Source organism: Bradyrhizobium sp. CB82, from assembly GCF_029714405.1.
GTDB lineage: Bacteria > Pseudomonadota > Alphaproteobacteria > Rhizobiales > Xanthobacteraceae > Bradyrhizobium.
In genome coordinates this window covers 1780868-1835145 of record NZ_CP121650.1, presented here as the reverse complement: position 1 = coordinate 1835145, position 54278 = coordinate 1780868, and the positions used below count along the sequence as shown (strand labels likewise).

Sequence of the window (54278 nt, the reverse complement as noted above, 5' to 3'; positions counted from 1 at the left end):
GCGGGGGCCGGCGGTCGCAAGCGTCTCGTCGCCCGCGCCGAACGCGGAGATGCCCGCCACGGCGCTCGGTTATGCCGACCGATAACCACCGCTAAACCCTCATCCCAACTGGCGGCCAAACTCTTGGCCGGACTCAGGATTTTCGACAGGATATCGTACCTTCCCGGGTTGCCAGTGGAGCCTTCGGCCTGATATTGCCTCGCCCGTCGAAACCGTGCTCCGTGGGTATTTCGAGATGCTGAACGTCGTATCCAGAAAGGCGCGGGAGGAAGCGTCCATGTCGGCCAAAAACGGCTCAATCAAGCTTGTCGCCGGCAACTCCAATCCGGCTCTCGCCCAGGCGATCGCGCAAGGGCTGGACCTGCCGCTCACCAAGGCGGTCGTGCGGCGCTTCGCCGACATGGAGATCTTCGTCGAAATCCAGGAAAATGTCCGCGGCTCGGACGCCTTCATCCTGCAATCGACGTCGTTCCCGGCCAACGACCATCTGATGGAATTACTGATCATCACCGACGCGCTGCGCCGCTCCTCGGCGCGCCGTATCACGGCGGTGATCCCCTATTTCGGCTACGCAAGGCAGGACCGCAAATCGGGATCCCGCACGCCGATCTCGGCAAAGCTCGTCGCCAATCTGATCACCCAGGCCGGCGTCGACCGCGTCATGACACTCGATTTGCATGCCGGCCAGATCCAGGGCTTCTTCGACATCCCGACCGACAACCTCTACGCGGCGCCGCTGATGGTGCGCGACATCAAGGAGAAGTTCGATCTCTCCAAGGTGATGGTGGTCTCGCCGGACGTCGGCGGCGTGGCGCGTGCGCGCGGCCTTGCCAAGCGCATCAACACGCCGCTCGCGATCGTCGACAAGCGGCGCGAGCGTCCGGGTGAGTCCGAGGTCATGAATGTGATCGGCGACGTCTCCGGTTACACCTGCATCCTGGTCGACGACATCGTCGATTCCGGCGGCACGCTGGTGAACGCGGCCGGCGCGCTGATCGCCAAGGGGGCCAAGGAAGTCTACGCCTACATCACCCATGGCGTGCTTTCCGGCGGAGCCGCCGCCCGCATCGCTTCCTCGCAGCTCAAGGAGCTGGTGATCACCGACTCGATCCAGCCGACGGAGGCCGTGCTCAAGTCGACCAATATCCGCATGCTCCCGATCGCCAGCCTGATCTCCGACGCGATCACGCGCACCGCTGCGGAAGAGTCGGTCTCGAGCCTGTTCGACTAAACCGCCAGGATTTGCAGACAGGCAAAAGCGCGTAGCACCGCGCCCGCCTTTTCTTTGCGCGACACAAGCGGCGGGCACGCTTCCGCCCTTTACCTACCCTAGTATCTGCCTTTCGGGGCGAGGTGCCAGCGTTCTCACACGCCTCACGACGCAAAACTCGGAAGCACGACATCGCCCATGATGGTGCGGATTACGCCAAACTGTTCGGCGCCTGCCTTTGGATAGTTCCCGCAGTGGATCACCAGGACGAGATCGCGCGCGGGAATGACCGTGAGAATCTGACCGCCCCAACCGACACCACCGAACCAATGCAAGGGCTGGCCCTGAGCTGCGTTGTAGTCGCCCATGTACCAGTGATAGCCGTAGTTGCGGACGGCGCTGGTCGGGACCACGGGCGTGGTCACGCGTTTCACCCAATCGGCGGGAACGACGGACGTTCCGTTCCAGGTGCCGTCAGCGAGCATGAGCTGGCCGATCTTCGCGAGATCGCGTGGCAGCAGGCGCAGGCCTGAGGCGGCGCGCGGCTCGCCGTCCCTGCCGACATTCCACTCGGTGGGGCCGAAGCCGAGCGGATCGAACAGGACGCGACGGCAATAGGCCGGCAGCGCTTCACCCGTGCCCTTGGCGATCAGGCGGCCGAGCAGCGCAGTGGCGGCGCCGCAATAGGTCCATTTGACACCGGGCTCACCGATGATCGGGAGACCGAGGATGAAGCGATAGCGGTCCGGGGCCGCCTCCATCGCGCCTTCGCTGTTGCCGGGCTGGCCATAGGGAATCGTGAGCTCGTCCCATTCAAAGCCGAGCGTCATGGAGAGCACGTGATGAATCGTGATCCGGTCGCGGCCAGGTTGCCCGGCGAGATCGGCGTACTCCGGAAACTGCTCGTAGAGCTTGGCCTCGGGCGGCGGCACCTTACCGGCCGCAAGTGCAACACCATAAGCGAGACCGACCACGCTCTTGGAGACCGAGCGCAGGTCATGCAACACGTCCGGACCGAACACGACGTTACCGAGCGGACGCCCCAGCCGCTCATCCTCTCCCCGCCCATAATGCTCGAACACGAGCCTGCCGCCCTGGCTCACGAGCAGCACGTGCAGGCCGAACACCTTGCCATCGCGCTCGGCGTCCGCGAGGCGCTGCGCGATCGCTTCGGATGGTGCGGCAGCAAGCAATGTACGCGGCGCGGCGAGGCCGGCGCCAAGGACAGCCAAAAGGCGGCGGCGATCAAGATGGCTCATGGTCGCGTCTCCCATCAGAGTGCATATAAACAGGTACCTTGCAATGCATAGTACCTTGCTATATAAGTTCACTTCGAGGCGGTGTAGTCAAGTGGAGGAATGGCAGACTCCGCGAATCAAATTCAGCTCAAGAAGGGCGCGCTCGAACTCTGCGTGCTCGCGCTGCTCGCGCGCGGCGAAAGCTATGCCTACGAGATCGCCTCGACGCTGGCGGCCAGTGTCGGCATGGGCGAAGGCACGATTTATCCGCTGATGCGACGCATGCAGGATGACGGACTCGTCGACACCCGCCTCGCCGAATCCAGCAGCGGGCCACCGCGAAAATACTACCGGCTGACGCCGGCGGGCCGCGCCGCCCTGGCTGCGCAGAAGCGCGAGTGGCGAACATTCGCGGACGCCGTCAACGAGTTGCTCGGAGACACCAGATGAAACGTGCCGATTTCCTCCGCATCCTCCGCGACGGGCTCGCCGGGCTTCCCGCAGAGGAGATCGACGACATCCTCGCCGACTACAGCGCCCATTTCGAGGAGGCGCGCGCCTCCGGCCGGGCCGAGGAGCAGGTCGCGGAAGCGCTTGGCGACCCGCGGCGGCTGGCGCGCGAGCTGCGTGCCGAGACGGGGCTTCGCCGATGGGAAAATCATCATTCGCTGCAAAACTCCACGGCCGCGCTGCTGGCGCTCGGGGGCCTCGCCGTGGTCGATGTCATCCTGCTCTTGCCGTTGCTGCTCGTCGTCATGCTGATCCTGCTCATCATCGCCTTCGTGATGCTCGTCCTCGGGATCGTCGGCATCGGATTGCTGATCAGCCTCTACAAGCATTTGGGCGACGGACGGATCGTCGAGCTGGTGTTGCGCGGGCTTGCGGGCATCGCGCTGGTGACCACGGGCGCGGGTTTCGGTGCATTGCTGCTGCTTGGACTCAATGCCGCCGTCAGATGGCTCGGCGGCTACGCGCGGCTGCATTACCGGCTGCTCAAGCCGGAGCAGCCGATCGCGTGAGTCAGATGTCCGCCCCGGCCCTGGCGCTGACGATCTGGGCAAATGACGCAAAGAATTCGCCGGCCAGCTTCGTCGCCGTGGAGTTGATCAGCCGCGCCCCGAGCTGGGCAAGCTTGCCGCCGATCTGGGCGTCGGTCGGTCTTCTCCTTGTCCGTGAGCGGGTTGGCCGCGCGCTGCCCGCGGCGGCGCGCTTGCGTGATCTCGGCGAGGATCGACATCGCGATCTCCTCCGGCGTTATGGCGCCGAGGTCGAGCCCCGGCCGACGCCTTGCACGCGGTTACTGACGCCCGGCGTGTTGCGGATGCGCGCCGCAAGCGCAAAGCCGGTATAGCCGCCCAGGCTCGCGATCGCCACGGAGAGCGCAACGAGATAGGGATCGTGTCCTTCGAACATGATCTTGCCGGCCGCTCCGTCCCCACGGAGCGCCTCCTCCCGCCGCCGAGTTTATCGACGCGGCGGCGGAAATGACAATCAGCGGCGTGCGTGGCGCGAGGTTACACGATCCCCGCCGCGACCTGGCCGCGCAGCCGCTCCAACCCGTGCAGCGTGTTGGCGCAGGCCTCGGCGACCTCCACGCCCTTGATCGCAAAGTGCTTGCGGAAGAAGTCGTAGTGCACCTCGGTCTCGTGGAATTGCTGCGGCGTCAGCACGGCGGAGAACACCGGCACCTCGGTGCGCAACTGCACGTCCATCAGCGCCTTGATCACGGTATCGGCAACGAACTCGTGGCGGTAGATGCCGCCGTCGACGACGAGGCCGGCCGCGACGATCGCGGTGTAGCGCCGCGTCTTGGCGAGGATCTGCGCGTGCAGCGGGATCTCGAACGAGCCCGGCACCTGGAACACGTCGACATGGGTGAGGTGCCGCGCCTCGGCCTCCTTCAGGAAGGCAAAGCGCGCCTCCTGTACGACGTCGTGATGCCAGCAGGCCTCGACGAAAGCGACCCGCTGCGGCTTAGCGAAGCGGGGATGCTCGGGTGACGGCGGCTCGGGTGGAACCGGCGGATGTTGGGTTGGCTGGGAGGTTTCGACTTGCGGGTCTTGCAACATCTGATTCATGGCTTTCCTTCTTAAGGACCAGAATCAGGGCATACGGAACGACGAACGACCGCATCCTCGCGATGCGGACCGCCACCGACCGTTCTCTTTCATCCGGACTTTAACCGTCGGCTTCGGAGTTGCACCGAATCTGCTGACCCTTCCCCTTTGCGGAGGAAGGCGCTCGCGGGCTTGGACCTTACGACCCTTACCGCCGGTGGGGACTTTCACCCCGCCCTGAGAACGCGAGCATTTTTCAGGCAAAGTGGGAACCGGTTTGCCGTGGAAAAATGCTCAGATTTAAGATGCGCGTACTCTTGTCGCAAAACCGGTACCCACTTTTGCGGAATACGCGCAGCCGTTCGGGATGAACGGCCTGTCTGGAAATATGACGCCGCGGTGGGGTCCCGGCAAGCGCGTTCCGCATGGGAAAGCGCATTGCTCCATGCGGCCGGGGCGGTCCGGCCCCCCGTGGGACGGAATTTGGGACGGCATTAACGATTGGCGCGCCGGTCGCTCGATCCGATTCCGATTTGTTCTCAAATTAATAATTGTGACCGAGATGAGCTGTGGACGAGCAGGTCCGAGCTTGTGGACGGACTCGCGACGGAGTTGCGCAGATTCCGCAAATCACATCAGTTGATCCCCGACAGGCCCGCGCGATCCGAGAGGATCGCCGTCAGCGACGTTAAGGGAGCGCGCGCCGGGCCAACCGCGTGCGTATCAAGAGAAACAAGAAGGCAAGAGGTCGAGACGGCATGTCCCTGCTCGAAAGCAATATCGATTCCCGCAGCCACCCGCTCTCGGTGGTGGAGGACATCGCCGCCACCAACAACTGGGCATTCGAACGTTCCGGCGACGACGAGATCACGATCGTCTCCAAGGGGCAGTGGACCGACTATCAGCTCTCCTTCACCTGGATGGGTGAGATCGAGGCGCTGCATCTGGCCTGCGCGTTCGACATGAAGATTCCGGTCGCGCGCAGGTCCGAGGTGCAGCGGCTCGTCGCCGCCATCAACGAGCAATTATGGGTTGGTCACTTCGATCTGTGGACCCACACCGGCATGATCATGCACCGCCAGGCCTTGATGCTGCCGGGCGGGCTGTCCGCCTCGACCGCGCAATGCGAGGCCATGCTCGCCGGCGCCATCCACGCCTGCGAGCGCTATTTCCCCGCGTTCCAGTTCGTGGTGTGGGCGGGCAAATCGACCACCGAGGCGATGGACGCCGCCATGTTCGACACGGCAGGCGAGGCGTAAGGCTCGCTCGTCGTCCCCGGGACGCGCACAGCGCGAGCCCGGGCCCCAACCGCGTGATCTCCCCCTTAGTGCACGATGCTTGTTGCCAGCATCTCCATCCACTAAAACGCCTGTGGTAACGCGGCGAGCGCAAGCGCTCGCGCGGGGGTCCTGGCTTTCGCTGGGACGACACCAAGTGAGTGGCAACAGCGATGGCGAACGACGGCACCTTGAAGAACATCACCGGCACCATTCTCCTCGCCGGCGCGGGCAAGATGGGCGGCGCGATGCTGACCGGATGGCTGGCACAAGGCCTCGATCCGCGCCGCGTCGCCGTGATCGAGCCGCATCTGTCACCCGAGATCAGCGCGCTCGCTGCGAAAGGCGTTGCGCTCAATCCGGATGTGACGAGCGCCGGCACCGTCCAGACGCTCGTCGTCGCGGTCAAGCCGCAATCCTTCCGCGAGGCCGGCGCGAAGCTGAAGCCCTATGTTTCCGCAGGCACCTCGGTGGTCTCGATCATGGCGGGAACCACGATCGCCTCGTTGCAAGAGATCTGCGGCGGCGCCGTGGTGCGCGCCATGCCGAACACGCCGGCTGCGATCGGCCGCGGCATCACGGTCGCGGTGGCCGCGAACAATGTCAGCGACAAGCAGCGCGCGGTGGCCGACGCGCTGCTCCGCGCCACCGGCTTGGTCGAATGGGTCGAGGATGAAGGCCTGATGGATGCGGTCACGGCCGTCTCCGGCTCGGGCCCCGCTTACGTCTTCCTGCTCGCCGAAGAGCTCGCACGCGCCGGCATCGAGGCGGGTCTGCCGGAGGCGCTCGCCACCAAACTCGCGCGCGAGACGGTCGCAGGCGCGGGCGAGCTGCTGCACCGCTCGGAGCTTGCATCGAGCACACTGCGCCAGAACGTCACCTCGCCCGGCGGCACCACTGCCGCCGCGCTCGAAGTGCTGATGGGCGAGCCGGGCCTGCGCGACCTGATGACCCGCGCGATCGCGGCCGCGACGAAACGCTCGAAGGAATTGGCGAAGTAGGTGGGCAAGGCGCGTAGCGCCGTGCCCACCATGTTGCGCCTTACTTGAAAAGTGGTGGGCACGCTTCCCTTTGCCCAACCTACGGCACCGTCGCCCTACGACTTTGGCACACCAAACCGCTTGGTGAACTGCTCGTAGTTCACGAGCCCTCGCGCGTGTTTGCCCTCGCCGATCTTGCGCTCGCCATCGAAGGCTTCCACTTCAAACCGGATGACGCGGCGCTCGACCTCGATCACGCGCGCGGTGGTGCGCACGGTCGCACCGACACGCGTCGCCGCGAGATGCCGGACGTCGACTTCGGTGCCGACCGTGATCCACCCCGGCGCGAGATGTTTTGCGATCGCATCGCCCGATGTCATCTCCATTTCCAGGATCATCATCGGCGTCGCATAGACCAGCGGCATGTCGGACACGAAGTGGCCGACCGTGCGCTCCGGCGGCACCACGAGGGTACGCTCCGCGCTCATGCCTATCTTGATGAACTCACGTGCGTCCATGGGATCTTGCTCGTCATTCGGGGACGCGCGAAGCGCGGACCCGGAATCCAGAGGTCGTGGATCGAGATTCCGGGTTCAGCCCTGACGGGCTGTGACGCTCACGCGTCACTTCTTCGCTGCAGCCGCGCGTTCCACGAAGGTCTTGCCGCCCTTCATCTTGTGGCGAAGCGGAGCTTCGTTGATCTGAATGACGACGGCCTCGGCATCGACGCCGAGATTCGTCACCAGCGCCTGCGTGATGTCGCGCATCATGCCGGCCTTCTGTTCGTCGGTGCGGCCTTCGGCCATGCTGATGGTGATCTCAGGCATCTTGTTCTCTCCCTTGCGGCCGGACGGGCCAATCACGATGGCCTATCAAACAGGACGCAGATGCCCGGGACAAGCCCGGGCATGACGGCTCTCGCGAATGGCTAACCCCAGCTCACGTCATGGCGCGTGAGCACCTCGCGCACTTTCGCGACGAGGTCAGCCTCGCTGCACGAGAACTGCGCCGGGCGTGTCTCGCGCCATTCCTGATTGGAGGCGATCGCGGCCGCAGCCTTGGCGCCCTCGATCAGATCCTTGATCTGCACCTCGCCGCGCGCCTTTTCATCCGAGCCCTGAATGATCACGCAAGGCGAATTGCGGCGGTCGGCATATTTGAGCTGGTTGCCCATGTTCTTGGGGTTGCCGAGATAGAGTTCGGCGCGAATGCCCGCGGTGCGCAAGGCGCTGACCATCTTCTGATAGTCCGCGACGCGGTCGCGGTCGAACACGGTGACGACGACGGGCCCGAATTCGGGCCGCGTGGCGAGCTTGCCGAGCAGCGTCAGCGCGGCCTGCAAGCGCGACACGCCGATCGAGAAACCGGTCGCCGGCACCGGCTCGCCGCGAAAGCGCGAGACGAGGCCGTCATAACGACCCCCGCCACCGACGGAGCCGAAGCGTACGGGACGGCCCTTCTCGTCCTTGGTATCGAGCAGGAGTTCGACCTCGTAAACGGGCCCGGTGTAATATTCGAGGCCGCGCACGACGGAGGGATCGATAACGACGCGGCCGTCGTCATAGCCTGCGGCAGCGACTAAATCTCTCATCTGTGAGAGTTCAGCCACGCCCTCAAGTCCCAGCGCATTTCCTTCGACGATCTTCTCGAAGTTGGCCAACGTGACTTCGTTAGAGGCGTGCTCGCTCATTGAGCCTGAATCAGGGGCGCCCCAGCCGGTGAAATTGATGACGCGTGCCATATCTGAATCAGAAAGCCCGGCTCCCTTTGTGAAATCGCCCTTTCCTTCTTCGCCGCCGTCCCAACGTCCGGGTCCAAGAAGTTTGGCTACCTCGGCGATCGGAAATTTATCAAGCTTGTCGATCGCTCTAAGTACTGTAAGGCGCCTTCCCGCATTCTCCTCGCCGCCGAGACCGATACTCTCCATCAATCCGTCTAGAACCTTCCGGTTGTTCACCTTCACCACGTAGGAGCCGCGCGCAATGCCGAGCGCTTCCATCGTGTCTGCCGCCATCATGCAGATCTCGGCGTCCGCCGCCGGCGTCGCCGAGCCGACCGTATCGGCATCGAACTGCATGAACTGGCGGAAGCGGCCGGGGCCGGGCTTTTCATTGCGGAAAACGTAGCCGGCGCGGTAGCTGCGATAGGGTTTCGGCAGCGTGTCGAAATTTTCCGCGACGTAACGCGCGAGCGGCGCGGTCAGGTCGTAGCGCAGGGAGATCCACTGCTCGTCATCGTCCTGGAACGAGAACACACCCTCATTGGGGCGATCCTGGTCGGGCAGGAACTTGCCGAGCGCGTCGGTATATTCCATCGCCGGCGTTTCCACCGGCTCGAATCCGAAGAGCTCGTAGACGGCGCGGATCTTCTCGACCATCTGGCGCGTGGCCTTGATCGCGGCGGGATCGCGATCCTCCAGCCCGCGCGGCAGGCGCGCCTTCAGTTTCTGGGGTTTTTTGGGTTTTTCGGCCATGTCGCTCGTCGTAAGCTCTGTAAGTCAACGTTGACTTACAACATACACGTTGACTTACAACACAAACGTCGAGCTTTCAGCCACTCGGCCGGCAAATGCCTCTCTTTACCTCGCCCCGCTTGCGGGGAGAGGTCGAAAATTCGCGGTAGCGAATTTCGGGTGAGGGGGTACCGGTCTATCGATAAACACATGAGGGCCGAGAGAACCCCTCACCCCGCCCTCTCCCCGGGAAAAAACGGGGCGAGGGTGCGTACCGACGTGCCCGTCGCCCGTTACGCCGCTTCCCGCTTGCCCCGGGCTGCACCTCGGCCGCGTAGTCCCGCATCAACTGCTCCGAGATCGCGCCCGGAGTAAACGTCCACTCCGCGATCTCGGAGACCGGGGTCACTTCGGCGGCGGTGCCGGTGATGAAGCATTCGGCAAAACCGTCGAGCTCCTCCGGCATGATCCGTCGCTCGATCACCTCGATGCCGCGTCGCCTTGCGAGTTCGATCGCGGTGGCGCGGGTGACTCCGGCGAGGAAGCAGTCGGCGATCGGGGTGTGGAGCTTGCCATCGCGGACGAAGAAGATGTTGGCGCCCGTGCATTCGGCGACGCGCCCCTCCCAATCCAGCATCATCGCATCCGCATAGCCTTTTCGCTCGGCCTTATGTTTGGAGATGGTGCAGATCATGTAGAGGCCGCTTACCTTGGCAAGCGCCGGGATCGTGCGCGGATCGGGCCTTCGGTACTCGGCGAGGTCGATACGGATCCCCTTCAGCTTCTCGGCGGGATCGAAATAGCTCGGCCATTGCCAGGCGGCGATCGCGAGATGGATCGTGTTGTTCGGGGCGGAGACGCCCATCATCTCCGAGCCGCGCCAGGCGATCGGGCGCAGATAGGCATCCGGCAAATTGTTCGTGTCGATCACGAGTTGCTTCGCCGCGTCGATCTCCGCGACCGAGAACGGGATCTCGAAATCGAGGATGTTGGCCGACGCCTTCAGCCGTTCGGAATGGGCCGTGCTCCTGAACACCCTGCCGCCATAGGCGCGCTCGCCCTCGAACACGCAGCTCGCATAATGCAGGCCATGGGTCAGCAAATGAACGTTGGCGTCCTTCCACGGCACCAGCCTGGCGTCATACCAGATGACGCCGTCGATGTTGTCGAATGAAACGCCCATGTCTCTCTCCCGGTGCTGTTGAATTTTGCGCGCACGTGCCCACGCGCGCGTCCTCGCGAGGCGCGTGCTGGCCGTGCTCAACCTAAGAAAACGTCACAGGAACGGCGGAAAGAGTCCGCCGCCGGTCAAAAGACCTTTCTGATCCAGTCGTGCGGGTCGTTGGTCCGGCCGTACTGGATGTCGACCAGCTGCTTGCGCAGCCCCATGGCGACGGGGCCCGCGGCGCCGCCGCTGATGAGGAAGTCGCCGCTCGCCGAGCACACCTTGCCGATCGGCGAGATGACGGCCGCCGTGCCGCAGGCAAAAGCTTCCTTCAGCTTGCCGCTGGCCGCATCCTTGCGCCATTGCTCGATCGTGTAGGGCTCCTCGCGCACAGGCGTGCCGGCGTCCTTGGCCAGCGCGATGATGGAGTCGCGGGTGATGCCCGGCAAAATGGTGCCGAGCGGCGGGGTGATCAGTGAGCCGTCATCGAGCACGAAGAAGATGTTCATGCCGCCGAGCTCCTCGATATACCGGCGCTCGACCGCATCGAGGAAGACGACCTGGTCGCAGCCATGCTCGATGGCCTCGGCCTGCGCGCGCAGGCTCGCGGCGTAGTTGCCGCCGCATTTGACGGCGCCGGTGCCGCCGACCGCGGCACGCGTGTAGTTCTCCGACACCCAGATCGAAACGGGCGCGGGGCCGCCCTTGAAATAAGAGCCGACCGGCGATGCGATGACGGCGAAGATGTATTCCGCCGACGGCTTCACGCCGAGGAAGACCTCGCTCGCGATCATGAAGGGCCGCAAGTAAAGACTGCCCTCGCCGCCCGGGATCCAGGCGCGGTCGATCCGTACGAGCTGCTCGACCGCCTCGATGAAGACGTCCTCGGGCAGCGGTGCCATCGCCATGCGCTCGGCGGAATTCTTGAAGCGCCGCGCATTGGCGTCGGGGCGGAACAGATTGACCCCGCCGTCCTCGCGCTTATAGGCCTTCAGGCCCTCGAAGATCTCCTGCGCGTAATGCAGCACGGCGCCGGCCGGATCGAGCTGGAAATTGGCGCGGGCTTCGACGTGCGCGTCGTGCCAACCGCCCTTGGCCTGGCTGTAGCGGACCACGGCCATGTGGTCGGTGAAGACCCGGCCGAAGCCAGGATTTGCGAGCTTTGCCGTGCGCTCCTTCTCGGGGGTCGGATTGGTGGCAGGCTGGATTTCGAATTTCAGACTCATTTTTCCCTTGCCTCCCGCTGTCGCAATCGGCGCGCGGAATCGCGCCGGCCTGCCTCTTTCGGGCTTGATAACTTAACCAAGTCTGGCCCCGACCGTGACCAGCCTTGTTACGGCCGGTTTCCCGTGGCCAGCATGTCGCGACAGGACATGCTTTTGCGGAGGGCGGAAGTCCAGTATGTTTTGCCGATATGCCGCTCGACAATCGCACGGTAGATCTGGTCCGGCCGGCGCTGCCTGTCCGGCACTTCCCCCGGCCGCCTTGGACAATGTCAATCCCGACCGAAGCGATCTAAAATTTCGTCCGGGCCGATCGTTTTGTAACATTGAACCTAAGATACGTCAATATGCCTGACATAAATTTCGCGAATCCCTCACCTGACGCGGCCGCGGCCAAGTCCGCCGTTCCCGAAAGGGACAATTTGCGCTGGGATATCATCGAGCTCCTGTTCTTCGCCTATCGCGATTTCGTAGGTGATCCCGACCAGGAGCTGGAGGCGTTCGGCTTCGGCCGGGCCCATCACCGCGTCATGCATTTCGTCTACCGCTATCCCGGCCTCAAGGTCGCCGACCTCCTGGACGTCCTGCGCATCACCAAGCAGTCGCTCGGGCGCGTGCTCAAGCAATTGCTCGATGAGGGCTATATCGTGCAGAAGACCGGCGACAACGACCGCCGCCAGCGCCTGCTCTATGCGACGCCGAAGGGCGAGGCGCTGGTGCAAAAGCTCGCCGGGCTCCAGACCACGCGAATCAACCGGGCGCTCGCCGAGATCGGCCCGGAGGACGCCGAGACCGTGAAACGCTTCCTGCGCGCCATGATCGACCGCGAGGATCCCGACAAGGTGCTGGAGACGATCTTCGCCAACGTCAACCAAGCCACAAAGGAGTGACCGTGCCACTCGCTGCCACGCTCGCCCGTCCGCCGGTGGAGCCCGCCGACGACGCCCCGCATATCCTCCTCGTCGACGACGATCGCCGCATCCGCGATCTCTTGTCGCGCTTTCTCGCCGCCGAAGGCTATCGCGTCTCGACCGCAGCCAGCGCCAGCGATGCCCGCGCCAAGCTCATGGGCCTGCATTTCGATCTGTTGATCCTCGACGTCATGATGCCCGGCGAGACCGGCTTCGACCTCGCCCGCTTCATCCGGACATCTTCCTCGGTGCCGATCGTGATGCTGACGGCGCGCCACGAGGCGGAAGCCCGTATCGAGGGCCTGCAGATCGGCGCCGACGACTATGTGGCAAAGCCGTTCGAGCCGCGCGAGCTTGCGCTGCGCATCAACAACATCCTCAAGCGCACCGCTCCGCCGCAGGTCACCACGATCGAGAAGATCGCGTTCGGCCCCTACGTCTACCATCTCGATCGCGGCGAATTGCGCCAGGGCGAGGAGGTCATCCACTTGACCGACCGCGAGCGCGAGATGCTGCGTATTCTCGCAGACAGCCAGGGCGAGACGGTGCCGCGCGCCGCGCTGACCGGCAATGGCAGCGTCAACGAGCGTGCCGTCGACGTGCAGATCAACCGCCTGCGCCGCAAGATCGAGCGCGATCCCGCCAATCCCCTGTTCCTGCAGGCGGTGCGCGGCATCGGCTACCGGCTGGTGGCCTCGCCATAGAGACCGGATGAAGCGGACGCGATGAGTACGATCGACACCGGCCTGACGCTGCTCAGAAGCGCCGCCGACCGCGTGTCCGCCGCCAATGGCTGGATGGGCAATGCGTTCAAGAGCTGGATGCCGACCGGCCTCTATGCCCGCGCGCTGCTGATCATGATCGTGCCGATGGTGGTGCTGCAATCGGTCGTCGCCTTCGTGTTCATGGAGCGGCACTGGAACACGGTGACGCGAAGATTGTCGGCCGCGGTGGTGCAGGACATCGCCGCGCTGATCGACGTCTATAAGGGCTATCCGCAGGACAAGGACCGCGACCAGATCCGGCGCATCGCCCAGCAGCGCCTTGGCCTGGTGGTCGATTTCCTGCCCGCCGGCGACATGCCGCAGCCAGGACCAAAGCCGTTCTTCTCGCTGCTCGACCAGACGCTCTCGGTGCAGCTTGGCCGCCAGATCGGACGCCCGTTCTGGATCGACACCGTCGGCCGCTCCAACGTGGTCGAGATCCGCATCCAGCTCGACGACGCCATCATGCGCGTGTTCGCGCAGCGCAGCGCGGCTTACGCCTCGAATTCGGAGATCTTCCTGTTCTGGATGGTCGGCACCTCCTCGATCCTGCTGATCGTCGCAGTCTTGTTCCTGCGCAACCAGATCAAGCCGATCCTGAAGCTCGCGGACGCCGCGGAAAGCTTTGGCAAGGGCCGCGATGCGCCCAACTTCCGCCCGCGCGGCGCACGCGAAGTCCGCCGCGCAGCGATGGCGTTTCTGGAAATGAAATCGCGGGTCGAACGCTCGATCGAGCAGCGCACCGCGATGCTGGCCGGCGTCAGCCACGATCTGCGCACCATCCTGACCCGCTTCAAGCTGGAGCTGGCGCTGATCGGCGACAATCCCGAGCTCGAGGGCATGCGCAAGGACGTCGACGAGATGTCGATGATGCTCGAGGACTACCTCGCCTTCGCGCGCGGCGATTCCGGCGAGCAGTCGCAGCCGACCGACATGGCGCAGGCGCTGGAAGAGCTGCGCAGTGACGCCGAACGTCACGGTCATACCGCGACCGTCGCGTTCCACGGCCTGCCCGTGGTGACGGTGAAGCCGGCCTCGTTCAAGCGCTGCCTGGCCAACCTCGTCACCAATGCGGCGCGCTACGGCAAGACGATCGCCATCGCCGGTGCTCGCGATCACCGCTACCTGACCGTCACCATCGACGACGACGGACCGGGCATCCCTGCGCATTTGCGCGAAGAAGTGTTCAAGCCGTTTTTGCGGCTGGACAACGCCCGCAACCAGGACGAAGGCGGCACCGGCCTCGGCCTTGCGATCGCCCGCGACATCGCCCGCTCGCATGGCGGCGACATCACGCTCGGCGACAGCCCGATGCGCGGCCTGCGCGCAACGGTGCGGATACCGGTGTAAGCATTCGTAGCCCGGATGGGGCCTACTTCGGCAGCAGGTCCTTCAGCTTCGCGGCGTCCTTGACGTTCATCTTGAAGCCGCCGGGCATCACGATGTCGCCGGGCTTCTGGTCCGCCTTGCACGACCCCAACCACTTGGCCTCGATCGTCGTGGCCGAGTCGCGCCCCGCAGCTCCGGCAACGCCACCCTGGATGTGCGCGGTGCTCTTCACCGTATAGGCAGTGTTGAAGTCACCGGTGATCTCGGCATGCGAGGTCGTAGTGGTGCCCGCGACGTTGCAGACGGAATCGCTGACATAGCCGGTCGCGGTCTTCTGGATGTCCTGCTTGGTGCAGATCTGCTTGGCCATCGGGGAGACGTTGTTGTTCATCTCCTTGTCGACGGTCTCGTCGGTGCAGTGCTGCATGGTCATTTCCGGCATCGGCCCGCCGGTCCGGAGCATCTTCATCTCCCAGAGGCCGGCCTTGCGCACCGGCAGATCCACCGCATGCGCAGCCGTCGTCGCCGACATCGCGAGCGCGAGCAGGCTCGCGCAGAAAACAACAGGCCGTTGCGTCATGCGCCAACTCCCGGTCATCGCTTGCGGTCTAGAGGATCAGTACAGCGTGCGCAGCGGCTGCTCGGCCGCGCCATACGGCACCCAGCGGCAGGCGAAGGAGATGTAGCCGCCGTCATAGGGCTGCACAGCGAGGAATTTCACCACCTTGCCGTAACGGGCGCAGTGGTCGACCGCGGTCTGCCGCGCATCGACCTGCGTCGCCATCGAATAGGCAATGATGCCGCCGGTGTCGTTGCCCTTGAAGGGCGGCACCGGAAGGATGTCGGCGCGCGCCGGCACGCCCGCCAACAGTCCCGAGACAACCAGGCTGGCAAGAAGGCTCGCGGCCGCAATGATTCGCATTCCCGTCACTCCATTTGGCTGGCGCCAGTTTACGTTGCCGCGGACGTGCTGAAAAGAACGGAAGGCCTGCCAGGTGCGACGTTGCGTGCAACTCGCCGACGAGTGTTGCCGCCCTGCACTTGACCTCTCCCCACCTTCGCGGCACGGTTGATGCTTGCAGCCATGTCTCCTGGATTGCCCATGCGCGACCTCGCCACCGCCCTGAAATCGCTCCGCTTTGCCGCGGTATTCGGCCTCGTTCTGGGGGCGCTGTCGCTGACCGAGGCCAAGGCCGCCAATCCGCTGGAGCTGAACTTCTGGCTGGATGGGCCGCGCTATGACGGCCGCGTCGCCGATTGCGACAAGGCACTGCCGACGATCGCCACCCAGTTCTGGGAGAAAGAAAGCTCGTTCTGGAATTCCTCGTTGAAGATCACGGGCTTCGCCGGCATCCACGAAACCGCCTTCCGGCCCTGGCAGTCCGACAACATTCCGCGCCGCTACTGCACGGGCTCAGCCATGCTCAACGACGGCAAGGTGCGCCCGGTGCATTTCTCGATCATCGAGGACGGCGGCTTTGCCGGCTTCGGCCAGGGCGTCGAATGGTGCGTGGTCGGCCTCGACCGCAACTGGGCCTACAACCCGGCCTGCCGGTCGGCAAAACCCTGATTCGTGCGATTTGTCGCGCCAAAGCCGGCGGCGCTTCATTTTGTTCTTGAAATGTTCTCGTCGCCTGCTAGGCTCTCTTGCACAGTCTAGTTGAGGGGCGTCGCCATGTTTCATTTCAGATTGCATTCCCTGTCCCGCTTGCTGATCTGTCTCATGCTCATGGCCGGCCTCGTTGCGCTCGCAGGCAATGCAATGGCGCAGGACAGGCGGCAGAATGCGCCCGGCGAATTCGATTTCTACGTGCTGTCGCTGTCCTGGTCGCCCTCGTTCTGTGAGGAGGCAGCCGAGCGTGGCGGCCGCTCCCAGATCCAGTGCGGCGGACGGCCCTACGCCTTCGTGGTGCACGGGCTGTGGCCGCAATATGAGAACGGCTTTCCGGAATACTGTCAGCGGCCGGCGCCGCGGCTGAACCGCAACATCGTCTCCTCCATGCTCGACCTGATGCCGGCGCCGGGGCTGATCTTCAACGAATGGGACAAGCACGGCACCTGCTCGGGCCTGTCGGACCGCAATTACTTCGAGACCATCCGGAAAGCGCGCGCTGTCATCAAGATTCCGGCCGAATATCTCGATCTGTCGCAGGCCAAGACCGTGGCGCCCGCCGAGGTCGAGGAGGCCTTCATCAAGGCCAATCCGGGGCTGAGCAGCTCGGCCGTTTCGGTGACCTGCAACCGGACACGTCTGTCGGAGGTGCGCATCTGCCTGAACAAGGACCTGCAATTCCGCTCCTGTGAGGAACTCGACCGCCGCGCCTGCCGCCGCGACCAGGTGACGATGCCCCCGATCCGCGGCGGCTGAAGTCGCAGGTCTACATCCTCGTGATTCCGGGACGGCGCGAGACACCATCCCGCAACGACGCCAGTTACTTTCATCGCCCGATGTCGTAACTGTCCGACATGAACTACCGCCACGCCTTTCACGCCGGCAACTTCGCCGATGTCATCAAGCACATCGTGCTGGCGCGCATCCTGACCTATCTCCAGGAGAAGCCGGCCGCGTTCCGCGTCATCGACACTCATGCCGGCGCCGGCCTCTACGATCTCGAAAGCGACGAAGCGCGGCGCGGTGGCGAGTGGCTGACCGGCATCGCCCGCGTCATGCAGGCACGCCTGTCCAACGAGGTCGTCGCGCTCACAAAGCCCTATCTCGACATCGTCCGCGCCTTCAATCCGCGCGGCGAATTGAAGACCTATCCCGGATCGCCGCTGATCGCGCGCGGCCTGTTGCGACCGCAGGACCGCCTCGTCGCCTGCGAGCTCGAGCCGAAGGCGCGCAGGGCGCTGATCGATGTGCTACGCCGCGACACGCAGGCGCGCGTCGTCGATCTCGACGGCTGGGTTGCGCTGCCGGCTTTCGTGCCGCCGAAGGAGCGACGCGGTCTGGTGCTGATCGACCCGCCCTTCGAGGCCAAGGACGAGTTCGAGCGGCTCGGAGAGGTCTTCTCCGAAACGTTCGCCAAGTGGCCGACCGGCATCTACGTGATCTGGTATCCCGCCAAATCCAGGCGCGCCACCGACGCGCTCGCGCAAGCGGTGGCGCGGGCCACAGCCGCAGCCACACCCCAGGGGAAATGCCTGCGGCTCGAATTCAGCGTCGCACCGCAAAGTGCCGACGCACCACTCGTCACGACAGGGCTTTTGATCGTCAATCCGCCGTTTACGCTGCAGGGCGAGCTCAAGACCATTCTGCCGGAGCTCGAAAAGCCGCTCGGCCAGGGCGGCGCGGCCCGTTTCCGCCTGGAGGCACCGAAGCCCTAAAGTAGTACGCCTATCGGGAAAAGTATGCATGAATGGTAGTCAATCTGCAAAGAACCGTATTATGCTGTGCCCCGTGACTGGCTTTACGTTCCGCTTCCGCGAATGGTTGCGGCGGAGTGAGGGCCTAAGAAGGATCCAGGCGGACTGATACGTCCGCCCAAGGGTGGCCAGCTCCGGGGCTCGTATGTCGGGTCATGCCGAGGTGCGGGTGTGCATCACGGCGGAGGAGCAATGCGGGGGAGGAGTCCCGATGGCCATGACGGGCACGGTTAAATTTTTCAACGGCGAGCGCGGTTACGGCTTCATCAAGCCGGACGATGGCGGTCGCGACGTCTTCGTTCACATCACGGCGGTGGAGCGGGCGGGACTGAAGGACCTCACCGAAGGACAGCGTATCACTTTCGAAGTCGAGCCGGACAAGAAGGGCAAGGGACCCAAGGCGGTCAACCTGGTGATCCTCTCTTAGGCGAAGCCTGACGCAAAAAAGTCCCGGCCGCGAGGCCGGGAGGTTTAGGTCCGGTATTTTCTTCTTGGCTATCAGAAGTGATAGTTCACGCCGGCGCGCACCACGCTGGCGCTATAACCATTCGACACGCCGGTGATCGCGAACTGGCTCGAGGACAGATCGAGGAAGAGATATTCGATCTTGGCGCTCCAGTTCTGCGCGATGCCGAACTCGGCGCCGACACCTGCGGTCCAGCCCGCCGTGGTGTGCGATTCCGTCCAGCCAAAAGTCTCCGCACGCAGCTCGCCGAAGGCAAGACCGGCGGTGCCGTAGAACAGGATGTTGTTGAAGGCGTAGCCGGCGCGACCGCGCACGGTGCCGAACCAGGGATTGGAGAACTTCCATGGTGCGAACGTATCGTCGGCGCCGGCCGCCTGGATATCGCCCTCTATGCCGAACACCCACGGGCCGTTCTGGAAATTGTAGCCGGCCTGGATGCCGCCGACGAAGCCGGCCGGCTTGGCGGGATTGTTGCTCACCGAGCCCCATTCATAGCCCAGATTGCCGCCGAGATAGGGACCGGCCCAGCTATAGGCATTGAGCGGCTGGTTGACGGTGTAGGGCGCACGCTGTCCGTAATTGAGATCGGCGGCCCCTGCCGAAGTGCTCCAGCCCGCGGCAACCAGAGCCGCAGCGCCCATAACGAGCCTCTTCATCACTCACTCCAACGCAACTGCCGCAAGGCCATCACGATCTGCATGCGCCGCCGCGCAAGGCAAAACCGCATGGTTACGGAACCAAGAACTTTTCGCGTAGGATTTATCGAGAGTTTTAAGTTAAAGGGTTATTAAGCGCGGTTACCGCCCGCTTAACAGTCTTAAGGAAGCGTTACCGGGAACACCGCGCGCAGTCCGCGCAGCCGGCCCGGGCGAAACTTCAAATCGGCACTCCCAGCGCCTAAATTCGCACCATGGATCACGATACCTCCGACACCCCGGACACCGCACGCGCGCGGAAGGCGCGGCGCGGCGCAGCGCCGGACGCCCCGCCGCAGGAGCTGACGCCGCCCGACGTCGATCCTGCGACGAATGGCAGCGACGACGAGGACGAGGCGCGGCTGCCGGATATCCTGGAAGAGGCCGGCGCGGTCGGCGAAGGTCCGCTTGCGACCGGACATGACGCGATCGAGCGCGCGGTGCGGCTCGCGCCCACCTCGGCGGGCGTCTATCGCATGCTCAATGCGAACAACGACGTGCTGTATGTCGGCAAGGCCAAGAACGTCAAAAAGCGCCTCTCCAACTACGCGCGCGTGGGTGCGCCGCAGCCGGCGCGGATTTTGCGCATGATCGCGGCGACCGTCGCGGTCGAGATCGTCTCGACCACGACCGAGACCGAGGCGCTGCTGCTCGAGGCCAACCTCATCAAGCAGCTCCGGCCACGCTTCAACGTGCAGCTCCGCGACGACAAGTCGTTTCCCTACATCCTGATCACCGGCGACCATTGGGCGCCGCAGATCCTCAAGCACCGCGGCGCGCAGACCCGGCCCGGACGCTATTTCGGCCCGTTCGCCTCCGCCGGCGCCGTCAACCGCACCATCACCGCGCTGCAACGCGCGTTCCTGATCCGCTCCTGCACCGATTCGTTTTTCGAAAGCCGCACCCGGCCCTGCCTTCTGCACCAGATCCGCCGCTGCGCCGGCCCATGCACCCGCGAGATCGACTTCCCGGGCTATGCGACGCTGGTGCGGGAAGCGACCGACTTCCTCTCCGGCAAGAGCCACGCCGTGAAGCAGGAGCTGGCGGGCGAGATGGAGAAAGCCTCGGGCGAGCTCGAATTCGAGCGCGCCGCGCTTTATCGCGACCGTCTCGCCGCGCTGTCGGCGATCCAGTCGCAGCAGGGCATCAATCCGCGCACCGTGGAAGAAGCCGACGTGTTCGCGATCCACCAGGAGGGTGGTTTCTCCTGTGTCGAGGTGTTCTTCTTCCGCACCGGGCAGAACTGGGGCAACCGCGCCTATTTTCCGCGCGCGGAAAAGACGTTCACGCCGGAAGAGGTACTGGGCTCGTTCCTCGCCCAGTTCTACGACGACAAGCCGCCGCCGAAGGTCATCCTGCTCTCGCACGAGATCGAGGAGAGCGAGCTGCTCGCCAACGCACTGTCGATCAAGGCCCGCCACAAGATCGAGGTCTCCACGCCCAAGCGCGGCGAGAAGAAGGAGCTCGTCACCCACGCGCTGACCAACGCGCGGGAGGCGCTGGGGCGGAAGCTCGCGGACACCGCGACACAGGGCCGGCTGCTCGAAGCGATGGCCACGACTCTTGCCCTGCCTCATCCCCCGAAGCGCATCGAGGTCTACGACAACAGCCATATCCAGGGCACCAACGCGGTCGGCGCCATGATCGTCGCGGGGCCCGACGGCTTCGTGAAGAACCAGTACCGCAAGTTCAACATCAAGTCGGAAGGGCTCACGCCCGGCGACGACTATGCGATGATGCGGGAAGTCTTGCAGCGCCGCTTCAAGCGGTTGCTCAGTCCGCCCGAAGAGACAACGAAAGCCAAGGACGACGACTTTCCGCAATGGCCCGACCTCGTGATCATCGACGGCGGCCGCGGCCAGCTCAACGCTATCAGGGAGATTTTCGAGGGCCTCGGGCTCACCCAGGTGTCGCTGATGTCGGTGGCCAAGGGGCCGGACCGCGATGCCGGCCGCGAGACGCTGTTCATGCCCGGCCGCGAGGCGATCAAGCTCGAACCGCGCGATCCCGTACTCTATTTCATTCAGAGGTTGCGCGACGAAGCCCACCGCTTCGTCATCGGTTCGCACCGCAAGCTGCGCAAGAAGGACATCCGTGAGGCCGGTTTGCAGGAAATTCCGGGCATCGGCCCGTCACGCAAACGTGCCTTGCTGCATCATTTCGGAACCTTGAAGGAGATCGAGCGGGCGTCGATCACCGATCTCGGCAAGGTTCCGGGGGTGAGCGCGGAAAGCGCCCGCAAGATATTCGAGTATTTCCATCCCCAGCCGGGGTGAACTAAAGGGGACCAGCGGTCATATGGTCGTCGTGTCCGCACCTCATGAGGCCGGGACGGTTGACCTTGATGCCGCAGCGGTATTGGTAGAACGAATGAACATCGCCACGACACGGGGGGCCGCCAAGAGCTCGATGTCCCTTCCGAACATCCTGACCTATGCCCGGATCGCCGCGATCCCGGTGGTGGTGGGCTGCATCTACGCCCAGTCGATCATGGATGGGCCGCTATGGCTGCGCTGGGTGGCGGTTGCCATCTTCATCGCGGCGGGGGTGACGGATTACCTCGACGGCTATTACGCGCGGATCTGGAACCAGCAGTCGGCCTTCGGCCGGATGCTCGATCCGATCGCCGATAAGCTCCTGGTCGCCTCGTGCCTTCTGATGCTGGCCGCCGACGGCATCATCCACGGCTGGTCGCTGTGGGCCGCCATCGTGATCCTGTGCCGCGAGATCCTGGTGTCGGGCCTGCGCGAATATCTGGCGGCGCTGCGCGTCAGCGTCCCCGTGACCAAGCTCGCCAAATGGAAGACGACGGTCCAGCTGGTCGCGATCGGCTTCCTGCTCGCGGGCGAGGCCGGCGACCAGGTGGTGCCGGTGGTGACCCAGATCGGCCTGCTCTTGCTGTGGGCCTCCGCGCTGCTGACCATGTATACGGGCTACGATTATTTCCGCGCCGGCATCCATCACCTCATCAAGGAGGATGAGGGATGAAGGTGAAATATTTTGCCTGGGTGCGCGAGCGCATCGGCAAGGCGGAGGAGACGATCGAGCCGCCGGCCGGCGTGCGCACCGTCGAGGAGCTGATCGCCTGGCTCTCCGGCCGGAGCGAAGCCTATGCCCATGCGTTCGAGAGGCCGAAGGTGATCCGCGCCGCGATCGACCACGCCCATGTCAGGCCGGATGCGGTGATCGCCGGCGCCCGCGAAATCGCGTTTTTCCCGCCGATGACCGGCGGCTAGCGTCACGCGCATGTCGGGCCCCGTCACCATCCGCATCCAGCAAGACGATTTCGACGTCGCGCGCGAGATCGCTGCGCTGACGAACGATCGCACCGACATCGGCGCGGTCGTGAGCTTCTCCGGCATCTGCCGCGGCGACGAGGGCAGCGCGAAGATTTCGGCGCTGACGCTGGAACACTATCCGGGCATGGCGGAAGAGGAGATCAAGCGCCACGTCGATGAGGCCATCTCGCGCTGGCCGCTCGACGGCATCACCGTCATACATCGCGTCGGCCGGCTCACGCCCGGCGAAAACATCGTGCTGGTGGTGACGGCCTCGCAGCATCGCCAGGCTGCGTTCCAGGCGGCCGAATTCCTGATGGACTACCTGAAAACAAGCGCGCCATTCTGGAAGAAGGAAGAGAGCGCCACCGGTGCCGGCTGGGTCGAGGCTAACACCCGCGACGACCAGGCGGCTGCACGCTGGACCAAATCCTGATGGCAAAAGCATCCAGGAAGACCACGCGCGGGCGCGCCATACCGGAGCTTGCGAAGGTCGCAACCGGCGAGCTCGTGACGCTGCTCGATTTCGTCCGCTATGCGGTGAGCCGCTTCAATGAGGCCAAGCTTGCCTTCGCGCATGGCACGACCGATCCGGTGGCCGAGGCTGCCTTCCTGGTCTGCGAAGCCCTGCACCTCAATCCCGAGCAGCTCGAGACCTTTACCAATGCTCGCGTCACCGCGGCCGAAGGCAAGTCCATCCTTGCGCTGATCAATGCGCGCGTCACCACGCGCAAGCCGACCGCCTATCTCGTCAACAAGATCTATATGCGCGGCCTGCCCTTCTACGTCGACGAGCGCGTGATCGTACCGCGCTCCTTCATCGGCGAGCTCCTGGATTCGCATTTCGGCGGTGACGGCGAGGCCGGCTCGCTGATCGACGATCCGATTGCCGTCGAGCGCGTGCTCGATCTCTGCACCGGCTCCGGCTGCCTTGCGATCCTCGCTGCGCAGCACTTCCCGAATGCGCAAGTCGACGCCGTCGATATTTCCAAGGGGGCGATCGAAGTTGCCGCGCGCAACGTTGCCGACTATGCCCTCGAGGATCGCGTCACGCTCCATCGCGGTGACCTGTTCGCGCCGCTCGGCAACGCGCGCTACGATTTGATCATCTCAAACCCGCCCTACGTCGATGCGGAAGGGATGGCGTCACTGCCGCCGGAATGCCGCGCCGAACCAAGACTCGCCTTCGATGGCGGCGCCGACGGGCTCGATGTCGTGCGCCGCATCCTGCACCAGGCACCTCGGTACCTCACGCCCGAGGGCGGACTGCTGTGCGAGATCGGCCGCGGCCGCGACCGGATCGATGAGGCGTTCCCCGAACTGCCGCTGCTCTGGCTCGACACCGAGGACAGCGAGGGTGAGGTGTTCTGGATCGCGGCCGCCGATCTCGGCTGATGCGAGCCGCGGCCGGAACAAGTCAAACGCCTCCACGTTCATCCACCAATAATACCGTAAGCCTCGGCCGCTGGAGGATGTTTCGCATGCTTGCGCCATCGGGCGAATTGCTGCGCGCCGGAATGGCGCTCAAGCTCAACCACCTCAAGCGCGTCACGCGGTCGTATTTGCGCGATCGCACCAGCCAGGCCACCGGCAAGGCGACGTCCTATGCGGTGGCCGCCGGCCTCTTCGCGGTGGCAGGCCTGTTCGTCATCGCGGCCTTTTTCGTCGGGCTGATGGCGCTGTTCCGCTGGGTCGAGCTCACCTACGGAATGTTCTGGGCCTTCGGCGCCGTCGGCGCGGTGCTTCTGGGGCTGGCGGCGATCTGTGCCGGCTTCGCAATGGCCCAGATGAAGCGCCGGCCCAAAGCGGTCGTTCCGCTCGCAAGCCGGCTGCGGGTTGCGATTGCCACGCCCCGGATTCCGCGTGGAACGGTCAAGGAGGCCGTGAAGGAGGTCGCAACCACGATCCCGCTGGTGCCGCTCGCGCCGGGCGAAAAGGGCCATCGCAACAGCGGTTCGCCGGTCCGGGGCAACCGCTCGGTGCAGCTCGGCCTGATGCTCGCAGCCGTCGGCCTATTGGGTTTGACCGCGGCGCGCCGGAGGCGCCACAGCCATCGATTGGACGCATGATGACGCCACGGCGCGAGCAGCTCGACGATTGGCTGCTCGTCGGCGCCACGACGGTGTTGGTGCTGACGGCGGAACGCTACTTTCAGGACTACGTTTCGTCGCGATCCGCCGCTGTCGAGGACCGCCGCAACGCGGAAGGCAACTCGCCCGAAACCAATCCCGCTCGCGCCGCCTTGCAGCCCGGCCGTGGCCGCCGGTCCAGAAGCCCGTTCAAGATTCCCTTCGCCGGCTGGAAGGACATTCTCTGGCGTACCTACCAGCGCATCGACGAGGATCGCCTGCTCGCAACCGCCGGCGGCGTGGTCTTCTTTGGATTGCTCGCGATTTTTCCCGCCGTCACCGCGCTCGTCTCCTTTTATGGGCTGTTCGCCAACCCCTCCACCATCAGCGCCAACCTCCAGACGCTCGCGATGATGCTGCCCGAGGGCACGTTCCAGATCATCGAGGACCAGATCGGGCGGGTGGTGTCGAAGGGCAACACGGCGCTTGGCGCCACCTTTCTGTTCGGTCTGGTGCTGGCGATCTGGAGTGCCAATGCCGGCGTCAAATCGATCATCGACGCGCTCAACGTCGCTTATGAGGAGCGCGAAAAGCGCAGCTTCATCCGACTCAATCTGGTGTCGCTGGCTTTCACGGTCGGCGGCATTGCCGCGCTCCTCTTGATGGTCGGTGCCGTGGTCGCATTCCCGCTCGCGCTGAACCATCTCGGGCTCGCGCCGGACAGCAAGCTGATCGTCGCGATGGCGCGATGGCCGCTGCTGTTCGTCATCCTGCTGGTCGCGCTCGCCATCCTCTACCGCTTCGCGCCCAGCCGCGACGCCGCGCGCTGGGAATGGCTCAGCATCGGCGCGGTAACGGCATCCGTCCTGTGGATCGCCGGCTCGGCACTGCTCTCCTGGTATCTCTCGGAATTCGCCAACTACAACGCCACCTACGGTTCGCTGGGCGCAGCGATCGGGTTGATGATGTGGATGTGGATGTCCGCCATCGTCATCATGTTCGGAGCCGAGCTGAACTCGGAAATCGAGCGGCAGACCTTGCGGGATACCACCACGGGCAAGCCCAAGCCGCTCGGCAGCAGGCAGGCCGTCTCGGCCGATACGGTCGGCGCAGCCGCGCCGAGCTAAGTCGAGCCTGTCGCAAGATCACTGCCCCGCGAATCAACATTGATGCTAAGGTCGTGCCGCTTGGGGGAGCAACTGACGCGCCATGATCCGTATTTCTACGATCTTCATCGCCATCTGCATGGTGCTGGTCGCAGCTTCGCTCGGCCTCGTCCTGCATTCGGTGGCCGGCATCAACGGAACCGAATCCGCGATCGTGGCGCTGACCGCGCTGACCTGCCTGATCCTGTACAACGCGGTCTCGATGCGCCTGCGCGACCGCAGCGACGTCGGCAACCAGATCGCCGATCTGTCGCGCGGAACTGCCGATCTGGCCCGCCAGGTCGCCGAATTCGGCCGCCGCCTCGCGGCGGTCGAAGGGCGCGTCGCATCCGCCAATTCCGCCAACGCAGACCGCGTCCAGTCGGTGGTCGGCGAGATCAATGAGCTCGGCGGCCTCGTCAAGCAGCTCGCCGCCACCGTGGCGACGCATGATGACCTGCTGGCGACGGGCGCGCCCGCCGCGCAGCCGGAAGCCGGGACGGCGCATGAAATGCTGGCAGCGCCGGAGGCCAGGCCGGCCGCGACGCCCCCGGTTCCGCCGGCATCCCCGACTGCTCCCGTCGCGACCGCTGGTGTCCGCAACCAGACGCAACTGCTCGCGGCGCTGCGTAACGCGATCGACGAGAACCGTATCGACATCTTCCTCCAGCCGATGGTGACGCTGCCGCAGCGCAAGGTCCGCTTCTACGAGGCGGTGACGCGGGTGCGCGACGAGCGCGACCAGTTCATCGCGGCCGAGGAGTTCATCAGCATCGCGGAGGCCTCGGGGCTCATCGGACGCATCGACAACATGGTCATGTTGCGCTGTGTGCAGGTACTGCGCCGGCTGATGGTACGCAACAAGGACGTCGGCGTGTTCTGCAACATCGCGGCCTCCACACTCGGCAACTCCACGACATTTGCGCAATGCCTCGACTTCCTCGAGGCCAACCGGGCGCTCGCGCCCTCGCTGGTGCTCGAATTCAAGCAGTCGACATTCCGCAACCTTGGCCCGGCCGAAACAGAGAACCTCGCAGCTCTCGCCCAGCGCGGCTTCCGCTTCTCGATCGACCACTTCACGGACTTGCGCATCGAGCCGCGCGAGCTCGCCGACCGCGGCGTACGCTTCATCAAGGTGCCGGCAGCGCTGCTGCTCGATCCCAAACAGGCCTCCACCTCGGACATCCATCCATCCGACCTGTCCGACCTGCTCGGCCGCTTCGGCATCGACCTCATCGCCGAGCGGATCGAGGGCGAGCGCGCGGTGGTTGACTTGCTCGACTACGACGTACGATTCGGCCAGGGTTTCCTGTTCGCCCCACCCCGGCCATTGCGGCCGGAAGGTGCATCTGCTACCGCCGGAGCCGCGCCGGACCAGGCGCAGCAACAGGGATCCAATGGCTTTGCCCCGTCCAGCTCAGGCGAAACGGCTTCCGCGCCGCCGCCACAGCGCATCACCGGCAATGCGGCGCTCGCGCGCCGCATCTGACCGGCCATCCGTGTCATGACCGCGCTGCATTTCGTCGAGAGCCTGCGCGAGCTCGTCGCGGGCGTGGACGTCGTGCTCAGCGACATCTGGGGCGTGGTCCATAACGGGCTCGAGTCCTTCCCCGAAGCCTGCGAGGCGCTGCACAATTTCCGGCAGCGGGGTGGTACGGTCGTCCTGATCACCAACGCGCCGCGGCCGGCGGATTCGGTGCAGCGGCAATTGCGCAAGCTCGGCGTTGCCGACGAGACCTATGACGCCATCGTCTCCTCGGGCGATCTGACGCGGCTCTATGTCGCCGATCATCCCGGCCGCAAGCTGTTCTGGCTTGGCCCCGAACGCGACAGCTCGATCCATCGCGGGCTCGACCCAGTGCTCGCGCCGCTGGAGGAGGCCGACTACATCGTCTGCACCGGCCTTTATGACGACGAGACCGAGTCGGCGGAGGATTATCGCGGCATGATGTTGAAGGCGCGCGAGCGCAAGCTCACGCTGGTCTGTGCCAATCCTGACATCGTGGTCGAGCGCGGCGACCGGCTGATCTATTGCGCCGGCGCCATCGCCGAGCTCTACCGCGAGCTCGGCGGCGAGGTCATTTTCTACGGCAAGCCGCATCGGCCGATCTACGAGCGCGCGATGGCGCTCGCCGGCGAGCGCCAGGGCCATCAGATCGACCGCAGACGCGTTCTGGCGATCGGAGATTCCGTGCGCACCGACTTAACCGGCGCGCGCGAGTTCGGTATCGACTGCCTGTTCGTCACCCGCGGCATCCATTCCGAGGAGTTCGAGGGGCTCGACCAGCTCGATCCGGCCTCGGTGCTGGAGCTGTTCGGCCATCCGCCGAAGGCGCTGATGCGCGAATTGAAGTGGTGACGGTCTGACCTCTCGTCGTCATTCCGGGGCGGTGCGTCAGCACCGAACCCGGAATCTCGGGATTCCGGTTTCGCCCCTTCGGGCGCCCCGGAATGACAGTCGAAGAACGCAAATGCCCGGGATAAGCCCGGGCATTCGAATTTCTCTGATGATGATGGCGCGCCTTACGCGCTCGCCATGTCCGGGAAGACCGCCTCGATCTTGGTCTTCAGCGTCGCCGCGTTGAACGGCTTGACGATATAGTTGTTCACCCCGGCCTTCTTCGCCGCGATCACGTTTTCGGTCTTGGATTCCGCCGTGATCATGATGAAGGGCGTGGTGGCGAGGTTGGGATCGGCCCGCACTTCGCGCAGGAGGTCGTAGCCCGTCATCGGCTCCATGTTCCAGTCGGAGATCACGAGCCCGTACTTCTTGCCGCGCATCTTGTTCAGCGCCGCCGAACCGTCGCTGGCATCGTCGATGTTCTCGAAGCCAAGCTGCTTCAGCAGATTCCGAATGATACGGATCATGGTGCTGTAGTCATCCACCACCAGAACCGGCATCGACAAATCAACCGCCATCTCGACTCCCCCAAACGCAACAGGAAATATTAACGATCGAACTGCCGGGCCCGACGCCCACAGTTCCATTTCCAAAGGACTAGCACCAAGGCGTTAAACAGCGCGTTAATCGGGCCTTGCCGAAAAGCCCCGAAATCCTGCCCAATGGCGTCGCTTCCCCGGCTTGACTTCGCCTGGCGCGTCACGTCACGGTCCCGCGTCGATCCGCCCGCCCCAGAGAATTCCCCTGATGGCTCCGCATTTTACCGTTATCCGCGATTCCACGCTCGCCTCGGCGATCCCAAGGGGTGCCGTGGTCGCCATGGGCAATTTCGACGGCGTTCATCTCGGCCATCGGGCGGTGATTGCGGCTGCACTGGAGATGGGCCGGACGCATAACCGGCCGGCATTTGCGCTGACCTTCGAGCCGCATCCGCGACGGTTTTTCAGCCCCAACACCCCGCAATTCCGCCTCACCGATGAGCGGGCCAAGCTGCGACTTCTGGCCGGCACCGGGCTTGCCGGGGCCGTGGTCATGACCTTCGACAAGATCCGCGCTGGGACGTCGGCACAGGATTTCATTCACCATGACCTGATCGGCCGGCTCGGGGTCAGCGGGATCGCGGTCGGCTACGACTTTCATTTCGGCAAGGGCCGGGTCGGCTCGCCGAGCCTGCTCGTCAATGAGGCGCCCCGGCTCGGTATCGAGGTCGACGTCCAGCCGCATGTCGATATCGACGAGCGGCCGGTCTCCTCCAGTGCGATCCGCACCGCGCTCGCCGAAGGCCAGCTCGACGAGGCCAGCGCCATGCTGGGCGCGCCGTGGTTCGTGACCGGCGAGGTCATCCATGGCGAGAAGCGTGGCCGCGACCTCGGCTATCCCACCGCCAATATCCGCTTGGATGCCAATTGCGCCCTCAAGCACGGCATCTATGCGGTCCGGATCGGGTGCGGGGCTGAGCGGCTCGAGGGGGTGGCGAGCTTCGGGCGGCGTCCGACATTCGATAATGGCGCGCCGCTCCTGGAAATCTTCCTGTTCGACTTCCAGGGCGACCTCTACGGGCAAGAGCTCGATTGCGCGTTCGTCGGGTTCATTCGCGAGGAGCTGAAGTTCGACGGAATCGAGCCGCTGATCCGCCAGATGGACGAGGATTCCGCCCGCGCGCGGGTCCTGCTGGCGGCCGCCCCCAACGCCTTCCCGAAGCTGGGGAGCCTCGACTGAGGCCCCAAAACGGCCCCTTCCGGCCCTTTGCGATTTGGCCGCCCGGCTGCTAAGGAGAGCCCATGTTTGCGCGGTGCATCATAGGGATTAGCGGCCCGGCTTCCGTCTGAGCTTTGGCTCGGCGCAAGACCGGGATTTCGTCGTTTCACCCCGCGATCGTGATCGCATTCCTGCCGCGCCCCTTCCGAGCCAGACCATTCATGTCCGAAAAGCCGCAAAAGCCCGAAGCCAAAGACTATTCCAAAACCCTGTTCCTGCCGCAGACGGAATTCCCGATGCGCGCCGGCCTGCCGCAGCGCGAGCCGGAGATCCTCAAGCGCTGGTACGAGATCGGCCTCTACGAGAAGCTGCGCGAGACCGCGAAGGGCCGCGACAAATTCGTGCTCCATGACGGCCCGCCCTACGCCAACGGCAACATCCACATCGGCACGGCGCTGAACAAGATCCTCAAGGATCTCGTCACCAAGAGCCAGCAGATGCTCGGCTTCGATTCCAACTACGTGCCTGGCTGGGACTGCCACGGCCTGCCGATCGAGTGGAAGGTCGAGGAGGAGCACTATCGCAAGAAGGGCAAGCAGAAGCCCGACTTCCGCGACTCTGCGGCGATGGTCGACTTCCGCAAGGAATGCCGCGCCTATGCGACGCACTGGCTCAACGTGCAGCGCGACGAGTTCAAGCGTCTCGGCGTGATCGGCGACTGGGCCCACCCCTACGCCACCATGAGCTATCCGGCCGAAGCCCAGATCGCGCGCGAATTGATGAAGTTCGCCGCCAACGGCACGCTCTACCGCGGCTCCAAGCCGGTGATGTGGAGCGTGGTCGAGAAGACCGCGCTGGCGGAAGCCGAGGTCGAATATGAGGACTTCACCTCGGACATGGTTTGGGTGAAATTTCCGGTCACCTCGCCCGCGCATGGCGCGCTCGCCTCCGCAAGCATCGTGATCTGGACCACCACGCCGTGGACGCTGCCCGGCAACCGCGCCATCTCGTTCTCGCCGAAGATCGCCTACGGCCTCTATAAGGTCACGGACGCGCCTAGCGACAATTGGGCCAGGACCGGCGATCTGCTGATCCTCGCCGACGCGCTCGCCGCAGAGGTGTTCAAGCAGGCGCGCGTGACGGCATACGAGAAGGTCCGTGACATCCCCGGCGACACCATGGACGCGATCGAATGCGCCCATCCACTGAAGGGGCTTGGCGGCGGCTACGGCTTTACCGTGCCGCTCTTGTCCGGCGATCACGTCACCGACGACACCGGCACCGGCTTCGTGCACACCGCGCCGAGCCACGGCCGCGAGGATTTTGACGTCTGGACCGCGAATACGCGCGAGCTGGATGCGCGCGGCATCCCGACCGCGATCCCTTACACCGTCGACGAGAACGGTGCCTATACCGAACAGGCACCGGGTTTTGCCGGAAAGCGCGTCATCAACGACAAGGGCGAGAAGGGCGACGCCAACGACGCCGTGATCAAGGCGCTGGTCGATGCCGGCAAGCTGCTCGCACGCGGCCGGCTGAAGCACCAATATCCGCACTCCTGGCGCTCCAAGAAGCCGGTGATCTTCCGCAACACGCCGCAATGGTTCATCGCGATGGACAAGCCTATCGAGGGCGCCCCGGGCAGACCCGGGGCCATGGACATTGCGCAGAGCAGCAAGCCGAAGTCCGGCGACACGCTGCGCGCCCGCGCGCTGCACGCGATCTCGGTGACGCAATGGGTGCCGCCGTCGGGCGAGAACCGCATCAACGGCATGATCGAGGCGCGCCCCGACTGGGTGATCTCGCGTCAGCGCGCCTGGGGCGTGCCGATCGCAGTGTTCGTGCGCGAGAAAGGCGACGGCTCGGCTGAGATTCTCCAGGACGAGGCCGTCAACACCCGCATCGGCGAGGCCTTCGAGAAGGAGGGCGCCGACGCCTGGTACATGGACGGCGCCCGCGAGCGCTTCCTCGGGAGTCGCGCCAATGAGGACTGGAAGAAGGTCGACGATATCCTCGACGTCTGGTTCGATTCCGGTTCGACGCACGCCTTCGTGCTGGAAGATCCCGTGCATTTCCCCGGCCTCGCCGGCATCAAGCGCAAGGTCGACGGCGGCACGGACACGGTGATGTATCTCGAGGGTTCGGACCAGCATCGCGGCTGGTTCCACTCCTCGCTGCTCGAGAGCTGCGGCACGCGCGCACGCGCGCCCTACGACATCGTGCTGACCCACGGCTTCACCCAGGACGAGCACGGCCGCAAGATGTCGAAGTCGCTCGGCAACACCATCGAGCCGCAGGCCGTGATCAAGGAATCCGGAGCGGACATCCTCAGACTCTGGGTCGCGGCCTGCGACTATACCGACGATCAGCGCATCGGTCCGGAGATCCTGAAGAACACGGTCGAGACCTATAGAAAGCTGCGCAACACCGTCCGCTGGATGCTCGGCACGCTGCATCACTACAAGCCGGCCGACGCGGTTGCGCCGGCCGAGATGCCTGAGCTCGAGCGGCTGATGCTGCACGAGCTCGCGACCCGCGCCGATGTGATCCGCAAGGCCTATGAAGCTTTCGACTTCAAGAGCGTGGTGGCAACGCTATCGGCCTTCCTGAACAGCGAGTTGTCAGCGTTCTACTTCGACATCCGCAAGGACACGCTCTATTGCGATCCGCCCTCCTCGCTGACGCGCAAGGCGGCGCTGACCACGATCGATACGCTGTGCAACGCGATCCTGAAATGGCTGGCGCCGATCCTGAGCTTCACCGCCGAGGAGGCCTGGCGCATGTACCGGCCGGACGCCGAGCCCTCGGTACATCTGACGCTGTTCCCCGAAGGTCTCGAAAACTTCCGCGACGACAAGCTCGCCGCGAAATGGGAGATCATCCGCAACGTGCGCCGCGTCGTCACCGGTGCGCTGGAGCTCGAGCGCGCGGCCAAGAACATCGGCTCGTCACTCGAGGCATCGCCGGTGATCTACATCGCTGACCGGAACACACAGATGACGCTGTTCGACGTCGATCTCGCCGAGGTCTGCATCACCTCGAATTACGAGGTGCGCGAGGGCGAGGCGCCGGCCGCCGCGTTCCGTCTCGATTCGGTTCCCGGCGTCGCCGTCGTGGTCGAGAAGGCGGTGGGCACCAAATGCGCCCGCTCCTGGAAGATCCTGCCGACGGTCGGCGAGGACGCCGACTATCCTGACGTCACCCCGCGCGACGCCAAGGCGCTGCGCGAGTGGAAGGCGTTGGGAGCCCGCATTTGATGGCGGCCGGCTTGCCATGACCCCTCTCCGCGCTGGCATTCTATCGGCCGTGATTTCGCTCGTGCTGGACCAGGCCTCGAAGCTCTGGCTGCTCAACGTGCTCGACCTCGACCGTCGCGGCGGGCTGAGGCTGATGCCGTTCTTCGACCTGATGCCGGCCTGGAACAAGGGCATCAGCTATGGCTGGCTGCAGACCGAAGGCGCGGCCGGGCAGATCGCGCTGATGGCGGTCAAGGCCGTCGCGGTGGTTCTGCTGGCGATCTGGATGACCCGCGCGCAGACCCGGCTGGCAACGGTGGCGCTGGGGCTGATCATCGGCGGCGCCATCGGCAATGCCATTGATCGCCTGGCCTATGGCGCGGTGTTTGATTTCGCGCTGCTTCACATCGAAATCGCCGGATACACTTACAATTGGTACGTGTTTAACCTCGCGGACGTGGCCATCGTTGCCGGGGTGGTGGCCCTATTGTATGATTCTTTCCTGGGGGTACCCGCCGCAAAAGCGCCCTGATCCCGGCCGATACGGGCCCGGTCGGTGGAACCTTGCTTGCGAGGACGGGCCTGCGCATGGCGCGGCGATTGACAGCGAAACAGACAGGTACTGCGATGCGCGAAAGCGAGCCGAAAGGTTGGATGATGCGAAGCCCGGCGGAAGGGCTGGTGCGGTCGCTGAAGCTCGCTGCCGTCGCACTCGGCATCGGTCTCGTGATGGCCGCCGGCGCAGCCCGCGCTGGCGATGACGACGACGACGAAGACGACCGGACGTTCGAGGAGAAGATCATCGACAATTTGATGACCGGTCTCGGCGCCCAGAGCAGCAGGAGCCTGGAGAGGCCCGGCATCGAATACCGCGAACGTTCGCCGCTGGTGGTGCCGCCGAAACTCGACCTGCCGCCGCCTGCGTCCTCCGCCGAGGCGACCGCGCCGAACTGGCCGAAGGATCCCGAGGAAAAGCGCCGCAAGGAGCTGGCTGCTGCGAGAAAGAAAGCCGGCAACAAGTTCGTGCAGCCATGGGAGGCCGCCCGGCCGCTGTCCCCGGCCGAGTTGAACGCAGCCAAGACGAACGGGCCCACGCGGACCACGAGCAACGACCCGCCTCAACCCGGTCAGAACAATCCGACCTTGAGTCCGGCCCAGCTCGGCTACACCGGCGGCCTGTTTAAACTCTTCAAAGGTAACAGCAGCGAAGCCACGGAATTCAAGTCGGAACCGCCGCGGGGATCGCTGACCGAGCCGCCGCCCGGATACCAGACTCCCTCGCCGAACTACGCTTATGGCACGGGACCGGACAAGACCCGCAAGACGTATTACGACGTGTTGAGTGGCAAGGAAAAAGAGCAATAGCGCTCCTGCCGGCCCGCGTGCTTATGCTGAACTGCCGCAATCATCCGGTGTAGGCCGGATGCGGTACATGACCTATCTTTAACTTCACGATGACGGTGTTCTCTGCTTCGTGACGCAAAGCGCTAGGCCGCACGGTGTAGCATGCCGTGCTTTTGCACCCGGGCATTTGGGTCCGGGCTTTCACAAGGATTGCGATGTCCTCAACCCGATCGGCTGCCTGCCTTCTCGCCGCGATGCTCTCGACTTGTGCCCTCTCAACCGGCGGCGCGTTTGCCCAGACAACGGTAACATCCGCACCACCCAGCAGCTTCACGCTCGGTAACGGCCTCCAGGTCGTGGTGATCCCCGATCATCGCACGCCCGTGGTCACGGAGATGATCTGGTACAAGGTCGGCTCGGCCGACGAAACGCCCGGCAAATCGGGGCTCGCCCACTTCCTCGAGCATTTGATGTTCAAGGGCACCGAGAAACATCCGGTCGGCGAATTCTCCCAGACCGTGCTGCGCGTCGGCGGCAACGAGAACGCCTCCACCTCGGTCGACTACACCAACTACTATCAGCGCGTGCCCCGCGAGCAGCTGCCGACCATGATGGAGTTCGAGGCCGACCGCATGACCGGGCTCGTGCTCAAGGACGAGAACGTGCTGCCCGAGCGCGACGTCGTGCTCGAGGAGTACAACATGCGCGTTGCCAACAGTCCCGAGGCGCGGCTGAACGAGCAGGTCATGGCCGCGCTCTATCTCAACCATCCCTATGGCCGGCCGGTGATCGGCTGGCACCAGGAAATCGAGAAGCTCAATCGCGAGGATGCGCTGGCGTTCTACCGCCGCTTCTATGCGCCGAACAACGCGATCCTGGTGATCGCCGGCGACGTCGAGGCCGCCGACGTGCGCCCGCTGGTCGAGCGCAATTTCGGCCCGATCCCGGCACAGCCGGTGATCCCCGCGCGACGCATCCGCCCGCAGGAGCCGGAGCCCGCCGCTCCGCGCACCGTCACGCTGTCCGATCCGCGCGTCGAGCAGCCCGGCGTACGCCGGTATTACCTCGTGCCGTCGGCGACCACGGCGGCTGCCGGCGAGAGCGCCGCGCTCGACGTGCTCGCGCAACTGATGGGCAGCGGCAGCAACTCCTATCTCTATCGCGCGCTCGTCGTCGACAAGCCGCTCGCGGTCTCGGCCAGCGCCAGCTATTCGAGCATCTCGCTCGACCCGAGCCAGTTCTCGATCTCGGCCTCGCCCAGGCAGGGCGTGAGCTTCGCGGAGGTCGAGCAGGTCATCGACGGCGTCATCGCCGACCTTGTGCAGAACCCGATCCGCGCCGAGGATCTCGAGCGGGTCAAGACCCAGCTCATCGCAGAGGCGATCTATGCCCAGGACAATCAGGCGGTGCTGGCACGCTGGTATGGCGGCGCGCTGACCACGGGCCTGTCTATCGAGGACATCCGCAGCTGGCCCGATCGCATCCGCGCCGTCACCGCCGAACAGGTGCGCGCCGCCGCGCAAAAATGGCTTGAGAAGAAGCGCTCGGTCACTGGCTATCTGATCAAGGACATCACCACCGCAAAGCGCGAGGAGAAGCGTTCGTGACCTACCCCTTCCTCCGCGGCATCGCGCTCTCCGTCGTCACCTCGGTGACGCTCTCTTTGGCGTCCATCTCGCCGTCGCAGGCTGCGGCCAAGATCCAGCACCTGACCTCGCCGGGCGGCATCGAAGCCTGGTTCGTGCAGGACGCGACCGTGCCGCTGATCGCGATGGAGTATTCCTTTGCCGGTGGCTCCTCGCAGGACCCCAAGGACAAGCCGGGCGTCGCCAACCTCGTCGGCGATCTCCTCGACGAAGGCTCCGGCGATCTCGATTCCAAGGCCTTCCACGAGCGGCTCGACCGCCGCGCTATCGAGCTCAGCTTCAGTGCAGCCCGCGACGCGTTCCGCGGCAGCCTGCGCATGCTCCGCGACAACAAGGACGAGGCGTTCGACCTGTTGCGGATGGCATTGACCTCGCCGCATTTCGAAACCGCTGACGTCGAGCGAATCCGTTCCCAGGTGATCTCGGGCCTGCGTCGCGACACCACCAATCCCACCGCGCTCGCCAGCCGCAAATTCCTGGAGACCGCCTTCGGCGACCATCCGTATGGGCGGCAGACCAGCGGAACGCTGGCGAGCGTTCCGAACATCACGGTCGCCGACATGAAGGACTATGTGAGCCGCGTGCTGGCCAAGGATACACTGAAGGTCGCGGTCGTCGGCGACGTCGACCCCGCAACGCTCGGCACGCTGCTCGACAAGACGTTCGGCAGCCTGCCCGCCAAAGCAAACCTCGCACCGGTCCCCGACGTCGAGTCAGCCGCGCCGCCGCAGCGCGCCTTCGTGCCGCTCGACGTGCCGCAGACCGTGATCACCTTCGGCGGGCCCGGCGTGAAGCGCAGCGATCCGAACTTCATGGCCGCCTACGTCGTCAACCATATCCTGGGCGGCGGCGGATTGTCCTCGCGGCTCTATCGCGAGGTGCGCGAGAAGCGCGGGCTCGCCTATTCGGTGTTTGAATCGCTGTTGTGGATGGAGCACTCGGCCGTCTTCATCGGCAACACCGGCACGCGCGCGGACCGCGCCGGCGACACGCTTGACGCCATCGAGAGGGAGGTGCGCCGCATCGCCGAGGAGGGACCGACGCAGAAGGAGCTCGACGAGGCCAAGTCGTACCTCAAGGGCTCGCAGATGCTGGCGCTCGACACCTCCTCCAAGCTCGCCCAGACGCTTCTGCAGTATCAGCAGGACAAGCTGCCGATCGACTACATCGAGAAGCGCAACGCTATCGTCGATGCCGTGACGCTGGATGACGCCAAGCAGGCCGCGAGGCGGCTGTGGAGCCAGGGCCTGTTGACCGTCATCGTCGGCCGCGCGCCCCAGGCCGCCGCGCAGCCCGCCGCAGCGCCCGCGCCGAAGTCGAACTGAACTCGCGCTTCTCCGCATTGAATGGCCGGGCTTGCCCCGGCCATTCGCATTTTCCATGATGCAGCATTGCCAAATGAGGGTGCCCGCGATAGGTCGAGGCATCACGAATGGTGCCACCATGCTGCGGATTTCCCGCGATCTCGTCATCGACGAAGACGACATCGAGATCGGCTTCGTCCGCGCCTCGGGCCCGGGCGGACAGAACGTCAACAAGGTCGCGACCTCGGCGCAACTGCGCTTCGACACGCGCAAGTTGACCTTGCCGGAGGACGCTGCCTTGCGCCTTGCGCGCCTCGCCGGCCAGCGCATGACCAAGGACGGCGTCATCGTAATCCAGGCGCAGCGTTTTCGCACTCAGGAGCGCAACCGCCAGGACGCGATCGACCGTCTGCTCGAGATGCTGCGCGAGGCCATTGTGCGGCCGACGCCACGCCGCGCGACGCGCCCGACCTTCGCCTCCAAGCAGCGCCGGCTCGACGGCAAGAAGCGCCGCAGCGACATCAAGGCGGGGCGGGGCGGCCGTGGCTTCGACGATTGAACGCAGGAAGGCCTCCGGCCGCAGAGCGACCGGAGGTTTGCTGTTTCGCGTCTCGGCGTTAGTAGCGCTTGCCGGTGGCGGCAGCGCCCGACGTGGAATCGTCGACCGCCCCTTTATGCGTCGCGCTCCCGGTGGTGCCGACGGTGCCCTTCGTCCCCTTGGTCGATTTCATGCCTATCTTCTCGCCCGCAGCTCCCGACTGCGCGCCCGCATCATCATCTTCGCTGCCGGACAGGCCGCCCTGCATGGGCTTGCTTTGCACGGTGCCGCGCGTCTTGGCGTCGGTCGACGTACCTTGTGCAAGAACGGGTCCCGCAATGAGGGCCGAGAGAGCGCATGCGATCACAGAGGTCTTCACCAACTTCATCCATTTCTCCTGGATTTTATTCGCGACGGAACGGTGCGATGCTTCCTTGCGCCATTCGCCTGCACCGAACCGAGCGCGTCGCGTGGATAGCGCGAACGGCGCAGCCGTGATGCAATCCGCTTCGTGTGGTCTTCGTTGAGGGATTTCGGGGCGATTTCGCGGAATTGGTCACCGCATATGCGGCAGCACCGCACATGCAGCCCCACAACGATCTGGATCTGGTTTGTGGGCAGCTCGGACTTCCCCCATGCATTTGGGTCGCGGCGGGGATAAACTGCGCCGTCATTGAGAGAATCCATGCCCGTCCGCCAGCTTCCGGAGCAAGTTGTCAACCGCATCGCCGCCGGCGAGGTGGTCGAGCGTCCGGCGAGCGTGGTCAAGGAACTCGTGGAGAATGCGATCGATGCCGGCGCGAGCCGCATCGACGTCTTCTCCGATGGCGGCGGCCGGCGGCGGATCGGCATCACCGACGACGGCAGCGGCATGACCGCGAGGGATCTCTCGCTCGCGGTCGAGCGCCACGCCACCTCCAAGCTCGACGACGAGGATCTCCTGGAAATCCGCACGCTCGGGTTCCGCGGCGAGGCGCTGCCCTCGATCGGCTCGGTCGCACGCCTTTCGATCACCACGCGCCACGCCGGTGAGCCGCACGCTTGGGCGCTGTCGGTCGAGGGCGGCGAGAAGTCCGAGATCATGCCGGCAGCGCTGGCTCTTGGCACGCGCGTCGAGGTCAACGACCTCTTCTACGCGACACCTGCGCGGTTGAAGTTTCTGAAGACCGACCGCACCGAGGCCGAGGCGATCCGCGAGGTGGTACGGCGGCTGGCGATGGCGCGGCCCGACATCGCCTTCACGCTCGCGGGCGAAGAGCGCGCGCCGGTCACCTGGGCGGCAGCATTGCCCGGCGCCGCAGGCCGGCTGACGCGGCTTGGCGACATCCTGGGCGCGGAATTTCGCAGCCATGCGATAGAGGTTCATGCCGAGCGCGATGGCGTGGTGATCGCAGGCTATGCGGCCGCACCCGCGCTGACGCGCGCCAACGCGCTCGGGCAGTATCTTTTCGTCAACGGGCGACCCGTGCGCGACAAGCTGATCCTGGGCGCAGTGCGCGCGGCCTATTCCGACTATCTGCCGCGAGACCGCCATCCGGTGCTGGCGCTGTTCGTCACGCTCGACCCGCGCGAGGTCGACGCCAACGTCCACCCGGCCAAGTCCGAGGTACGTTTTCGCAATGCCGGGCTGGTGCGCGCGCTGATCGTGCACGGATTGAAAGAAGGTCTTGCGCGCGAGGGCCGGCGTACCGCCGCCAACAGCGGCGGCAGCGCGCTGTCGTCATTCCGTCCCGCGTTCACGCCGCGCCCCGGCAACTGGGACTGGCGGCAGTCGCCATCCGCCCCGACGATACTGCCGTCCTTCGAGGGCACTGCGGCGCCCGCTTTCGCGGAGCGCGTGCAGGCGGCCTTCGACGTCGGTGCGCCGACGGCGGATGTGAGAATCGAGACGCAGCCCGCCGGCGATCTGGTCGACCGTCCGCTCGGCGCGGCGCGCACGCAGATCCACGAGACTTATATCGTGTCACAGACCCGCGACGGTCTCATCATCGTCGACCAGCATGCCGCCCATGAGCGCATCGTCTATGAACGGCTAAAGGCGTCGCTGGCGAAAAATGGCGTGCAGCGGCAGATCCTCTTGATCCCCGAAATCGTCGAGCTGGACGAGGCGACGGTGGAGCGGCTGCTCGCACGCAGCGACGAGCTGGCTTCGTTCGGGCTCGCGATCGAATCCTTCGGCCCTGGTGCCGTCGCGGTGCGCGAGACGCCGTCGCTGCTCGGCAAGACCGATGCGGGCGGCCTCCTGCGCGATCTCGCCGAGCACATGGCCGAATGGGACGAGGCGCTGCCGCTGGAGCGCCGCCTGATGCACGTCGCCGCCACCATGGCCTGCCACGGCTCGGTGCGCGCGGGCCGCAGGCTCAGGCCGGAGGAGATGAATGCCCTGCTCCGCGAGATGGAGGAGACGCCGAACTCCGGCCAGTGCAATCACGGCCGGCCGACCTATGTGGAATTGAAGCTCGCGGATGTGGAGAAGCTGTTCGGGCGACGGTGAATTTGTAGGGTGGGTTAGCGAAGCGTAACCCACCTCTTTAGTTTCCGCGGAAACGGAAGTGGTGGGTTACGCCTTCGGCTAACCCACCCTACGAAGAAAAACGAACTCCGTGTCGTCATAAGCGCGCCGCTCCAATTCCTCGTAACCCTCAGGCACAGCGAATTGCGCTGCCTTCGCTTCTTCGACGACGAGCAGCGCGCCGGACGTCAGCCAGCCGCCATCGCGCAATGAGACCAGCGCCTTCTCAGCGAAGCCCTTGCCGTAGGGCGGATCGAGGAACACCAGCGAGAACGGCTCGACCGGATGCGCGGGTCCGAGATCGGTCGCATCGCGACGATAGACCTTCGTCACGCCGCCCAGGCCCAGCGCCTCGACATTGTTGCGCAACAGCGCGCGGGCTTCAGCGCCGTTGTCGACGAACAGCGTGAATTTCGCCCCGCGCGATACCGCCTCGATGCCGAGCGCGCCGGTGCCGGCGAAAAGATCGAGCACGCGCGCCTCCCGAATCGGATCGTCATAGGCGTGCACGAGGATGTTGAACACGGACTCGCGCAACCGATCCGCCGTGGGACGGATGTCGCGCGAGGACGGCGAGGCGAGATTGCGCCCCTTCAATCGTCCGCCGACGATGCGCATTAGTTTGCCCACCCTGTGGCCACACAAGCGGTGCGCTCCCCTCCCCCTTGCGGGGAGGGGTTGGGAAAGGGGTGCCACGAGCGTAGACCTCTCGTGGGGCACCCCCCTCCCCAACCCCTCCCCGCAAGGGGCGAGGGAAAGAGAGAGAGCTGAGTGAATGACGCAATGCCACGCGCATTTACTCGTCTTTCGGTCTGAGATCGCGCTTGCCGTGATAGCCACGCTTGGGACGGCGCGGCGGGCCGTAACCGCTCGCTTCCATCTCGTTGCGCTCGCGCGCTGCCTCGCTTCCGGTACGTTGCACCAGCACGCGGCGTCCCTTGCGGTCGTTGATCACGGCGCGCTTCATCGGCTTCTTCTCGCGCGGTGCATCATCATCGCGCGAGGCGGGCTTTTGCGGCACGTCGAACTGCGCTCCCGACTTCTCGATCACTTTGTCGCCGAGCTGCTCGCGCAGCACACGCGACTTGATCTCGTCGACCTGGCCTTCGGGAATCTCGCCAAGCTGGAACGGGCCGTAGGACACGCGGATCAGCCGGTTCACCTCGAGCCCGAGATGGGCGCAGACGTTGCGCACCTCTCGGTTCTTGCCTTCGCGGATCGCGAACACCAGCCAGACATTGGCGCCCTGGTCGCGCTCGAGCGTGGCATCGATCGGGCCGTATTTGACGCCCTCGACCTCGATACCGTTCTTCAAGGCATCAAGCTGGGCCTGCGTGATCTCGCCATGGGCGCGGACGCGGTAGCGGCGCAGCCAGCCGGTGTCGGGCAATTCGAGCGTGCGCGCGAGCCCGCCATCGTTGGTGAGCAGCAAGAGCCCTTCGGTGTTGAAGTCGAGCCGGCCGACGCTGATCAGCCGCGGCAGGCCTTCCGGCAGATTGTCGAACACGGTCGGACGCCCCTCGGGGTCGTCATGCGTCGTCATCAGCCCGCGCGGCTTGTGATAGAGGAACAGCCGCGTGCGCTCGCGCGGCGGCAACGGCTTGCCGTCGACGGCAACGACGTCGTTCTGTGTGACGTCTAGCGCGGGCGAGTTGATGACGCGGCCGTTAACGGTGACGCGGCCCTGCGTGACCATCTCCTCGGCGTCGCGGCGCGAGGCGAGACCGGCGCGCGCCAGCACCTTTGCGATGCGCTCGCCGGCCTTCTTCGGCTTCGGCTCTTCCTCATGACGCGGCCGCCGGTCGAAATCACGATCGCGCTCGCGATAGGCGCCGCGGCCCCCGAAGGCCGGACGCTTGGTGAAGATCTGGCTGTCGTCCTCATTGTCACGGCGCGGCCGATCGCGGAAGCGGCCTTCGCTGCGCGGATGCTCCTGCCAGTCCATGCGGCCCTCCGGCCGCTTGTCCCGCGGCCGGCCGAACTTGGGACGGTCTTCGCCAAAGCGTTGCTCGCGCGAGTGCGAGAAACGCGGCCGATCTTCGCCGCGGCCACCCTCACGCCTGTCGTCGCGCTGGCGCCACGGCTTTTCGTCACTGCGATCGCGGCCGCCAAAATCCTTGCCAAAGCTCTTGCCAAAGTTCTTGCGAGGCCGATCGTCACGGTCGCGCGGGCGATCGCCAAAGCTGCGCTTGCGGTCTCCGCCTTCGAAGTTGCGCTTGCGATCCCCGGAGTCGCGCTTGCGATCTCCAGAGTCGCGCTTGCGATCTCCGGAGTCGCGCTTGCCTTCGAAATCGCGATCTCGGCCAAAGTCCCTGCGCGGCCGGTCGGAGCCGCCGCGCGAAGACTTCCGGTCCTCGAACCGCCGCTCGGACCGCTCGCCGCGCGGCGCGCGCTCGTCGGACGCGAATTGCGGACGGTCTCCGCGGGGCTTGAACGGGCGATCGCCACGCGGCTTGAAGCTGCGCTCGCCGCGGTCCTCGCGACCGCGGTCATCGCGCTTGAAGCGCGGCCGGTCGCCATAGTCGCGGCGCGGTGCATCGCCGTCCTCGCGGCGACGGAATGGGCGGCTGTCGCGGTCGCCGCGAGAGGGGCGCTCGTCGCGATCGCCCCTGCCGGCAAAGCCGCGCTTGGCGAACTTCTTCTCGGGGCCGCGCGGCTTGCCGCTGCGGCCCTTAGGCGGGCCTCGATCGCGCCGGCCGCGGGAATCGTTGTCTTTGTCGCTGTCGCGAGGCATGAATAATCTCACTTAAGGGGTGGCCAGAAAGCATTGTGCGCGCTCGTTCCGAGCCGCATGCTCAGGCAAAATCGGTATCCACTCTTGCTGAAGGCGGAGCTAGTAGCAGGTTTCTGGCGATGATACGAGGCATGAAAGCCCCTTCTTTCATGGATTTGGCACTCAAAACGGCCGAAAATGCCGGAAAATCGGGCGAAGTTCCGATCGGATGCGTCGTGGTGCGCAATTACGAGGTCATCGCGACCGCCGCCAACCGGACGCTGACCGACCATGACCCCACGGCCCATGCCGAGATCATCGCGCTGCGCGAAGCCGCCAAGAAGATCGGCAGCGAGCGGCTGGTCGATTGCGACCTCTACGTGACGCTGGAGCCCTGCACCATGTGTGCGGGCGCGATCTCTTTTGCAAGGGTCCGGCGGCTCTATTACGGCGCGGCCGACCCCAAGGGCGGCGCGGTCGAGTCGGGGGTGCGGTTCTTCGCCTCCCCGACCTGCCATCACACGCCCGAGGTCTATTCGGCGGTCGGCGAGAGCGAGGCCGCGCGGCTGTTGCGCGAGTTCTTTCGCGAACGCCGCTAGTTCGCGAGAAAAAACATGCGCAGCGCCTTTGCGGTGACTGCCGGATTCTCCTCGGTGAGGAAGTGCCCGGAATCCACCGGCATGCCCTCGACATTGGTCGCCCATCGCTTCCAGGTGTCGAGCGGCGTAGCGGCGGCTTGCGCGACACCGGCATTGCCCCAGAGCGCGAGCATCGGGATCGTGATCTTGTTGGCGGCCTCGAAATCCGCCTTGTCGAGCTCGTAGTCGAAATAGGCGCCGGCGCGATAGTCCTCGCACATCGCATGCACGCGCGCGGGATCGCGGAACGGCGCGAGATAATGTTCGAGCGCGCGCTTGTCGATGGCGTCCAGCGTCTTCGACTTGGTCTGGCTCGCCATCTTGAAACGGAGGAAGAACTCGCCGTTGCTCGCGATCAGCGTTTCCGGCAAGGGCGCGGGCTGCGCCAGGAAGGTCCAGTGATAGATCTTCAGCGCGTATTGCCGGTTCATGCGCTCCCAGTAATCATAGGTCGGCAGGATATCGAGCACCGCGAGACGCGACAGCCGGCCGGGATGATCGAGCGCGAGGCGATAGGACACACGTCCGCCGCGATCGTGGCCGGCGAGCGCGAAATGCACGTGGCCGAGCTGCTCCATGGCCTCCACCATGCTCTTGGCCATCGCGCGCTTGCTGTAGGGCGTATGCTCGGCATCGCTGCCCGGCATGTCCGACCAGCCGTAGCCCGGCAGGTCGGCGATGATGAGCGTGAAGGCGTCCGCGAGTTCAGGTGCCACGCGATGCCACATCACATGGGTCTCGGAAAAGCCGTGCAGCAGCAGGAGCGGCGGACCCTTGCCGCCGACGCGCGCGAAGATGCGACCCGAGGAGGTGTTGATCCATTCGGAGGCAAAGCCCGGGTAGAGGTCGGCGAGATCGGACATGAGTTTCATCCCCTTGGCTGTCGTTCCCGGGCGCCCACTGGAGCGGCCGCGGGCGCCGCCAACCAAAATATCAAAAACAACCCCATGCAAAGGAGCCCGGGCGTTGCCGATAAGGAGGCTTCCCGATGCGCGCCGGCCGGAAAAACCGCTGTCAGTCCTTGGACTTCTCCGCTTCCACCGCCTGCCAGCCGATATCGCGGCGGCAAAAGCCGTCCGGCCAGCGGATCCGATCGACAGCCTGATAGGCGCGCGCCTGCGCCTCGGTCACGGTCTTGCCGAGCGCGCAGACGTTGAGCACGCGGCCGCCATTGGCGAGGATCGCACCGTCCCTGGCGACGGTGCCGGCGTGGAAGATCTCGACGGTGTCGACCTTAGCGGCTTCATCCAGCCCATCGATGCGGGTGCCCTTCTGGTAATTCCCCGGATAGCCCTTCGCGGCCATCACGACCGTGAGCGCGGATTCCGGGTACCAGCGCAGATCGAAGTTCTTGAGTTGCCCGTCGCAGGAAGCCAGCAGCGCCGGCACAATGTCCGACATCATGCGCAGCATCAGCACCTGGCACTCGGGATCGCCGAAGCGGACGTTGAACTCGAACAGCTTTGGACCCTGCGTCGTCAGCATGATCCCGGCATAGAGCACGCCGCGGAACGGCGTGCCGCGCTGCTTCATGCCGGCGACCGTCGGCAGGACGATCTTTGCCATGATCGCGTCGTGGATCGCGGGCGTCACCAGCGGCGTGGGCGAATAGGCGCCCATGCCTCCGGTGTTCGGGCCGACATCATGGTCGAACACGCGCTTGTGGTCCTGTGCGGTGGCCAGCGGAATGGCGGTCTCGCCGTCGCACAGCGCAAAGAAGCTGATCTCGCGACCGGGCAAGAATTCCTCGATCACGACCTCGGCGCCGGCTTCGCCCAACGCGCCGTCGAACATCATGGCGACGGCGTCCTCCGCCTCGCGCATGGTCTTGGCGACCACGACGCCCTTGCCGGCGGCAAGACCGTCGGCCTTGACCACGATCGGCGCGCCCTGGCTGTGGACATAAGCGAGTGCGTCGGCAGCGTTGGTGAAGCGCTTGTAGGCGCCGGTGGGAATGCCGAATTCGTAGCACAGCGCTTTCGTAAATGCCTTCGAGCTTTCGAGCTGCGCGGCAGCCTTGCTCGGGCCAAACGCCTTGATGCCGGCGGCGGCGAGGTCATCGACGATGCCGGCCGCAAGCGGCGTCTCCGGGCCAACCACCACGAGTTCGACCGCATTCGTCTTGCAGAAATCGATCACGGCGGCGTGGTCGGCGACGTCGAGCGCGACGCATTCAGCCTCGCGCGCCATGCCGGCATTGCCCGGTGCGCACCAGAACTTGGTCACCAGAGGGGACGCCGCGATCTTCCATGCGAGGGCATGTTCGCGGCCGCCGGAACCGAGCAGGAGAATGTGCATGCGAGTCTCAAAACGGGGGTGTGCCGGACGCGTCGGTCGCACGAATCCGCGCCCGTCTCAAGAGGGGCGCCCAGACTCTCGTCATTCCCGAGGCGTGCCCGCATGGGCGCGAGCCCGGAATCCATTCAGCCGCAGAGTTAGTGGTGCGATGGATTCCGGGATCGTCGCTTCGCGACGCCGCGGAATGACAAGAGGCTAAGGCTGCTTTCCCGCAATGATCTCCTGCAAGGTCGCCACATGCCGCGCGAACGCGCCGCGGCCGGCGGCGGTGGCGGTGACGGTGGTCTGCGGCTTCTTGCCGACGAAGGCCTTGTCCACCGAGACGTAGCCGGCCTTGGCCAGCGTCTCGATATGGGCACCCAAATTGCCATCGGTGGCGCCGGTCAGCTTTTTCAGCCGGGAGAATTCCAGGCCCGTCGCCCCCGGCAGCGTGTTCAGCGCCGCCATGATCTTGAGCCGCAGCGGCTGGTGGATGATGTCGTCGAGCTCGGCCATGGCACTAGCTCCGTCGCATCCAGAGGCCGCCGACGATCATGATCTGGCTGGCGATACCGTAGATCCGCGACTGCCCTACGCGCTGGACGATGTCGTCGATCTGGGCGAGCGCTTCGGAGGCCTGCTTGCTGTCGATCATGACTGGCCGCTCCCGTGTGTTGCGGCGTCTTCGGCGATTGCCGAGACGGCCTTCGGATTGGTGACGATCCCCATGTGGTTGATGACTTCGAGCACCTTGACGTCGACCGTCGGTTTGATCGCCTGCACGGCCTCGGCTCCATGGCTCAAATTCCGTCGGACGAACCAAAACAGATAACTCTATAATACAGAGTACTCTTTCCATCAATCTGCCGATTGGCGCTTCCGGGCGAAAATCCTTAACGTCAGTATCGATCCCCAAATGCCGAATCGTTTGCCGATGCCCGCGGAACCCCTGCTCAACACGCCCGAATTCACCGTCTCTGAGCTCTCGCTGTCCCTGAAACGGACGGTCGAGGACACCTATGGCCATGTCCGGGTCCGCGGCGAGATCTCGGGTTTTCGCGGCCCGCATTCCTCCGGGCATTGCTATTTCGCGCTCAAGGACGAGAGCGCCAAGATCGAGGCGGTGATCTGGAAGGGCATGCACAGCCGGATGCGCTTCAAACCGCAGGAGGGGCTCGAGGTCATCGCGACCGGCAAGCTCACCACCTATCCCGGCACCTCGAAGTACCAGATCGTGATCGAGGCGCTCGAGCCCGCCGGCATCGGCGCGCTGATGGCGCTGATGGAGGAGCGCAAGAAGAAGCTCGCGGCCGAAGGCCTGTTCGACGCGGCGCGCAAACAGCTTCTGCCCTGGCTGCCGGAAGTGATCGGCGTCGTGACATCGCCGACCGGCGCCGTGATCCGCGACATCCTGCATCGCCTGGAGGACCGCTTCCCTCGCCGCGTGCTGGTCTGGCCGGTCAAGGTGCAGGGCGAAGGTTCGGCCGAGCAGATCGCAGCTGCCATCCGCGGCTTCAATGCGCTGCCGGAGGGCGGCAAGATTCCGCGGCCCGACGTACTGATCGTGGCACGCGGCGGCGGCTCGCTGGAGGATCTGTGGTCGTTCAACGAGGAGATCGTGGTGCGGGCAGCCGCCGATAGCATCATCCCGCTGATCTCGGCGGTTGGCCACGAGACCGACATCACGCTGATCGATTTCGCCGCCGACAAGCGCGCGCCGACGCCGACGGCAGCGGCCGAGATGGCGGTGCCGGTGCGTAGCGATCTGTTCGTCGAGGTCGCCGACCTCGCCCGGCGCACCCGCGCCTGCTGGCAGCGTGGCCAGGAGAGCCGCCGCAACGAGCTGCGCGCGGCGGCGCGCGCCCTGCCCGCGGCGAGCGATCTCCTGGCGATCCCGCGGCAGCGGCTGGATTCCGCGGGCGCCGCCCTTCCCCGCGGGCTCAAGGCCAATACGCATGCGCATTTCCGCCGTTTCGCCGCGACCAGCGCGCGGCTGACGCTGCGCGTGCTGCACGGCCAGATCGCGCAGGCCGATCATCGCCTCACCGTGTGCGGCGAACGGCTCGGCCTCTCCGCGCGATCCTTGTTGCGACAGCGGCGCGACCGCTTTACCGGGCTCGAGGTTCGCCTACGCGCCTCGATGTTCTCCAATGCGCAGGCGCAGCGCAATGCGATCGCTCGCCAGCGCGAGCGCACCCACCGGCTTTCCGAGCGCGCCCAGCGCGCACTGACAACGCTCTTGCAGCGGCTCGATGCGCGCGTCGAGAACAGCGGAAAACTGCTCTCCGCGCTGTCCTACCGCGGCGTGCTCGCGCGCGGCTTTGCGCTGGTGCGCGATGAGGCCGGACATCCCGTGCATGCCGCGGATGCCATCGGCCCGGCCGCGCGGCTCGAGATCGAGTTCGCCGATGGACGCGTTGGCGCGACCGCGGACGCGGACCGGCCGGCGCCTGAGGCACGCACGCCCGCGCAGCCGAAGCCGGCGTCGCGCGAGACAAAGCCGGCACCGAAGCGCGTTGCGAAGCCGGTGGATCAGGGAAGCTTATTCTGAGCGCAGCGGCGGCGGGACGATCTCAGTTTTCGTCGCAACGAAAATCGGGTACTCGCCGCACTCACCGCTGCGATCCCTCCCCCCTTGCGGGGGAGGGTTAGGGAGGGGGTGCCACACGGCACGCTCTCTCCGGTGTTGAACGACTCCGGTGTTGCTACTACTAGCGTGCAGCCAACACCTTTTCCTGGGCTACCCCCCTCCCCAGCCCTCCCCCGCAAGGGGGGAGGGAGCACAGTGAGCGCTGTGGCGCGATATCGTGTTCCTCAGCGGCAGGACAATCCCGCATCCATCGTGGTCCAGAAGCCGCAATGTTCCGGTGCGGCCATCGGCACGCCGGCGTGGGCCTCATAGAGCAGGATCGCGATCGAGAAGACGACCAGCGCGGAAGAGAACAGGAAGAAACGGTTCATCATGGTGAATGGCGTTTAGCCGACATCGTGGTCGAACTATGACAGGCTGCGGGATTTGCGCTGAAACCGGCGTCTGCGCAATCCGTAGCTCTACCTGTCGGCCACGACGACCTATGCAGGGCGGTGGTCGATGCGGGGCTGTCCGCAACGACGCTGTTCCTCGGGCGGCCCCGCTTGAGGAACTGTCGCGAGTAGCCCGGACGGAAGCGTAGTCCGGGATTCCCGGATTTCGCTACGCTCCGTCCGGGCTACGGGACCTACAGTACGTCCCTCACCGCGCCAGCCACTCCGCGACCAGCTTCTGCGAATCCGCGCGGGCCTCGGTGTCGGTGCCGACATGGCCGCGATCGGGCGTTTCCGCCTCGGTCGCAGACGCATGCAGCGGCAGGTTGGCGCGGTCGAAATCGTGATAGGCGCCGGGATAGACCACGATGCGCGCCAGCGCGCTGCGGCCATAGGCACCGTCCACCATCTGGCGGCAGGCCGGCGGCGAGGAGATGTCGTCCATGCCGCCGATCAGGAGCAGGGTCGGCACGCGCGTGCTCCACCCGAGCCCCGCCGAGATGCGACAGTCCGGATAGAACGCGATCGCGGCGCGAAAATCCGGCGCAGCGTCACGGCCGGCGTTCTGTGGGCGCACGGCCCAGAGCAGCGCGCTCGCGCCGTTGGCCCAACCCATCAGGCTGACGCGGTCGCGCGCGACCCAGGGCTGCTTCATCAGCCAGCCGCGCGCGACCGCGATGTCGGCAACGCGCTCGCGCCGCGCCTTGACGCGCACCTCCTTGACGCGGCATTGCGGCCCGAGCTCACGCGAGCCGTAGCTGTCGGGCCACAGCACCGCATTGCCGGCCTTGAGCAATTGCTCGCTCCAGTCGCGATAGCGCGGCAGCACGGGATCGGAATGGCCGCCAAGGCCGCCGCAGCCATGCAGCGCGATCACGGTCGGAAACGGGCCATCGCCGTCGGGCTTGTAGAGCTGCGCGTGCAGTGTTCCCGATGCGAGCGGAATCTCGATCGCCTGCGGCGCGAGCGCGGGCGTGGCGCGCGCGGCCGACATCAGGAGCATTGCGAAAAGGAGGGTGAACGGAAGGCGCATCGGAGACTGCCGGGTCATGAGCGGACCGGGACCAACGATCCTTCGCCGCAGAACTAACACGCGGGAATGCCTGCAAAACATCACAAATCAGTGGGTTTAACGGGCGGACAAGCGACCCTATCTATGCTAGATCGAAATCCACCAACTCACGCCCGGATCGCGGGCTTCCACGGAGACGATCGACCGTGCTGAACAAGTTCGGCCCCTCGGGCCACGGCGAAGCGCAAGTGCAATATCTGGACGGCGATTTCCGCGTGATCTCGCCGGGGACTTATGTGCGTTGCGCCCTGACCGACGCGCGGATCCCGCTCGACGAGCTGAAATACTGGAGCGTCGACCTGCAAGAGGCCTACGCCCAACCGACCGCCGTGCTGCAGCGGCATTTTCCGCGCGCGCTGAAGCCGCAGGAGTGATGGCCGCGGACCGCGTCTACTGCTCCGCACTTTCCATCCCCACACAGCTCTTCACGAAATTCTTCCTGGGCGCGCCGACGACCTTCTGATCGATCGCCTGCTTGAGGCAGTCGAGGCGCGCCTGCGCCATGCAAAGCTGCATCTGGTCGCGCTTGTCCTGGCCCTTCAGGCTCTGCGTCGTGGCGAGGCACGTGACGCGCTTGGTCGCCGGAACCGGCGCCGTGCTCGGCGCAGCGACCTGTGGCGACGACGTCTGCGCCGATACGGACGCAACGATCAGACAAACAAGACTGGCGGCAACGGCGACGGACGAGAGTTTCACGCGAGTTCTCCTGTTCGAGCTTGCATCGATAGGAGCCGTTCGATGAATGTCGGCTGAATGGTCTTTCCAGATTGTAGGGTGGGTTAGCGAAGCGTAACCCACCACTTTCTCTCGCGGCGGCCAAAGCGGTGGGTTACGCCTTCGGCTAACCTTACTGCGTCATAAAACGCTCTAACTCCTCATCCTGAGGAGCTTGCGAAGCAAGCGTCTCGAAGGATGTGGGCCACAGGCGGGGCCTCATGGTTCGAGACGCGCTTCGCGCTCCTCACCATGAGGGTTAGTGACACAGTAAGGCTAACCCACCCTACACGCTATCGCGTCGCGAACCGGTCCTCGCGCGCCTTGAACAGGCGGTCGCTGACGAAACGGCGCAGGGCTGCTCCGTCGTCGAATTCGAGCGTGACCGCAAACGGCACGATGGCGGCGGCAAGACCCGCCATGCCGCGCAGGCGCGCAAGGTCCTTCTCGGTGGTGACGAGCGTGAGCTGCTCGCGTCCTGCCTCCTCCACCATCGCATCGATCTCGGCCTTCGAGAACATGTGATGATCGGCGAAAGGACGCGTGCGCGCGACGTGGATGCCGCTGGCGCGGAGCGTACGGAAGAAGCGCTCGGGATCGCCGATGCCGGCAAAGGCAAGCACCGACTTGCCGAACAGACCTGCCACCGACGCAGCTTCCGGCTTCAGGCGCGCGCGCAGCACCGGCTTTCCGCGGCCGGCGATCGCGGCGGCGATGCCGTCAGCGGCGTGTCCGTCGCCGATCAGAACAAGCGCGTCGGTGCGCGACATCTGCATTTTCAGCGGCGCGCGCAGCGGACCTGCGGGAAACACCTTGCCGTTACCGATCCCGCGCGCGCTGTCGATCACGATGAGCGAGCCGTCCTTCAGGATGCGCGGATTCTGGAAGCCGTCATCCATCAGGATCACGGTCGCGCCCTGCGACCTCGCAAGCGCGACGCCGCCGAGGCGATCGCGCGCCACGACGACCGGCACCTCGTGCACCATCATCAGCGGTTCGTCGCCGACATCGGACGCACTGTGCCGCTCGCGGTCGACCCTCACCGGGCCCTGCAAGCGCCCGCCATAGCCGCGGCTGAGCACGACCGGAGTTTCGCCGAGTGCGCGCAAGAGTTTGGTCAGCGCCAGCACCGTCGGCGTCTTGCCGGCGCCGCCGACATGGTAGTTGCCGACGCAGAGCACGGGAATGCCGGCATCAAAGCCCTTGCGCATCATCCGGCGCTCCGCGATCGCGCCGTAGAGCGCGCCGAGCGGCCGTAAAAGATGCGACTTGAGCGAACGTGGCCGGTACCAGAAGGCCGGCTCACGCATTGGCGGCTCCCATCTCCAGCCGGAGCTGAAGCAGATAGGGCTCGAGCGCGAACAGCGTACGCTCCAGCGCGCCACCGAGCTGCTCGACCACGCCGCGGCCGGCACGCTGCATGGCCTCGCACGCGGCAGGATCGGCCAGCAATTGCCCGAGTTGCTTCACCAGGGCTTCCTGCGTCGCGGCTGAACGCGCACCGCCGCTCCTGTCGAGTGCCTCATAAAGTTCGCTGAAATTGGAGACGTTCGGCCCATGAACGATCGCGGCACCGAGCTTGATCGCCTCGATCGGGTTCTGGCCGCCGTGCCCGATCAGCGATTTGCCCACGAAGACGATCGGCGACAGGCGGTAGAACAGGCCGAGCTCGCCCATGGTGTCGGCGACATAGATGTCGGTCGCGGCCGTCGGCAGCTCCTCGCGCGAGCGCAGGCTGGCTTTGAGGCCCGAGGTCGCGACCAGTCCCGCGATCGAGGAGCCGCGGTCGGGATGGCGCGGCACGATCACGGTGAGCAACTGCGGAAAGAAGCCGGCGAGGCTGCGATGCGCGGCGATCAGCATCTCGTCCTCACCTGGATGGGTCGAGGCCGCGACGACGATCGGACGGCCCCGCGTCATCGTCATCAGCCGCTCGAGCTTGGCGGGGTCAGCGGGCGGCGCAGGCACGTCGAGTTTGAGATTGCCCGTGATGACGACGTTCCCGCTGCCCAGCGCGCTGAAGCGCTCGGCGTCGGTCCTCGACTGCGCAAGGCAGATGTCGAACCTGGAGAGCAGAGCCGAGATCGTGCCCTGCACCCGCCGCCAGCGCGGGAAGGAGCGCGGCGACATCCGCCCGTTGATCAGGACCATCGGCACGCGCCGCGCGGCGCCCGCCAGGATCAGGTTCGGCCACAGGTCGGATTCGATGAACAAAGCGAGCGACGGCTGCCAGTGATCGAGGAAGCGCGCGACGTAGCGCGGCGAGTCGTACGGCACGTATTGATGGATGACGTCGGGCGGAAAGCGCTTTGCCACCACCGCGGCCGAGGTCACCGTGCCCGATGTCAGCAGGATGCGCAAATTGAGGTCGCGCAGCCGCTCGACGAGCGCGGCTGCGGCCAGCACCTCGCCAACGCTTGCGCCGTGGATCCAGACCAGCGGGCCGTGCGGCCGCACGTCGTCACTGAGGCCGCGCCGCTCGCCGACGCGGGCCGGGTCTTCCTTGCCCTGCTTGAGCCGGCGCTTGATCAGCGCAGGCGCGAGCGGCACCAGACCGGACGACAGCCGCTGGTACATCCGCAGCGTCATCGGCAGCGAGTTAGCCATGGTCCGGTTCCGGGCGGCCGAGTTGGGCATAGGCGCGGCGGGTCGCTTCGTTCAACGTCTCTTCCAGCTCGTGCCGCAGCGCCTCCATGGTGGCGGCGTCGGCGTCCGGAGGGACGATGATTTCCTTGATGCCCACCAATGCGCCTCGCCCAAATGGCAAATTGATGGTCGTGCGATCCCAGTTCCGGAGCCGGATGAAGCGGCTGGTCGCCATCGCGAAAGGCATGATCGGCCGCCCCGATTCCCGTGCCAGCATGATGATGCCGAGCCCGGCCACGCGCGCGCGCTTCGGGACATCGGCGGTCAGTGCCACATTATAGTTGTCCTGGAGCGCCTGCACCATTTCCCTGAATGCCCCCACACCGCCCTTGCGATGGAAGGCGCCGCCGTGGTCGCCGGAGCCGCGAATCGTGCCGATGCCGAGCCGCTCCACCGCGATGGCGTTGAACTCGCCGTCGCGATGCCGGGAAATCAGCACCTTGGCGCGGTAGGACTCCTTGTTCTTGATGAACGGGGTGAGGAAATGCTGGCCGTGCCAGAAAGCGAAGATCGCCGGGATCCGCGGCTCGACCTGGCCGTAGACGTCCGGCGGATCGAAGGTGAACTTGTTGGTCCGCCAGACCAGACGCAGATATTCGGCCGCCAGAAACCCGACGGCACGCTGAACGAAGCTGCTTCGCAGCGTATTGCGAAGCAGTCTTTTCAACGCGCCGGCTTCGGTTCTTGACCCGGGTCGAGCAGCCGGTGGAGATGGACGATGAAATAGCGCATCTGGGCGTTGTCGACGGTCATCTGCGCCTTGGACTTCCAGGCCGCGTAGGCGGTCGCATAGTTCGGATACAGGCCGACGATGTCGACGTCGTCCAGGTTCTTGAACGTGTTGTGGTCGAGGTCGACGAGCTCGCCACCGATGACGAGATGGAGCAGTT

Annotated in this window: 60 protein-coding genes, 3 pseudogenes and 1 riboswitch (2 of these 64 running past the window's edge); of the genes and pseudogenes, 33 read left to right on the top strand and 30 right to left on the bottom strand. The window is 65.2% G+C overall.

What is annotated here, in order from left to right; genetic code table 11:
- Both QA640_RS08835 and QA640_RS08830 read left to right on the top strand, forming a co-directional pair.
- A protein-coding gene (locus tag QA640_RS08835) for a hypothetical protein (protein ID WP_283040315.1) crosses the window boundary here: on the top strand, nucleotides 1–85 show its final stretch. Its footprint begins 533 nt before the window's first position; only the last 85 of its 618 coding nucleotides appear in the window; the start codon falls outside the window, past its left edge; it ends in the stop codon at nucleotides 83–85.
- 192 nt (nucleotides 86–277) lie between these two features.
- Nucleotides 278–1231: a ribose-phosphate pyrophosphokinase gene (locus QA640_RS08830; RefSeq protein WP_283040314.1), complete on the top strand. Its 954-nt coding sequence runs from the start codon at nucleotides 278–280 to the stop codon at nucleotides 1229–1231.
- Nucleotides 1232–1374: 143 nt separating this feature from the next.
- Here the strand turns inward: QA640_RS08830 and QA640_RS08825 are convergent, their stop codons facing one another.
- Nucleotides 1375–2469 (bottom strand): serine hydrolase, encoded by a 1095-nt coding sequence (locus QA640_RS08825; RefSeq protein WP_283040313.1) that lies wholly within the window; start codon nucleotides 2467–2469, stop codon nucleotides 1375–1377.
- 99 nt (nucleotides 2470–2568) lie between these two features.
- Between QA640_RS08825 and QA640_RS08820 the strand changes: the two genes are divergently transcribed.
- Nucleotides 2569–2898, top strand: a complete 330-nt coding sequence (locus QA640_RS08820) for a PadR family transcriptional regulator (RefSeq protein WP_283040312.1) — start codon at nucleotides 2569–2571, stop codon at nucleotides 2896–2898.
- Nucleotides 2895–3467 (top strand): DUF1700 domain-containing protein, encoded by a 573-nt coding sequence (locus QA640_RS08815; RefSeq protein WP_283040311.1) that lies wholly within the window; start codon nucleotides 2895–2897, stop codon nucleotides 3465–3467. Before QA640_RS08820 ends, QA640_RS08815 begins: the two co-directional genes overlap by 4 nt.
- A gap of 1 nt (nucleotide 3468) precedes the next feature.
- On the opposite strand, the pseudogene QA640_RS08810 reads toward QA640_RS08815, so the two are convergent.
- The 4 genes and pseudogenes from QA640_RS08810 to QA640_RS08795 form a co-directional block, all read right to left on the bottom strand.
- Nucleotides 3469–3600: pseudogene (locus QA640_RS08810) on the bottom strand (SRPBCC domain-containing protein); the annotation flags it as partial.
- 37 nt (nucleotides 3601–3637) lie between these two features.
- A pseudogene (locus QA640_RS08805) lies at nucleotides 3638–3724 on the bottom strand (XdhC /CoxI family-like protein); the annotation flags it as partial.
- Entirely contained in the window at nucleotides 3703–3861 is a 159-nt protein-coding gene (locus QA640_RS08800; RefSeq protein ID WP_283043144.1) for a hypothetical protein, read from the bottom strand. The gene QA640_RS08800 and the pseudogene QA640_RS08805, both read right to left, overlap by 22 nt.
- Nucleotides 3862–3962: 101 nt before the next feature.
- Nucleotides 3963–4526: a 6,7-dimethyl-8-ribityllumazine synthase gene (locus tag QA640_RS08795; RefSeq protein WP_283040310.1), complete on the bottom strand. Its 564-nt coding sequence runs from the start codon at nucleotides 4524–4526 to the stop codon at nucleotides 3963–3965.
- A gap of 77 nt (nucleotides 4527–4603) precedes the next feature.
- Nucleotides 4604–4754, bottom strand: a riboswitch (FMN riboswitch).
- A 509-nt stretch (nucleotides 4755–5263) separates the two neighbouring features.
- Here QA640_RS08795 and QA640_RS08790 point away from each other — a divergent pair.
- Together QA640_RS08790 and proC are read left to right on the top strand one after the other, a co-directional pair.
- Nucleotides 5264–5764 (top strand): YbjN domain-containing protein, encoded by a 501-nt coding sequence (locus QA640_RS08790; RefSeq protein WP_283040309.1) that lies wholly within the window; start codon nucleotides 5264–5266, stop codon nucleotides 5762–5764.
- A 191-nt stretch (nucleotides 5765–5955) separates the two neighbouring features.
- Nucleotides 5956–6783, top strand: coding sequence for a pyrroline-5-carboxylate reductase (gene proC, locus QA640_RS08785; RefSeq protein ID WP_283040308.1), 828 nt, complete (start codon nucleotides 5956–5958; stop codon nucleotides 6781–6783).
- A gap of 95 nt (nucleotides 6784–6878) precedes the next feature.
- On the opposite strand, the gene QA640_RS08780 is transcribed toward proC, so the two are convergent.
- From QA640_RS08780 to QA640_RS08760, 5 genes are all read right to left on the bottom strand, one after another.
- Nucleotides 6879–7280: a thioesterase family protein gene (locus QA640_RS08780; protein WP_283040307.1), complete on the bottom strand. Its 402-nt coding sequence runs from the start codon at nucleotides 7278–7280 to the stop codon at nucleotides 6879–6881.
- Between the two features lie 105 nt (nucleotides 7281–7385).
- Complete coding sequence (locus QA640_RS08775) at nucleotides 7386–7589, bottom strand: tautomerase family protein (RefSeq protein ID WP_283040306.1); 204 nt, start codon at nucleotides 7587–7589, stop codon at nucleotides 7386–7388.
- Nucleotides 7590–7690: 101 nt separating this feature from the next.
- A complete protein-coding gene (gene hisS / locus QA640_RS08770; RefSeq protein WP_283040305.1) occupies nucleotides 7691–9235 on the bottom strand; it encodes a histidine--tRNA ligase in 1545 nt (514 codons plus the stop codon).
- A 175-nt stretch (nucleotides 9236–9410) separates the two neighbouring features.
- Nucleotides 9411–10397 (bottom strand): branched-chain amino acid aminotransferase, encoded by a 987-nt coding sequence (locus QA640_RS08765; RefSeq protein WP_283040304.1) that lies wholly within the window; start codon nucleotides 10395–10397, stop codon nucleotides 9411–9413.
- Nucleotides 10398–10522: 125 nt separating this feature from the next.
- A complete protein-coding gene (locus tag QA640_RS08760) occupies nucleotides 10523–11605 on the bottom strand; it encodes a branched-chain amino acid aminotransferase (RefSeq protein ID WP_283040303.1) in 1083 nt (360 codons plus the stop codon).
- 344 nt (nucleotides 11606–11949) lie between these two features.
- On the opposite strand from QA640_RS08760, the gene QA640_RS08755 reads away from it, so the two are divergent.
- From QA640_RS08755 to QA640_RS08745, 3 genes are read left to right on the top strand one after another with little or no spacing between them, the layout of a single operon-like run.
- Nucleotides 11950–12492: a MarR family transcriptional regulator gene (locus QA640_RS08755; protein ID WP_283040302.1), complete on the top strand. Its 543-nt coding sequence runs from the start codon at nucleotides 11950–11952 to the stop codon at nucleotides 12490–12492.
- Nucleotides 12489–13217 carry a response regulator transcription factor gene (locus QA640_RS08750; RefSeq protein ID WP_283040301.1) on the top strand — a complete coding sequence of 243 codons (729 nt, stop codon included), beginning with the start codon at nucleotides 12489–12491 and terminating at the stop codon, nucleotides 13215–13217. Before QA640_RS08755 ends, QA640_RS08750 begins: the two co-directional genes overlap by 4 nt.
- Before the next feature lie 21 nt (nucleotides 13218–13238).
- Nucleotides 13239–14627 (top strand): ATP-binding protein, encoded by a 1389-nt coding sequence (locus QA640_RS08745; RefSeq protein WP_283040300.1) that lies wholly within the window; start codon nucleotides 13239–13241, stop codon nucleotides 14625–14627.
- Nucleotides 14628–14649: 22 nt separating this feature from the next.
- On the opposite strand, the gene QA640_RS08740 is transcribed toward QA640_RS08745, so the two are convergent.
- Both QA640_RS08740 and QA640_RS08735 read right to left on the bottom strand, forming a co-directional pair.
- Entirely contained in the window at nucleotides 14650–15186 is a 537-nt protein-coding gene (locus QA640_RS08740; RefSeq protein WP_283040299.1) for a DUF3617 family protein, read from the bottom strand.
- 36 nt (nucleotides 15187–15222) lie between these two features.
- Nucleotides 15223–15528, bottom strand: a complete 306-nt coding sequence (locus QA640_RS08735; RefSeq protein WP_283040298.1) for a hypothetical protein — start codon at nucleotides 15526–15528, stop codon at nucleotides 15223–15225.
- A 180-nt stretch (nucleotides 15529–15708) separates the two neighbouring features.
- Between QA640_RS08735 and QA640_RS08730 the strand changes: the two genes are divergently transcribed.
- The 4 genes from QA640_RS08730 (at nucleotide 15709) to QA640_RS08715 (ending at nucleotide 18399) form a co-directional block, all read left to right on the top strand.
- Nucleotides 15709–16176 carry a hypothetical protein gene (locus QA640_RS08730; RefSeq protein ID WP_283040297.1) on the top strand — a complete coding sequence of 156 codons (468 nt, stop codon included), beginning with the start codon at nucleotides 15709–15711 and terminating at the stop codon, nucleotides 16174–16176.
- 105 nt (nucleotides 16177–16281) lie between these two features.
- Nucleotides 16282–16974 carry a ribonuclease T2 gene (locus tag QA640_RS08725; RefSeq protein ID WP_283040296.1) on the top strand — a complete coding sequence of 231 codons (693 nt, stop codon included), beginning with the start codon at nucleotides 16282–16284 and terminating at the stop codon, nucleotides 16972–16974.
- Between the two features lie 98 nt (nucleotides 16975–17072).
- A complete protein-coding gene (gene rlmJ / locus QA640_RS08720) occupies nucleotides 17073–17933 on the top strand; it encodes a 23S rRNA (adenine(2030)-N(6))-methyltransferase RlmJ (protein WP_283040295.1) in 861 nt (286 codons plus the stop codon).
- Nucleotides 17934–18183: 250 nt separating this feature from the next.
- A complete protein-coding gene (locus QA640_RS08715) occupies nucleotides 18184–18399 on the top strand; it encodes a cold-shock protein (protein WP_027523068.1) in 216 nt (71 codons plus the stop codon).
- A gap of 71 nt (nucleotides 18400–18470) precedes the next feature.
- On the opposite strand, the gene QA640_RS08710 is transcribed toward QA640_RS08715, so the two are convergent.
- Complete coding sequence (locus QA640_RS08710) at nucleotides 18471–19094, bottom strand: outer membrane protein (protein WP_283040294.1); 624 nt, start codon at nucleotides 19092–19094, stop codon at nucleotides 18471–18473.
- Nucleotides 19095–19348: 254 nt separating this feature from the next.
- Here QA640_RS08710 and uvrC point away from each other — a divergent pair, with 254 nt between their 5' ends.
- The 9 genes from uvrC (at nucleotide 19349) to QA640_RS08665 (ending at nucleotide 27984) form a co-directional block, all read left to right on the top strand.
- Nucleotides 19349–21409: an excinuclease ABC subunit UvrC gene (uvrC, locus tag QA640_RS08705; protein ID WP_283040293.1), complete on the top strand. Its 2061-nt coding sequence runs from the start codon at nucleotides 19349–19351 to the stop codon at nucleotides 21407–21409.
- A 94-nt stretch (nucleotides 21410–21503) separates the two neighbouring features.
- On the top strand, nucleotides 21504–22121 hold the full coding sequence (gene pgsA / locus QA640_RS08700) for a CDP-diacylglycerol--glycerol-3-phosphate 3-phosphatidyltransferase (RefSeq protein WP_283040292.1): 618 nt from the start codon (nucleotides 21504–21506) through the stop codon (nucleotides 22119–22121).
- Complete coding sequence (gene moaD, locus QA640_RS08695; RefSeq protein ID WP_283040291.1) at nucleotides 22118–22369, top strand: molybdopterin converting factor subunit 1; 252 nt, start codon at nucleotides 22118–22120, stop codon at nucleotides 22367–22369. The genes pgsA and moaD overlap by 4 nt, the downstream gene beginning before the upstream one ends.
- A 10-nt stretch (nucleotides 22370–22379) precedes the next feature.
- Entirely contained in the window at nucleotides 22380–22847 is a 468-nt protein-coding gene (locus QA640_RS08690; protein ID WP_283040290.1) for a molybdenum cofactor biosynthesis protein MoaE, read from the top strand.
- Entirely contained in the window at nucleotides 22847–23806 is a 960-nt protein-coding gene (gene prmB / locus QA640_RS08685) for a 50S ribosomal protein L3 N(5)-glutamine methyltransferase (protein ID WP_283040289.1), read from the top strand. Before QA640_RS08690 ends, prmB begins: the two co-directional genes overlap by 1 nt.
- Nucleotides 23807–23892: 86 nt before the next feature.
- Nucleotides 23893–24480, top strand: coding sequence for a phage holin family protein (locus QA640_RS08680; RefSeq protein WP_283040288.1), 588 nt, complete (start codon nucleotides 23893–23895; stop codon nucleotides 24478–24480).
- Entirely contained in the window at nucleotides 24477–25607 is a 1131-nt protein-coding gene (locus QA640_RS08675) for a YihY/virulence factor BrkB family protein (protein ID WP_283040287.1), read from the top strand. The genes QA640_RS08680 and QA640_RS08675 overlap by 4 nt, the downstream gene beginning before the upstream one ends.
- Nucleotides 25608–25689: 82 nt before the next feature.
- Nucleotides 25690–27114 (top strand): EAL domain-containing protein, encoded by a 1425-nt coding sequence (locus QA640_RS08670; protein WP_283040286.1) that lies wholly within the window; start codon nucleotides 25690–25692, stop codon nucleotides 27112–27114.
- Nucleotides 27115–27129: 15 nt separating this feature from the next.
- Nucleotides 27130–27984 (top strand): TIGR01459 family HAD-type hydrolase, encoded by an 855-nt coding sequence (locus QA640_RS08665; protein WP_283040285.1) that lies wholly within the window; start codon nucleotides 27130–27132, stop codon nucleotides 27982–27984.
- Nucleotides 27985–28148: 164 nt separating this feature from the next.
- Here QA640_RS08665 and QA640_RS08660 read toward each other — a convergent pair whose 3' ends face one another.
- A complete protein-coding gene (locus tag QA640_RS08660) occupies nucleotides 28149–28544 on the bottom strand; it encodes a response regulator (RefSeq protein WP_008567674.1) in 396 nt (131 codons plus the stop codon).
- Between the two features lie 229 nt (nucleotides 28545–28773).
- On the opposite strand from QA640_RS08660, the gene QA640_RS08655 reads away from it, so the two are divergent.
- The 7 genes from QA640_RS08655 to arfB all read left to right on the top strand — a co-directional run bounded on the left by QA640_RS08655 (nucleotide 28774) and on the right by arfB (nucleotide 37813).
- A complete protein-coding gene (locus QA640_RS08655) occupies nucleotides 28774–29745 on the top strand; it encodes a bifunctional riboflavin kinase/FAD synthetase (protein WP_283040284.1) in 972 nt (323 codons plus the stop codon).
- Between the two features lie 200 nt (nucleotides 29746–29945).
- Nucleotides 29946–32981 (top strand): isoleucine--tRNA ligase, encoded by a 3036-nt coding sequence (gene ileS, locus QA640_RS08650; protein WP_283040283.1) that lies wholly within the window; start codon nucleotides 29946–29948, stop codon nucleotides 32979–32981.
- Nucleotides 32982–32997: 16 nt separating this feature from the next.
- The gene (gene lspA, locus QA640_RS08645) at nucleotides 32998–33492 is read left to right on the top strand and encodes a signal peptidase II (protein WP_283040282.1); all 495 of its coding nucleotides are present in this window, start codon (nucleotides 32998–33000) and stop codon (nucleotides 33490–33492) included.
- Nucleotides 33493–33587: 95 nt separating this feature from the next.
- Nucleotides 33588–34325: a hypothetical protein gene (locus tag QA640_RS08640; protein ID WP_283042750.1), complete on the top strand. Its 738-nt coding sequence runs from the start codon at nucleotides 33588–33590 to the stop codon at nucleotides 34323–34325.
- A gap of 194 nt (nucleotides 34326–34519) precedes the next feature.
- Entirely contained in the window at nucleotides 34520–35911 is a 1392-nt protein-coding gene (locus QA640_RS08635) for a pitrilysin family protein (RefSeq protein WP_283040281.1), read from the top strand.
- Nucleotides 35908–37275 (top strand): pitrilysin family protein, encoded by a 1368-nt coding sequence (locus QA640_RS08630; RefSeq protein WP_283040280.1) that lies wholly within the window; start codon nucleotides 35908–35910, stop codon nucleotides 37273–37275. Before QA640_RS08635 ends, QA640_RS08630 begins: the two co-directional genes overlap by 4 nt.
- 118 nt (nucleotides 37276–37393) lie before the next feature.
- Nucleotides 37394–37813: an alternative ribosome rescue aminoacyl-tRNA hydrolase ArfB gene (gene arfB, locus QA640_RS08625; protein WP_283040279.1), complete on the top strand. Its 420-nt coding sequence runs from the start codon at nucleotides 37394–37396 to the stop codon at nucleotides 37811–37813.
- 58 nt (nucleotides 37814–37871) lie between these two features.
- Here arfB and QA640_RS08620 read toward each other — a convergent pair whose 3' ends face one another.
- Complete coding sequence (locus QA640_RS08620; RefSeq protein ID WP_283040278.1) at nucleotides 37872–38180, bottom strand: hypothetical protein; 309 nt, start codon at nucleotides 38178–38180, stop codon at nucleotides 37872–37874.
- Nucleotides 38177–38479 carry a hypothetical protein gene (locus tag QA640_RS08615; protein ID WP_283040277.1) on the bottom strand — a complete coding sequence of 101 codons (303 nt, stop codon included), beginning with the start codon at nucleotides 38477–38479 and terminating at the stop codon, nucleotides 38177–38179. The genes QA640_RS08620 and QA640_RS08615 overlap by 4 nt, the downstream gene beginning before the upstream one ends.
- Between QA640_RS08615 and mutL the strand changes: the two genes are divergently transcribed.
- The gene (gene mutL, locus QA640_RS08610) at nucleotides 38478–40286 is read left to right on the top strand and encodes a DNA mismatch repair endonuclease MutL (protein ID WP_283040276.1); all 1809 of its coding nucleotides are present in this window, start codon (nucleotides 38478–38480) and stop codon (nucleotides 40284–40286) included. The two genes, QA640_RS08615 and mutL, sit on opposite strands and share 2 nt — an antisense overlap.
- A 78-nt stretch (nucleotides 40287–40364) precedes the next feature.
- Here mutL and rsmD read toward each other — a convergent pair whose 3' ends face one another.
- A complete protein-coding gene (gene rsmD, locus QA640_RS08605; RefSeq protein ID WP_283040275.1) occupies nucleotides 40365–40922 on the bottom strand; it encodes a 16S rRNA (guanine(966)-N(2))-methyltransferase RsmD in 558 nt (185 codons plus the stop codon).
- Nucleotides 40923–41100: 178 nt separating this feature from the next.
- Nucleotides 41101–43038 (bottom strand): pseudouridine synthase, encoded by a 1938-nt coding sequence (locus QA640_RS08600; RefSeq protein WP_283040274.1) that lies wholly within the window; start codon nucleotides 43036–43038, stop codon nucleotides 41101–41103.
- 119 nt (nucleotides 43039–43157) lie between these two features.
- On the opposite strand from QA640_RS08600, the gene QA640_RS08595 reads away from it, so the two are divergent.
- Nucleotides 43158–43616: a nucleoside deaminase gene (locus tag QA640_RS08595; protein WP_283040273.1), complete on the top strand. Its 459-nt coding sequence runs from the start codon at nucleotides 43158–43160 to the stop codon at nucleotides 43614–43616.
- Here QA640_RS08595 and QA640_RS08590 read toward each other — a convergent pair.
- The 5 genes and pseudogenes from QA640_RS08590 to QA640_RS08570 all read right to left on the bottom strand — a co-directional run.
- Nucleotides 43613–44518, bottom strand: coding sequence for an alpha/beta hydrolase (locus QA640_RS08590; RefSeq protein WP_283040272.1), 906 nt, complete (start codon nucleotides 44516–44518; stop codon nucleotides 43613–43615). The two genes, QA640_RS08595 and QA640_RS08590, sit on opposite strands and share 4 nt — an antisense overlap.
- 151 nt (nucleotides 44519–44669) lie before the next feature.
- On the bottom strand, nucleotides 44670–45953 hold the full coding sequence (gene purD / locus QA640_RS08585) for a phosphoribosylamine--glycine ligase (RefSeq protein ID WP_283040271.1): 1284 nt from the start codon (nucleotides 45951–45953) through the stop codon (nucleotides 44670–44672).
- A 195-nt stretch (nucleotides 45954–46148) separates the two neighbouring features.
- A complete protein-coding gene (locus tag QA640_RS08580) occupies nucleotides 46149–46448 on the bottom strand; it encodes a transcriptional regulator (protein WP_283040270.1) in 300 nt (99 codons plus the stop codon).
- 4 nt (nucleotides 46449–46452) lie between these two features.
- On the bottom strand, nucleotides 46453–46587 hold the full coding sequence (locus QA640_RS08575; RefSeq protein WP_283040269.1) for a hypothetical protein: 135 nt from the start codon (nucleotides 46585–46587) through the stop codon (nucleotides 46453–46455).
- Nucleotides 46584–46724: pseudogene (locus QA640_RS08570) on the bottom strand (alpha/beta hydrolase); the annotation flags it as partial. The gene QA640_RS08575 and the pseudogene QA640_RS08570, both read right to left, overlap by 4 nt.
- A 124-nt stretch (nucleotides 46725–46848) precedes the next feature.
- Here QA640_RS08570 and xseA point away from each other — a divergent pair.
- Entirely contained in the window at nucleotides 46849–48483 is a 1635-nt protein-coding gene (gene xseA, locus QA640_RS08565; RefSeq protein WP_283040268.1) for an exodeoxyribonuclease VII large subunit, read from the top strand.
- 263 nt (nucleotides 48484–48746) lie between these two features.
- On the opposite strand, the gene QA640_RS08560 is transcribed toward xseA, so the two are convergent.
- Both QA640_RS08560 and QA640_RS08555 read right to left on the bottom strand, forming a co-directional pair.
- Nucleotides 48747–48896, bottom strand: a complete 150-nt coding sequence (locus QA640_RS08560) for a hypothetical protein (RefSeq protein WP_283040267.1) — start codon at nucleotides 48894–48896, stop codon at nucleotides 48747–48749.
- A 268-nt stretch (nucleotides 48897–49164) separates the two neighbouring features.
- Nucleotides 49165–49989, bottom strand: coding sequence for a dienelactone hydrolase family protein (locus QA640_RS08555; protein ID WP_283040266.1), 825 nt, complete (start codon nucleotides 49987–49989; stop codon nucleotides 49165–49167).
- A 185-nt stretch (nucleotides 49990–50174) separates the two neighbouring features.
- Here QA640_RS08555 and QA640_RS08550 point away from each other — a divergent pair, with 185 nt between their 5' ends.
- Nucleotides 50175–50402, top strand: a complete 228-nt coding sequence (locus tag QA640_RS08550) for a DUF2093 domain-containing protein (RefSeq protein ID WP_283040265.1) — start codon at nucleotides 50175–50177, stop codon at nucleotides 50400–50402.
- A 16-nt stretch (nucleotides 50403–50418) separates the two neighbouring features.
- On the opposite strand, the gene QA640_RS08545 is transcribed toward QA640_RS08550, so the two are convergent.
- The 5 genes from QA640_RS08545 to QA640_RS08525 all read right to left on the bottom strand — a co-directional run.
- Entirely contained in the window at nucleotides 50419–50724 is a 306-nt protein-coding gene (locus QA640_RS08545; protein WP_283040264.1) for a hypothetical protein, read from the bottom strand.
- 311 nt (nucleotides 50725–51035) lie between these two features.
- Complete coding sequence (lpxK, locus tag QA640_RS08540; protein ID WP_283040263.1) at nucleotides 51036–52052, bottom strand: tetraacyldisaccharide 4'-kinase; 1017 nt, start codon at nucleotides 52050–52052, stop codon at nucleotides 51036–51038.
- On the bottom strand, nucleotides 52045–53349 hold the full coding sequence (locus QA640_RS08535; protein WP_283040262.1) for a 3-deoxy-D-manno-octulosonic acid transferase: 1305 nt from the start codon (nucleotides 53347–53349) through the stop codon (nucleotides 52045–52047). The genes lpxK and QA640_RS08535 overlap by 8 nt, the downstream gene beginning before the upstream one ends.
- Complete coding sequence (locus QA640_RS08530; protein WP_283040261.1) at nucleotides 53342–54055, bottom strand: lysophospholipid acyltransferase family protein; 714 nt, start codon at nucleotides 54053–54055, stop codon at nucleotides 53342–53344. The genes QA640_RS08535 and QA640_RS08530 overlap by 8 nt, the downstream gene beginning before the upstream one ends.
- On the bottom strand, nucleotides 54052–54278 hold the 3' portion of the coding sequence (locus QA640_RS08525) for a DUF4170 domain-containing protein (protein ID WP_283040260.1). The gene runs 22 nt beyond the window's last position; the window shows 227 of its 249 coding nt (coding positions 23–249); its start codon lies beyond the right edge, outside the window; it ends in the stop codon at nucleotides 54052–54054. The genes QA640_RS08530 and QA640_RS08525 overlap by 4 nt, the downstream gene beginning before the upstream one ends.

Bases quoted from the DNA above. Each gene is read 5' to 3' on its own strand.
- QA640_RS08830 (WP_283040314.1), top strand. From the start codon at position 278: ATGTCGGCCAAAAACGGCTCAATCAAGCTTGTCGCCGGCAACTCCAAT.
- QA640_RS08825 (WP_283040313.1), bottom strand. From the start codon at position 2,469: ATGAGCCATCTTGATCGCCGCCGCCTTTTGGCTGTCCTTGGCGCCGGC.
- QA640_RS08820 (WP_283040312.1), top strand. From the start codon at position 2,569: ATGGCAGACTCCGCGAATCAAATTCAGCTCAAGAAGGGCGCGCTCGAA.
- QA640_RS08815 (WP_283040311.1), top strand. From the start codon at position 2,895: ATGAAACGTGCCGATTTCCTCCGCATCCTCCGCGACGGGCTCGCCGGG.
- QA640_RS08800 (WP_283043144.1), bottom strand. From the start codon at position 3,861: ATGTTCGAAGGACACGATCCCTATCTCGTTGCGCTCTCCGTGGCGATC.
- QA640_RS08795 (WP_283040310.1), bottom strand. From the start codon at position 4,526: ATGAATCAGATGTTGCAAGACCCGCAAGTCGAAACCTCCCAGCCAACC.
- QA640_RS08790 (WP_283040309.1), top strand. From the start codon at position 5,264: ATGTCCCTGCTCGAAAGCAATATCGATTCCCGCAGCCACCCGCTCTCG.
- proC (WP_283040308.1), top strand. From the start codon at position 5,956: ATGGCGAACGACGGCACCTTGAAGAACATCACCGGCACCATTCTCCTC.
- QA640_RS08780 (WP_283040307.1), bottom strand. From the start codon at position 7,280: ATGGACGCACGTGAGTTCATCAAGATAGGCATGAGCGCGGAGCGTACC.
- QA640_RS08775 (WP_283040306.1), bottom strand. From the start codon at position 7,589: ATGCCTGAGATCACCATCAGCATGGCCGAAGGCCGCACCGACGAACAG.
- hisS (WP_283040305.1), bottom strand. From the start codon at position 9,235: ATGGCCGAAAAACCCAAAAAACCCCAGAAACTGAAGGCGCGCCTGCCG.
- QA640_RS08765 (WP_283040304.1), bottom strand. From the start codon at position 10,397: ATGGGCGTTTCATTCGACAACATCGACGGCGTCATCTGGTATGACGCC.
- QA640_RS08760 (WP_283040303.1), bottom strand. From the start codon at position 11,605: ATGAGTCTGAAATTCGAAATCCAGCCTGCCACCAATCCGACCCCCGAG.
- QA640_RS08755 (WP_283040302.1), top strand. From the start codon at position 11,950: ATGCCTGACATAAATTTCGCGAATCCCTCACCTGACGCGGCCGCGGCC.
- QA640_RS08745 (WP_283040300.1), top strand. From the start codon at position 13,239: ATGAGTACGATCGACACCGGCCTGACGCTGCTCAGAAGCGCCGCCGAC.
- QA640_RS08740 (WP_283040299.1), bottom strand. From the start codon at position 15,186: ATGACGCAACGGCCTGTTGTTTTCTGCGCGAGCCTGCTCGCGCTCGCG.
- QA640_RS08735 (WP_283040298.1), bottom strand. From the start codon at position 15,528: ATGCGAATCATTGCGGCCGCGAGCCTTCTTGCCAGCCTGGTTGTCTCG.
- QA640_RS08730 (WP_283040297.1), top strand. From the start codon at position 15,709: ATGCGCGACCTCGCCACCGCCCTGAAATCGCTCCGCTTTGCCGCGGTA.
- QA640_RS08725 (WP_283040296.1), top strand. From the start codon at position 16,282: ATGTTTCATTTCAGATTGCATTCCCTGTCCCGCTTGCTGATCTGTCTC.
- rlmJ (WP_283040295.1), top strand. From the start codon at position 17,073: ATGAACTACCGCCACGCCTTTCACGCCGGCAACTTCGCCGATGTCATC.
- QA640_RS08715 (WP_027523068.1), top strand. From the start codon at position 18,184: ATGGCCATGACGGGCACGGTTAAATTTTTCAACGGCGAGCGCGGTTAC.
- QA640_RS08710 (WP_283040294.1), bottom strand. From the start codon at position 19,094: ATGAAGAGGCTCGTTATGGGCGCTGCGGCTCTGGTTGCCGCGGGCTGG.
- uvrC (WP_283040293.1), top strand. From the start codon at position 19,349: ATGGATCACGATACCTCCGACACCCCGGACACCGCACGCGCGCGGAAG.
- pgsA (WP_283040292.1), top strand. From the start codon at position 21,504: ATGAACATCGCCACGACACGGGGGGCCGCCAAGAGCTCGATGTCCCTT.
- moaD (WP_283040291.1), top strand. From the start codon at position 22,118: ATGAAGGTGAAATATTTTGCCTGGGTGCGCGAGCGCATCGGCAAGGCG.
- QA640_RS08690 (WP_283040290.1), top strand. From the start codon at position 22,380: ATGTCGGGCCCCGTCACCATCCGCATCCAGCAAGACGATTTCGACGTC.
- prmB (WP_283040289.1), top strand. From the start codon at position 22,847: ATGGCAAAAGCATCCAGGAAGACCACGCGCGGGCGCGCCATACCGGAG.
- QA640_RS08680 (WP_283040288.1), top strand. From the start codon at position 23,893: ATGCTTGCGCCATCGGGCGAATTGCTGCGCGCCGGAATGGCGCTCAAG.
- QA640_RS08675 (WP_283040287.1), top strand. From the start codon at position 24,477: ATGATGACGCCACGGCGCGAGCAGCTCGACGATTGGCTGCTCGTCGGC.
- QA640_RS08670 (WP_283040286.1), top strand. From the start codon at position 25,690: ATGATCCGTATTTCTACGATCTTCATCGCCATCTGCATGGTGCTGGTC.
- QA640_RS08665 (WP_283040285.1), top strand. From the start codon at position 27,130: ATGACCGCGCTGCATTTCGTCGAGAGCCTGCGCGAGCTCGTCGCGGGC.
- QA640_RS08660 (WP_008567674.1), bottom strand. From the start codon at position 28,544: ATGGCGGTTGATTTGTCGATGCCGGTTCTGGTGGTGGATGACTACAGC.
- QA640_RS08655 (WP_283040284.1), top strand. From the start codon at position 28,774: ATGGCTCCGCATTTTACCGTTATCCGCGATTCCACGCTCGCCTCGGCG.
- ileS (WP_283040283.1), top strand. From the start codon at position 29,946: ATGTCCGAAAAGCCGCAAAAGCCCGAAGCCAAAGACTATTCCAAAACC.
- lspA (WP_283040282.1), top strand. From the start codon at position 32,998: ATGACCCCTCTCCGCGCTGGCATTCTATCGGCCGTGATTTCGCTCGTG.
- QA640_RS08640 (WP_283042750.1), top strand. From the start codon at position 33,588: ATGCGCGAAAGCGAGCCGAAAGGTTGGATGATGCGAAGCCCGGCGGAA.
- QA640_RS08635 (WP_283040281.1), top strand. From the start codon at position 34,520: ATGTCCTCAACCCGATCGGCTGCCTGCCTTCTCGCCGCGATGCTCTCG.
- arfB (WP_283040279.1), top strand. From the start codon at position 37,394: ATGCTGCGGATTTCCCGCGATCTCGTCATCGACGAAGACGACATCGAG.
- QA640_RS08620 (WP_283040278.1), bottom strand. From the start codon at position 38,180: ATGAAGTTGGTGAAGACCTCTGTGATCGCATGCGCTCTCTCGGCCCTC.
- mutL (WP_283040276.1), top strand. From the start codon at position 38,478: ATGCCCGTCCGCCAGCTTCCGGAGCAAGTTGTCAACCGCATCGCCGCC.
- QA640_RS08615 (WP_283040277.1), bottom strand. From the start codon at position 38,479: ATGGATTCTCTCAATGACGGCGCAGTTTATCCCCGCCGCGACCCAAAT.
- rsmD (WP_283040275.1), bottom strand. From the start codon at position 40,922: ATGCGCATCGTCGGCGGACGATTGAAGGGGCGCAATCTCGCCTCGCCG.
- QA640_RS08600 (WP_283040274.1), bottom strand. From the start codon at position 43,038: ATGCCTCGCGACAGCGACAAAGACAACGATTCCCGCGGCCGGCGCGAT.
- QA640_RS08595 (WP_283040273.1), top strand. From the start codon at position 43,158: ATGATACGAGGCATGAAAGCCCCTTCTTTCATGGATTTGGCACTCAAA.
- QA640_RS08590 (WP_283040272.1), bottom strand. From the start codon at position 44,518: ATGTCCGATCTCGCCGACCTCTACCCGGGCTTTGCCTCCGAATGGATC.
- purD (WP_283040271.1), bottom strand. From the start codon at position 45,953: ATGCACATTCTCCTGCTCGGTTCCGGCGGCCGCGAACATGCCCTCGCA.
- QA640_RS08580 (WP_283040270.1), bottom strand. From the start codon at position 46,448: ATGGCCGAGCTCGACGACATCATCCACCAGCCGCTGCGGCTCAAGATC.
- QA640_RS08575 (WP_283040269.1), bottom strand. From the start codon at position 46,587: ATGATCGACAGCAAGCAGGCCTCCGAAGCGCTCGCCCAGATCGACGAC.
- xseA (WP_283040268.1), top strand. From the start codon at position 46,849: ATGCCGAATCGTTTGCCGATGCCCGCGGAACCCCTGCTCAACACGCCC.
- QA640_RS08560 (WP_283040267.1), bottom strand. From the start codon at position 48,896: ATGATGAACCGTTTCTTCCTGTTCTCTTCCGCGCTGGTCGTCTTCTCG.
- QA640_RS08555 (WP_283040266.1), bottom strand. From the start codon at position 49,989: ATGCGCCTTCCGTTCACCCTCCTTTTCGCAATGCTCCTGATGTCGGCC.
- lpxK (WP_283040263.1), bottom strand. From the start codon at position 52,052: ATGCGTGAGCCGGCCTTCTGGTACCGGCCACGTTCGCTCAAGTCGCAT.
- QA640_RS08535 (WP_283040262.1), bottom strand. From the start codon at position 53,349: ATGGCTAACTCGCTGCCGATGACGCTGCGGATGTACCAGCGGCTGTCG.